This window comes from Nodularia harveyana UHCC-0300, assembly GCF_034931085.1.
GTDB classification, from domain to species: Bacteria; Cyanobacteriota; Cyanobacteriia; order Cyanobacteriales; family Nostocaceae; genus Nodularia; species Nodularia harveyana.
Genome location: NZ_JAYGHG010000006.1, coordinates 1 through 57,671, shown reverse-complemented (window position 1 = coordinate 57,671; position 57,671 = coordinate 1). Strand labels below are relative to the sequence as shown.

Sequence of the window (57,671 nt, the reverse complement as noted above, 5' to 3'; positions counted from 1 at the left end):
AAGATGTCGATGATACTGGTGTCACCTTAGTCCAAATATCAGGATGAAGGCTGATGTGATCAAACTTTTTAGCAACCTCTTTAACATGATCACTGTATCCTTGCAATCCCCCCCGATCTCGCCATCGGTTCTCCAGCTTTTCTAGAGAAACACCAAAAACAGGGACAAAGTGGTGTTTTATGGCAATCTTTTCTTGAAAGGTTTTTTTCAACTCATCTAGACGGATTTGAGCAACATAAGCCCAAATACAGAGAATATCCGAAAAATAAAAAATACGAATGGGTTCCATATTAATTCTTTGATCTTCAGACCCACCAGGGGTTTTGTTCAGTGCGAGGATCAGTTTCTGTCCCAGGCGAAATCAAAATACTATTATTGATCACTGCAACTTGGACAATCTGAGGAGTATTTGACATACCTCCTCGTCCTAAAGAAGCGAGGATTCCTTGACACTTCGCTGGAACAGGCCACAAGTGGTCTTATCGTCCCTCCATGTCCGTTTAAAGTCTCCCAATGCCCTATGGCGACTATGCCCAAACTTTCACATAAAGCCGTCCTAGAAGGCGATGCACTGAGTAGTTCGACCCTTCGACAGGCTCAGGGCATCGCAGGCTCACTGTAACACCTGTCGAAGTGACGGGGCTTGTATCCCATTATTTTCGGTCTGATTGATTAAGATGCTACCTGAGCTGTAGTGCGAGTCCGCCGTCTTCTACCATCAGAGACCTTTGCAGGTGGTTCTTCGGGAATTTGCATCAACAAAGTTACAGTTGGTTGACATTGCAATTCTCGACGGATAGAGCGTTGTAATTCTCTCTCTAACATCCCTTGCAATCCACCCCAGTCTACTTCTGGTTTTTCGCCTTCACGAATCTGAGCAAATTCTGACCAACGGACAGTTAGCATTTCTTCAATACGCTGTTGTACCCATTTCTGCACAAGCGATCGCTCTACATTGGTAACTACACCTCGTAGATGAGTTTCCACTTTAGCCATCAGTTTACCGTTCCAATCAATGGCGGCAGCGATGGTAACAATGCCTTCTTCAGACATCCGTTGTCGTTCTTCCAAGACTTTATCGCTCACCATACCAGAACTGGTGGTATCTACAAGCTCTATTCCAGATGCTACCTTACCAGCCAGACCGATAGAATTTTCGGTTAACTCTACGATATTACCGTTTTCGATAATTACCATATTTTCGGGAGGAATACCCATACTCTGAGCAGTTTCCGAATGCTTCACTAGCATTCGATGTTCACCATGAAATGGCACAAAGAATTTGGGACGAGTTAAAGCTATCATCAGTTTTTGTTCTTCCTGACAGCCGTGACCAGAAACGTGAATGCCTTTGTCCTTTCCATACACGACTTTCGCTCCCTGAATCATCAATTTATCAATGGTGTTAACCACAGCGATAGTATTGCCAGGAATCGGGTTTGCAGAGAATAGGACTGTATCTCCTGGGCGAATTTTGATTTGGGAGTGTTCTTTGTTGGCAATGCGGGTCATGGCTGCCATTGTTTCACCCTGAGAGCCAGTAGTCAAAATCAGTACCTTTTCATCTGGCATATTCCGGACTGCGTGCAAGGGATGAAATAGACTATCATCACACTTGATGTAACCCAGGTTGCGGGCATGAGCAATTAAATTCAGCATGGAACGACCCACCACCGACACTGCGCGGTTATGCTTCTGCGCTAATTGCAAAATCATGTTGATGCGATGCACACTGGAGGAAAAGGTAGTGACAAATAAACGTCCGGTGGCTTTACCAAATTCCCTGTCTAGGTTGGGGTAAACTGACCGTTCCGAAGGGGTAAATCCTGGTACTTCGGCGTTGGTTGAATCACTCAATAAGCAAAGCACACCTTGTTCGCCGTGTTCTGCTAGCCTTTGTAAGTCAAAGTGTTCACCATCTACGGGTGTATGGTCAATTTTGAAGTCTCCCGTGTGAATAACTACACCTAAAGGGGTATGAATAGCCACGGTGAAGCTATCGGCAATGGAGTGGGTATTGCGGATATATTCTACAAAGAAATGTTTACCGATGCGGACTACATCACGGGGTTTAACTGATCTTAGCTGAGTGCGATCGCGTACTCCAGCTTCTTCTAGTTTGCCCTCTAGCATAGCCATTGCTAGCCTTGGTCCGTGAATCACAGGTATATCAAACTGCTTCAGGTGATAAGCAATACCGCCAATGTGGTCTTCATGACCATGAGTGACGATCATACCTTGAATTTTATGCCTATTTTCTCGGAGATAGGTTGTATCTGGCAGGACAATATTGACCCCTAGCATTCCTTTTGTAGGAAAGGCTAATCCCGCATCTAAAAGAATAATTTCGTCTTCATACTCAAAAACACAGGTATTTTTGCCAATTTCATGCAAACCACCCAATGGAATAATTTTTAGGGCGGATTTAGTTTCGTTATTTACCATTTTTTCCTTGGATTGTTGTTGGTTTTTCAGCTTTAATAAATTCAAATTTAGCAATCTCGTTATGAAAGGGAATACTAGCTTTCTATTGTGAAACCAGCTAAATTCTCATTGAGAGGTTTAGTTGTTTCTTTAAGAAAACGATTTTACATATATAACTCTTCTCGTATTAATCATCAAATACAGACTTATCTTATCTGTGGTTTCTTAAATCCCATACCTTACTCAACTACAAAGCATAGAAATTTCAAATACAAACTAGTGAAAATGTTTCTCATTATTTATATATATCTAGTAACCACAAGTTACTCATAAACCAGTTGCTATCTAGATTAAATTAAGATTTTCCAGTACCACCTTTAACTTATCACTAACATCTGAGTCAGCTTCACATAGTGGTAGACGATTTGAACCGACTGCCCAACCTTGAAGTTTCAGCGCTTGTTTAACTGGAATAGGATTTGTAGTTAAAAATAATGCTTTAAACAAAGGAAATAGTTGTAGATGAATTTCGGTAGCAGTTTCGATGTTTCCGGCATTAAAAGCTTGAATCATCTGCTGTAGTTGATTCCCTACCAGATGAGAAGCTACACTCACTATTCCTGTTGCCCCAATTGCTAACAAGGGCAGGGTTAAGGAATCATCTCCAGAGTAAATCTGAAATTCTTTTGGTGTCAAGCGGCGGATTTCACTTGCTTGGTCTAAATTTCCAGTAGCTTCTTTGATGCCTACAATATTGTTAATTTCTGCTAATCGGGCAACGGTTTCTGGACTGAGATTTTGACCAGTACGTCCAGGGACATTATATAACAGTAATGGTAGTTCTGGACAAGCTTGCGCGATCGCTTGAAAGTGCTGGTATAGACCTGCTTGTGGCGGTTTGTTGTAATAGGGTACAACTTGTAATGAACCATGTACTCCTATTGTAGCAGCTTTTTCGGTAGCGGAGATCGCTTCTTTGGTGGAATTAGAACCACAACCTGCTATCACCTTGGCTTTTCCGTCCACGGCCTGCAACACTTCCACAAACAACTGGTATTCTTCATCCCAACTTAAGGTAGGTGATTCACCTGTTGTCCCGCATACTACTAATGTATCTGTACCGTTGTTGGCTAGATGCGCTGCTAGTTCGGCCGCTACATCATAGTTAACACTGCCGTCAGCTTTAAACGGCGTAATCATAGCAGTTAAAACTCTACCAAATTCTCCCACCCTGTTTTCACTCCTCATTAGCCTCTTGGTTTTTAACAGTTATCAGTTATCAGTTATCAGTTAAGAGACATAACTGGGTCGAATTAGTTTACTATCCCGATATTCATTGTTCACTAGTTTTTATGGGTATAAAGTACAGATTTATCTGTATTTCTCTGTGATGAATTATCTTTTGATTACTGTACTCACTGACAAACTGTTGTATATCTTCTTCTAAAATCTAGTTAGCGATTATTTCTGACTAGAAACGTATGCTTTTGCTGGATTGAGTAGATTTTTTTCTACCAATAACTCAGCAATTTGTACTGCATTCAACGCCGCACCTTTACGAATTTGGTCACCGGAAAGCCAAAGTTCCAGACCACATGGATGAGAAATATCTTGACGAATCCTCCCTACTAGAACATCGTCCTGACCTGTGGCGGCAATAGGCATGGGAAAGTGATTGTTTTCCCAATCTTCTATTAATTTTACACCAGGAGAACGGCTTAAGATTTCTCTGGCGGCATCGGCACTAAATGGGTCGGCAAATTCTAGATTAATGGCTTCGGAATGGGCGCGAAGTACGGGAACCCGTATACAAGTAGCCGTAATTCTAATTTCTTGGTCACCAAAGATTTTGCGGGTTTCATTGACCATTTTCATTTCTTCTTCACAGTAACCCAAATCGTTTAGCGGAGAGTTATGTGGGAATAAATTAAATGCCAAGGGGTAAGGCAAAACTTCGGCTACTGGTTCCTGTCCTTGTAATATGGCGCTGGCTTGGGTTTTAACCTCTGCCATTGCTTTAGCACCAGCCCCACTTGCTGATTGATAGGTGGAAACTACAATGCGTTTAATCGGACTAATTTGATGCAGAGGCCAAATTGCCACGCTCATTAAGATCGTGGTGCAGTTAGGGTTAGCAATAATACCTTGGTGATTAGCCGCAGCTAAGGGATTTACTTCTGGTACAACTAGGGGAACTTCCGGGTTCATCCGAAAAGCACTGGAATTATCGATCACTACGGCACCTTTTTCCACGGACACACCTGCCCAAGTTTTGGATGTGGAACCGCCAGCACTAGCTAGGACTAAATCGATGTTTTCTAGGGTGCGATCGCTAACTAATTCTACTGGTAAATCTTCGCCTTTAAACTGGAGCGATCGCCCCACACTGCGCTCAGATGCCAATAATTTCAACTCTGCTACTGGAAAATTACGGCTTTCTAGTAATTGCAGCAACTCTGTCCCAACAGCACCAGTGGCTCCCAAAATAGCTACACGATAGGATTTTGACAAACTAGTTTTCTCCTTGAAAAGCTTGAGTATATTTTTCTAAAAAATTTACAATTTATACTTACTTATCTAAATAGCGATCGCCGATTTTCAATAATTTTTTTTTAATTCTATAGGGAGTTTTCTGGATATAGTGATTGTTTTTTCTAGCTTACATTAAATTCAACATTGTTGTACTTTACTAGTACTACTCCTAGAGTTACCCGCCTGTTTAGAAAATAAAATCATATAATATTTATTATACAACAACCTCATGTCCAGAAACAAACAGGAGTATCTTCACTTAAGCATGGTGCCATCGTCAAAATTTTAAACTTAACAGATATCAAGTCCTACCCTCAAGGTGGATGTACTCTAATCGAGAGGGACTAGAATCATACCTGCGTGTTCAGGGAACATTCACACTTAATCCCAAAGGACAGAAAAGCCCGAAACTATAACAATTTATAGCAGAAGATTATAGTGGAAAACCAGGTCATCATGATGTTAGACCTGTGAATTGAGAAAAGCAGGACTACTTAAGTTATTGTAATAACTGCGAGTTTTCATAGATCAAGTTATGGTGGGCAATTTTTAAGTCCTTTCCCATTGGGGGTAAACTGGATATCTATTTAAAGGACTGATCCATATAATATGGGATTTTGTCACATAAATCCTAGACCCCACCCATCCCCAACCCAAGCAAAATCAACTCACAGAAGCGGTAAATCGCCTCTTGTGCGTACTCAAAGCCAAAAAAAACAGATCAATATCAATATAGAGACAAAGCATGAAAGTTACCCAGGAAAAACTTCCCGCCAGCCAAATTGGATTGGAAATTGAGATAACGCCAGAAATTACCAAGCAAACTTACGAAAAGGTAATTAAAAACTTAGCTAGTACTACAACTATTCCTGGGTTTCGTAAAGGTAAGGTACCTCGGCCGATATTACTACAGCGCCTGGGCGTAAGTCGCATCAAAGCCGCAGCGCTGGAAGAAATAGTTCAAAATGGCGTAGAAAAAGCACTCAAACAAGAAGAAATTCCCGCAATTGGACAACCACAACTGCTGAGTTCCTTTGAGGACTTGATTAGTAATTATGAACCAGGAAAACCCCTGACCTTTCTAGCGGCTGTAGATGTACAACCAGAAGTCAATTTAGTACAGTACACCGGTTTAACAGCCAAAGCCGAGGAAATCCAATACGACTCCAGTCAAGTTGATGAAGTCCTGGAAAAAGAAAGAGAAGAGTTGGGGACGCTGATTCCTGTCGAAGGACGTGCAGCCCAAATAGGTGATGTGGCTGTAGTTGATTTTAAAGGTGTGCTAGCAAAAGGTGAAGGCGAAGACGAAACAGCCGAGCCAACAGCAATTCCTGGAGCAGAAGCTACAGATTTTCAACTAGAATTGCAAGAAGACAAGTTTATTCCCGGCTTTGTCTCAGGTATGGTGGGCATGAATCCCGAAGAAACCAGAGAAATTTCGGCTCAGTTCCCAGATCCTTATGCCAACGAAGAATTAGCTGGAAAAGCGGCAATTTTCACAGTCACACTTAAAGAACTGAAAGAAAAAGAACTGCCAGAATTGGACGACGACTTCGCCCAGGAAGTGAGCGACTTTGATACCTTGGAAGAACTACGTGCTTCTTTAGAGGAACGATATCAAAAAGAGGCTCAGGAAAAAACTAAATCGAACCAGCAGGAAGCATTATTAGCAGAACTACTGCAATATGTAGAGGTTGACTTACCAGAAACCTTGATTGATAAAGAAATAGACGCGATGCTCACCCAAACTGCAATGCGGCTATCTCAGCAAGGATTAGATGTCAAAAAGCTATTTACCCAAGATATTATCCCTCAATTGCGGGAGCGATCGCGCGATGAGGCCATTGAACGTCTGAAACGGTCTTTGGGATTACTAGAAGTCAGTAAACGGGAATCCATCGAAGTTACACCCGAAGAACTAGAAACCAGAGTTGCAGAACTGATGCAGCAGTACGGAGACCAAGACATTGACGCTGAAAGAATGCGCTCAGTAGTGGAAAACGAACTGTTAACTGAAAAAATTGTTGATTGGCTGCTAGAACATTCTTCAGTGGAACTCGTACCCGAAGGTTCTTTGACTCCAGCCGAATCAGAGACAACTGAAACTCAGCCAGAGGCAGAAAGCGCCGCCGCTACTACAGAATGAACATAATTGGTGCTGAGACGCGATCAATCGCGTAGAAGAAAGTGCTGAGTAAAAATTTTCCCTACTCGGCACTTCCTTTTAGAGACTAAATTCAACACCTCTGGACACCAAACTTTGATCAAATATTCAACCTATATCGCTTTAGCCTCGTTGGGTTCACTCAGAGCTATACAGATAAGGCATAATGGTTAACAAATAGCTCAAATAAAATTGCATCCGTTAAAAACGCAGCAATAGCAGCTACCAAATCTGTCCTAATTTAATTCTCAATTGTTCTTATATGCTTATATCACAGTCGGGAAATGACCCCATCAATAGTTTAAGTAGAATCAACATTAGCTCTCACTTAAACCAACCTAGTAACATTGTACCAATGGTGGTAGAGCAGTCTGGCACTGGAGAAAGAGCTTTTGATATTTACTCCCGCCTGCTGAGAGAGCGAATTATTTTCTTGGGTACTCCCATAGATGATACAGTTGCCAACTCCATTGTTGCTCAATTGCTATTCTTAGACGCGGAAGATTCCGAAAAAGATATTCAACTGTATATCAATTCTCCTGGCGGTTCCGTATACGCAGGCATGGCAATTTATGATACAATGCAGCAAATCCGACCCGATGTTGTTACTATATGTTTTGGATTAGCCGCAAGCATGGGCGCTTTCCTTTTAGCAGCAGGTTCTGCTGGTAAACGGATGTCTCTACCCGACTCCCGCATTATGATTCACCAACCACTCGGTGGCGCTCAAGGTCAAGCCATTGATATTGAGATTCAAGCGCGAGAAATTCTTTATGTGAAGGCTAAGTTGAATCAGTTACTCGGACATCATACTGGTCAACCCCTAGAAAGACTTGAAGCAGATACCGAACGCGACTTTTTTATGTCGGCAGAAGAGGCAAAAAATTACGGTTTGATCGATCAAGTCATCTCTAGACAAAATATTCCCACTGTCGGGGAAAACGTCACCATTCTGAAATAAGAGGCTGGTATGTCTAAGTACGACTCCCATTTGAAATGTTCCTTTTGTGGCAAGTCTCAAGAGCAGGTGCGTAAATTAATCGCAGGGCCGGGAGTCTACATCTGCGATGAATGCGTTGACTTGTGCAATGAAATCCTAGATGAAGAGTTGCTAGATACGAATACGGCTGGGTCACAACCAGCACCAAACTCAGAACCACAGCAAAAACGTCGTGGGCGCTCTTCTAATCTCTCACTTAACCAAATTCCCAAGCCTAGAGAGATTAAAAATTATCTAGATGAACACGTTATTGGTCAAGACGAAGCCAAAAAAGTTTTGTCAGTGGCAGTTTATAACCACTACAAGCGACTGGCAGTTATTCAGTCTAAAGATAAAAATGCTGTAGATGATGCCGTAGAACTGCAAAAGTCCAACATTTTGTTAATTGGACCGACTGGTTGCGGTAAAACCCTCTTGGCACAAACCTTGGCTACTATATTGGATGTTCCCTTTGCTGTGGCTGATGCCACCACACTGACAGAAGCAGGATATGTTGGTGAAGATGTGGAAAATATCCTGTTGCGACTGTTACAAGTAGCAGATTTGGATGTAGAGGAAGCCCAGCGAGGAATTATCTACATTGACGAAATAGATAAAGTAGCTCGCAAGAGTGAAAATCCTTCCATTACACGGGATGTTTCCGGGGAAGGCGTGCAGCAAGCTTTGCTGAAAATGTTAGAGGGGACAGTCGCCAATGTCCCACCCCAAGGAGGACGTAAGCATCCTTATCAAGACTGTATTCAGATTGATACGAGTAATATTTTGTTTGTCTGTGGTGGTGCTTTTGTAGGTTTAGATAAGGTAGTGGAGCAGAGAGCAGGGAAAAAGTCAATGGGTTTTGTGCAGCCCGGCGACCTTCAGTCTAAGGAAAAGCGGACTGCTGATACTCTCCGTTATCTAGAACCCGATGACCTAGTGAAGTTTGGCATGATTCCCGAATTTATTGGACGAGTGCCAATGGTAGCTGTGGTCGATCCGTTGGATGAAGAAGCGCTGATGGCGATTTTGACCCAACCCCGCAGTGCTTTGGTGAAACAGTACCAAAAGCTGCTAAATATGGATAACGTCGAATTAGATTTTAAACAGGATGCTTTACGTGCGATCGCCCAAGAAGCCTACCGTCGAAAAACAGGTGCTAGAGCTTTGCGGGGTATTGTGGAAGAACTAATGCTTGATGTCATGTATGAATTACCATCCCGTCAGGATGTAACTCGCTGCATGATTACCAAGGAAATGGTAGAAAAACGCTCCACAGCCGAGTTAATAGTACATCCCTCCTCCTTACCTAAGCCAGAATCAGCTTAGTAGTCATTAGTCATTGGTTATTGGTCATTAGCCCTTCGGCTTACTTCGACTGCGCTCAGTACAAGTCGCTCAGGGTAAATCATTAGTCATTGACTTTTGACTTCTGAATTTTGACCTTTGAATTTTGACTTGAGAAAAATGCCTTATATTTCTGTTCGCGGTGTTCAGCATTACTATGAATGGGTGAAAAAACCCTCTGGTTCTTTAGTAAAGCCAGTCATGGTATTTCTTCATGGTTGGGCGGGTTCAGCTAGGTACTGGCAAAGTACGGCTGATGCTTTAGTAGACCAATTCGATTGTTTACTCTACGATTTGCGGGGTTTTGGGCGTTCCCATGGCCAACCTATTATGGACGCAGCTAATACATCTGTTGTAGATTCCGAGTCAAACCCAGAATTAACATACGAATTAGAAGAGTATGCTGAGGATTTAGCAGCTTTTCTAGATGAATTGCAACTCCAGCGCATTTATCTTAATGCTCATTCAATGGGTGCATCTATTGCCACATTATTTATCAACCGCTATCCCCAACGAGTAGAAAGAGGGATTTTAACCTGTAGTGGTATTTTTGAGTACGACGAAAAAGCCTTTACTGCTTTTCATAAATTTGGTGGATATGTAGTAAAATTTCGTCCCCAATGGCTAAGTAAAATACCGTTGGCGGACAGAATATTTATGGCGAGATTTTTACATAAAACCATTGCCAGTTCGGAGCGTCAAGCTTTTTTACAAGATTTTCTCCAAGCCGACTATAATGCTGCATTAGGTACAATTTATACTTCAGTTAGTAAAGCCCAAGCGGAATTAATGCCTCACGAGTTTGCCAAGCTAACAGTACCGACTTTGCTAGTGGCTGGTGAGTATGACCAGATTATTCCTGCCAAGATGGGTCGTCAAGCGGCAGCAAAAAGTGAAAATATTCAATTTTCCATGATTCCCAATACATCCCATTTTCCTATGTTGGAAGATGCCTCAACTTACTTACAACGAGTGCAAGAGTTTTTACAGGTGACACCAATGGAATCACCAAGCAATTAGCTAGACTTTAAAGCTGAAAAATCGGAATTCAATTAAGACTTACGCAAAAAGTTTTTTCAACCCTCTCCCCTCTGTGTACTTTGTGCCTCTGTGGTTCTTTTTTCCATAATTTTGCGTAAGTCCTGTTATCACCACCAATCCATTATCTTGTTAAACCAAACCCAGTTCACGTTTTAACAAATTCATCGACGTAGCCCCAATGTAATTTTCTACCTTAATCAGTTTAGGTGGACGAATAATATCCTCCAGTGATGCTTGTACTGCTGCGTGTACAGTGGTGAAACTGGCTTGATCGCTGATGATTACTTCAGCCCGTTTAACGATCGCTCTGATTTTATAGGCATCTTTGGGTTGTGAAGTCATGATCAGTAATTCATCTCCCCGTAAACCGTGAAGAATCACTTCTGCGGCACGGGCAATTCCTGAACTCAGACTGACTATACCTACACAATTTTGCTTTGGTAAGGTTTTCAGAAGGTCCAGTTCTTTACTGTAGTCATAGATATCCAGAGGAATTACGCGTACAGCTTTTGGGGCAGCAATCTCTTCGACATCGGTAATAAAATAACGACTGGTGACCACCGTGGCCGAGTTGGTTTTGTCTAGCACCGCAGCTAATTCTTCCATGGCTACCAACTGTACTGGTATGTTTAGAGACAGTTCTAACTCATACACCATCAATTCCCCAGCACCCATATCATGGAAGGGAACTGCAACCAGCACTTGGGCGCTACAACGTAAACGCCAATCAATTTCACCTAAAAATAGCTCCCGTGCTTGATGGAGTGAATAGCCTTGAGAAAGCATCTCATCCAGGGCTTTCTGCACTAGTTGATATCCATCTTCGCTTTGTTTTTTGACGATTGGGGATTGTACCCTGCTACCACCTTCATGACCTTGGGTACGCACATAAATTCCCGAACCAGCGAAACTTTCTACAAACCCATCTTCTTCTAACTGGCGGTAAACTTTGCTAATGGTATTCCGGTGTAATCCTGTTTGCATAGCTAATGCCCTTGTGCTGGGCAATTTGTATCCAGGTGGATATTGCCGGGAGGCGATCGCAAACCGGATTTGATTAAATAGCTGATTGGAAGCAGGAATTTCACTGTCTGGCTGAATACGGAATTGAATCATTACCAAACCTGTTGATATTAGTAGAGGCAACTCACTGAGTGTATTGATGAGATATTAGATATCTTATATACATATAGAATTTTTTAGCCAAAAATTTTTTATTTCCCTGCTTTTGCTAATTGATTACTTGTATGGGAAATAGCTAGACTTACTGGCATAGTTAATCAAATAATCATAGACCTGATTACGCAACACTGGTAAAAATTTTTATGACAAAACAAATAATAGACACCACAACTGTCCAAATTTCGCAAGGAGATAATCTGCAAATATCGGCTTATTTGGCACAGCCACAAGCACCTGGTTCTTATTCGGGAGTTGTGGTATTGCAAGAGATTTTTGGTGTCAACGTTCACATTCGGGAAGTTGCAGAACGAATTGCTCAAGAAGGATATATTGCGATCGCCCCAGCACTTTTTCAACGCCAAGCCCCTGATTTTGAAACAGGCTACACCCCCGAAGCTATGGAAATTGGTAGAGAATATGCTTGGCAGCAAACTCAAGCATCAGAATTATTAAGTGATATTCAATCAGCGATCGACTATCTCAAGACTCTACCCCAGGTAAAACCAGATAGCTTTGGCTGTATAGGCTTTTGTTTTGGAGGCCATGTAGCTTATCTTGCTGCTACCCTACCAGATATCAAAGCTACTGCTTCCTTCTATGGTGCTGGGATTACTACTCGTACACCAGGAGGTGGCGCACCCACTATTACCCTGACTCAAGATATAAAAGGATCAATATATACTTTCTTTGGCATGGAAGATCCCAGCATCCCCGCCGAACAGATAGATCAAATTAGCACAGAATTAGAAAAATACACAATTCCTCATCGTGTGTTTCGCTACGATGGAGCTAACCACGGATTTTTCTGTGACCATCGCGCCAGTTATAATCCTAAAGCCGCAGCTGATGCTTGGGAACAGGTGAAACAACTTTTTGGCAGTGTATTAGAAGCCTAGTACCGCAGGGCGGAAGTCAAAAGGCAAAAGTCTACCCTGAGCGTAGTCGAAGGGTCAAAAGTCAAAAATCTGACTCTATAGGCTTTTCATTGATTTCTTATAGTTTTCCTATTTATGCCGTGCTGTACTGAAGAGAAAAATACTGTTAAGTTCCCAGATTGGGGACTATTCAAGCTATTTTAGGTTCCTTTTGCTGACCAAATAATCATGCAATAATTACCTAACGCTCCTACTAGGTCGGAATTTGTTAGGTGCTTAGTAAAATTTCAGTGGCATCAGATCAAATAATAATTTATCGTCAATCGTCATGAACTCCGAATCGAAAGTTTCTCAACCAGCCAATTCGTCTTTTACTATGGACGATTTTGCCAAAGCATTAGAAGTACACGACTACCAGTTTCAAAAGGGACAAGTTGTACGTGGGAAAGTATTTCAACTTGACCCCAATGGAGCTTATGTAGATATTGGTGGCAAATCGTCCGCTTTTCTCCCCTATGAAGAGGCTTCTTTGAGAGCAATTACTGATTTATCAGAGGTGCTGCCATTGCAAGAGGAACTGGAGTTTTTGATTATCCGAGATCAGGATGCAGACGGTCAAGTCACCCTTTCGCGCAAGCAGCTGGAAATTCAGCAAGTCTGGGAACGACTAATCGAAATGAATGAAGGTGGACAGACTGTGCAAGTTAGGGTAACAGGTGTGAATAAAGGCGGTGTTACCGTTGATTTACTGTCTTTGCGAGGATTTATTCCGCGATCGCATTTAGCCGAGCGTAATAACTTAGAAGCCCTTAAAGGTCAAAGTTTGACTGTGGCTTTTTTAGACATTAATCGTAATACCAACAAACTGGTACTTTCCCAACGTTTAGCAACTCGTTCTAGCAGCTTCAGTTTATTAGAACTAAATCAGCTAGTAGAAGGTAAAGTTAGTGGCATTAAGCCTTTTGGAGTATTTGTCGATTTAGATGGTCTCAGTGCCTTATTACATATTAAGCAAGTCAGTCAAAAATTTATTGACTCTCTCGAAAAAGTCTTTCAAATTGGTCAAACAATTAAAGCTGTAATTATTGACTTAGATGAAGGTAAAGGTCGCGTGGCTATTTCTACCAGAGTTTTGGAAAATTTCCCTGGTGAAATCCTAGAGAATTTTGATGAAGTCATGGCTTCAGCCGAGGCGCGTGCTAATCGAGCTAGTAACAAACCTGCCGAATAGAACCAGAGTTTCACGCCAATTCTTTGCGCCTAACGTACTTCGTACTAGAGCCTCCGGCACGCTACTGGTGCGTTTGGGCGTGAAACATTATTACCTCTCTTGTGATTCATCTGGGAGAGATTCTAGTGGTGTTTTTAGTAAAACCCAATCAAGATAAAGTAAAAAAACCTGCATTTTTAGAAAGTTGTTGGCACTTTTGAGATTGGCATCACTTAGTACCCATTTATAAAACTTTGCCAGCAGTATTCCAACCACAACTTCCATAGACTTATTTATCACCATAGGGATTAGTATTTCTAGCATTGCAATTGCCTCAGTAACTTGACTGAGTTCAATGTCGCAATTTTTTTTTGTAGTTATTTATCTGACTTGCCCTGACTTAGGCTGACTTATACTGATTTAACTCCACATTTTGATAAAAACTTTAGCTACACTGGCTTATAAGTAATTGTGGGAGTGGTCAATGTCTATACCAGAGGACTTTCTTAAGCAACTGGAGCAATACAGTCAATTGTCGCACAGAGAGAAAGAAATCTTTCTGCAAATATTCGGTCATAGTAAGAGTCGAATCCAGGTAACTCAAGAATTAAACATTTCTCAAAGTAACCTCAATACTTGTCTCACAGGGATTTACAAAAAATTTTGCATCACTGGTAATGGACCTGTTAAAGAAAGCCGTTTACGGGAGTATCTGAGCAAAAGATACTCACAGCAACAACCCTCTGGTCATTTAACTACAGATGACATAAATGATTCTATTGATACCTTAGTGCAAGAGATCCGCAAACAAGTACATTCCTACATCAAAGAAAAGTGTGGAACCATGCGGGTATTAGATATGCCTAAACCAATTAAGTTAACAGGTAAACAAGGTATTTACACGAATGTCAATATTCTGCAAGAAATAACAGGACGAAGACGACTTAAAGTTGCGGAATTAATGCAAACCTGTGACCATTATGACTTTGAGCGCCCTGGACTTAGCGGGGTAAAACAGAAACGAGTATCAGGACTAGAGGTTGTAAAAAGTCATAGTAAGTTGATGGTGTTGGGTAAACCAGGAGCAGGAAAAAGCACCTTTTTAAAATATCTTGCAATGCAGTGTATTGAAGGAAGGTTCCAAGCAAACAGAGTTCCCTTATTTATCACTTTGAAAGATTTTGCAGAAGCACCTAAGCAACCAGCTATTTTGAAATTTATTGCTGAACAATTGTCAAGCTGTGGGATAACTGATGCGAGTACGACAGTAGAGAAACTGTTGAAACAGGGTAAGGCATTAGTATTACTTGATGGATTGGATGAAGTACGAGAAGAAGACACCAAGCGGACTTTACTACAAATTCGAGACTTTTCTGATCAGTTTCATACCAATCAGTTTGTCATTACCTGTCGCATTGCTGCCAAAGAATACACATTTGAAACTTTCACAGAAGTGGAAATGGCAGATTTTGACGAAAAACAAATAGCCATTTTTGCTCAAAACTGGTTCCAGTTAACGGATTCAGTTAAAGGTGAAAGATTTATTCAGAAACTGAAGGAAAATAAATCAATTCAAGAACTAGCAAGTAGTCCTTTACTACTGACATTACTGTGTTTGGTGTTTGGAGATAGTGGAGATTTCCCTGCAAACCGTTCTGAGCTTTATCAAGAAGGATTAGATGTTTTGTTGAAGAAATGGGATGCAAAACGCAACATTGAACGAGATCAAGTCTACAAAAACCTGTCTTTGCAGCGTAAGGAAGATTTGCTGAGTCAAATAGGTTTAACAACCTTTGAGCAGAAAGACTATTTCTTTAAGCAAAAAACGGCCGAAGCATACATTGTTGATTTTATTCGCAACTTACGCAATGCTGATACGAATCCAGACGTTTTGAGACTGGATAGTGAAGCCGTTTTAAAATCTATTGAAGCACAGCATGGGTTATTAGTAGAAAGAGCAAAAGGAATCTATTCCTTTTCTCACCTAACGTTTCATGAATATTTTGCCGCAAGTGAAATAGTTTCTAACTCTACCTATGAAAGTTTAGTAGAGCATATTACAGAGATACGTTGGCGGGAAGTATTTTTGCTTACTGCTGGAATGATGCGTAAAGCCGATGATTTGATGCAGTTAATGAAGCATAGAATTGACGAACTAATCAGCACAGATGAACAGTTACAAAATTTAATGAAGTGGGTAAAGCAAAAGTCTTATTTAGCTACTGTGCCATATCCGCCAGCAGAAGTTAGAGGTGTATTCCTAAGTTTGATAAAAAATTTTATTCTGGATAGGCGTTCAAACTTTACAGACCTTCCTCGTATTTTAGCCTTTGATCTGGCTCTTATTGGTACTTCAGACAGCGATTTTTATCAAGCCTTTAATCGTCTAATTAGCGGGATCATTATTCAAGGCTTGAGTTTTGAAGTTACTATCTTTTTTGAAGAAAAAAAAATTCGTGCAGCTAGACAACAATCAGATACTATCATTCATAATAACTTTGATTCCAATCTTGATTTTTATCTAGAACGTAATCCAAGCCCTGAGTTACAGATTTTGCTTGACAACCTCAAAAGCGAAATTCCACCTCGAGAAAAAGATAGCGAAGCATTTCAGAAATGGTTGATAACTGATGGTAAAGTTTGGACTGAACGGCTTAGAGTAATTATGATTGAACATTGCAATATTGGGCATGACTGGCAGTTCAACGAAGCACAAAAGATACTGTTGGAAGACTATTACTATGCCAATAAGTTACTCGTAGATTGTCTAAATAGTGATTGTTATGTAAGCCGAGAAGTTAGGCAAGAAATTGAGAATACCTTGCTGTTACCACATAAAAATGAAACACTTAGTAGAAATTAGTCAACTGAAAACTGAAGCCGAAGAACTAAAAAAAATTATTGGTGACATCATTATCTCCACCAAAGGCCAAACCTAACTTCATCCACCTTAATTTTCAATTTTTCAACGGAGAGGGGGAGATTCGAACTCCCGGAGGTTTTAGCCTCATCCGATTTCAAGTCGGACGCAATCGACCACTCTGCCACCTCTCCAATAAAACTGCCGAGCTTTTAATAAACCTACGACAGTAAAGCAGTATAGCGCTTTTGCCGAGTATTAACAAGCTGACAGATCATACTATATCTCATGACGTAGGCATATTGCACTACTGAAGGCAAATATCTAGGAGACACTAAGGAAACGCTCGTACAAAATTTCTTCTGAAGTCACCTGGAAATCATAGCCCACCCATACTAAGGAGACTTGGGACACCTCACCGGCTTCTAGGGAAACAATGGAAAAATTACGTAGCTTATCACCTTGATTTTCCAAAATCCTGGGTACATTGGCCGCATTCAAGTAAATTGTTCCCTCTGGACTTTTAAATACAGCTTTGCGTTGCACTTTTTTGGTGTGTCTGAGGGTGCGGTGCATATGACCAAATGTCACCAGAGGAATGGTTTTACCAGCCGTCAGAGCCTGAGAAATTGCCGCGCCTAAGTCTGGGTCGCCAAAGTCACCACCAATGGGATGCCAGTCCTTACCGCAGGGATCTTCGGGGCGATCGCCTAAACCGCTAGGACCATTGTGACCCAGAAAAATAATTGTTTCATGCGCCGCACTATGTACAGCTTTCATGATGCGATCGGCGGATTCTTCCAGACTCGTCACACCATACCGTTCTTGGATAATATTCGCAAATTTCCACTCTGAACCTCCCCAAGTAAAAGGACGACCCCCGACCACAGTTAAATTCCACGCGGGAAAATCCAGCTTACCGTAACCGACATGGGCAGTCCCCAATAAATCCAGTTGTTCCTGTACCCAATCTGACTCAGAACGGTCGTAGGGACATTTTTTCCGTCCCCATTCTGTAGCACTGTACCAGGCATCGTGGTTTCCCATCACTGCTGCTTTGGGAATGTCCAGGGAGGCGATCGCTCTCACCACATCCACTGATTCATTGCCAAAATCGCCTACAAACAGCACTAAGTCCACACCCAGATGCTTGAGTGCAATGCCATCTTCTAATTCCCATTGGTCGTGAACATCTCCAACCACAGCAATTTTTAGGGTTATTGATTTCGTTTTATGACTGGTCATGCCACTTTCCTTGCCTTCTTTCTCCAGGATATGCAACTCAAGCGGATTTGGACATAGCTAAGGCGACATCCACATCCACCTACTCCTATTTTTGGTAAAAACTACTATAATTGAATCCACAGAAAAAAACTTGCAACTTAAAGCAACCCCTAACTGTGTTTACCACTGCACTACCTCGAACAGGCACAACCCCACCGGGTGAACTACCGCTAGATTTATTTGCTGCCATTGAGACTCTTAAACAAGAACTGAATGCAGTTATCTTGGCGCATTACTATCAAGAACCAGATATTCAAGATATTGCTGACTTTATTGGCGATTCATTACAATTAGCTAAAGCCGCAGCCCAGACCAATGCAGATGTAATTGTCTTTGCTGGTGTCCACTTCATGGCAGAAACAGCCAAGATCCTCAATCCTGATAAATTGGTGCTTTTACCAGATTTAGATGCCGGTTGTTCTTTAGCAGACAGTTGTCCGCCAGAAGCCTTTGCTGCATTTAAAGCAGCTCATCCAGATCATTTGGTCATTTCATACATCAACTGCTCTGCTGACATTAAAGCCATCAGCGATATTATCTGCACCAGTTCTAACGCTGTCAAGATTGTGCAGCAGATACCCCAGTCACAGCCGATTATTTTTGCTCCAGACCGGAATTTGGGAAGGTATGTGATGGAACAAACTGGACGAGACTTGCTGCTGTGGGAAGGTAGTTGTATTGTCCATGAAACCTTTTCCGAGAAGAAAATTGTCCAGTTAAAAATTAGCCACCCGGAAGCAGAGGCGATCGCTCACCCGGAATGCGAAAGTAGTGTATTACGTCATGCTAGTTTTATCGGCTCAACAGCCGCTTTACTGAAATATTGTCAAAATAGCCCTACACAAGAATTTATCGTAGCTACAGAGCCAGGTATCATTCACCAAATGCAAAAACTGGCTCCCGATAAGCACTTTATTCCTGCCCCACCATTAAATAACTGTGCCTGTAACGAATGTCCATTTATGCGATTAAATACGCTGGAAAAATTATATTTAGCAATGAAAAATCGTACTCCTGAAATCACTATGTCAGAGGATATCCGCTTGGCGGCGCTGCGACCAATGCAAAGGATGTTAGAAATGAGCAGTTAATCTGTATATTTCCATCTATGGGGATATCGGATGCTATCCCGGTCAGATGATATTCAACTTTTTCAGGCTTCTCACTATTAAGTACGAATTTTCCCTTTCTGATCGCGTCTGTGGCCAGGTGATAATAATATCCATTAAAACGCCGCGAAATGAGAGAGTGGGGAGGTTTCCCCATCCTCTGATAATCATCATCGTTTCCCTGGCCTTGCTGAATCAAAGTTTGAAAAGCCAAAAATACCTTTCCTTTGCGCATCTGCGTTTTAGCGAAGCGGGGCGTATCAATCAGCAACGCCGTTTTGCTAATTCTGGGGTACGTCCTTTCAAACCAATCATTAACTTGAGTGCAAACACTTTTAAAACAGGTATACGTCGCATCATCCCCAAACCCAAGCGACGAATTAGCACCAGTGGTAAAAAGTTGTTAGAGAACATCCGGTCTAACAAATCAGTAAAACCTAAAATTGTCAGGTTTTCGAGTTTGCGCCAGCGTTCATAGCGTTTGAGGATTTTGACATTGCCAATATCTTGTCCCGCCTCATGTGCTGTTTGTAACACTTGAGCTAAAGCAGCAGCATCTCGAATCCCCAAATTTAAACCTTGTCCGCCCACCGGATGACAATTATGAGCCGCATCACCGATTAAAGCTAATCTAGGGAGAACATAGCGATCGCTTTGCATGAGTTGGACGGGAAAAATAAAGCGATCGCCCAGCAACTCTAACTTACCCATTTGATCACCATAGCGGCGGCTGAGTTCTGCCAAAAATTGCTGATCATCTAAAGCACACAAAGCCTGGGCTTCTGCATGGGGCGCTGTCCAGACAATCCGGCAACGATTCCCCGGCAGAGGTAAAATTGCAAAAGGACCGCTAGTCCAAAACCGTTCATAAGCCGTCTCATTGTGGTCTTTTTCCGGTCTTACAAATGCCACAATACAAGATTGCCAATACTTCCAGCCAGAAGTTTTAATTCCCGCAGCTTCCCTGATGCGCGATCGGGAACCATCAGCAGCCACAACTAACTTACTGCGAACCGTTTGAATTGTCTCAGCAATTTTGATATCTATACACACAATATCCTGCTGATATTCCGTCTTTAGCACCTCAGCCGGACACAAATAAGTCACATTCGGACAACTCTGCACAAACTCCTGCAAAGGCTGTAACAGCGCTTGATGTTCCGCCACATAACCCAACTCTGGCGTACCTATATCATCAGTAGCAAATTCTACTACATCAGGATAATCGGCATCAGAAAGACGAACTTGGCAATATTTAGCGATGTGAGGCGATATTTCCTCCCAAACGCCAATTCCCTGATAAATCAAAGCCGAAAGCATATGAACTGCATAAGCTTGTCCCTTAGCAACTGAGGCTGATGTTACTCTCGCCTCAATCAGCAGAACACTTAAACCAGAACCCTTCAAAGCCGAGGCTAAAGTCAATCCAGTAATACCACCGCCGACAATTACCAAATCATAATCATATCCCCGATGATCTGGCGGTGTTTCTTGAGGGGAAAAATTTTGATGTAGCTGTGTGAGCGCCATTGTTAAGATAAATTAAGGCATCCTAACTTCTATTTTTACGCAAACTAACAAATCCGTGCAAGGAATGGGCAAAGCCATTTAGACCTAGTTAAATGAATAAATCCATGATTGTGCGATTTTAATAACCAGGACTTACGCAAAAACTCTCCCAAATCCTGATTCCTCTGTGTCCTCTGCGTCTCTGTGGTTAGTTATTCCCTAATTTATGCGTAAGTCCTAATAACCTCAAAAAACTTAAAACTCAGGAAAATTACTGATGAATTTAATTTTTGAACCATCGATTTCCGAAAAAATTCACAAAATGAAACACAGAGTACAGTGGCTTCATCCCCAGATAGTCGCCCAGGGAATCGATCAAACCAGCATAGTCATTGATGATGGTCAAGAAGACAATCCAGAGTTTTCCTTCATGGTAATTGGTGACACAGGTACAACATCACTATACGGATACCATCCCCAGCGTAAAGTTGCAGAATTAATGCTCGCCCATAAACAAGACAGTCGTTTTATCTTACATACTGGCGATGTCATTTATGCCGTAGGTTCCCATGAATTTTATGACAAAAACTTTATTCAACCCTATCGGGAATTTCTCGTAGGTGGAGACGAACCAGAAAAAATTGCTTATGACCGCATGGTATTCAATCTACCCTTTTTACCAGTACCCGGCAATCACGATTACTATGACGTACCATTCATGTATAGATTATTTGCAGGTAGCACTAGGCCATTACGTCGTTTTCTACGGTACAAAGATATCGAAATTGGGTGGCATGGTTCAAATCAAGGAGATGCTTATGCTAGAGCATTTCTTGATTACATAGCAGGGAAATCTAACCCCAGAGAATTACAACATCACTTAGATCAACATTACACTGCTATGACTGACCGGGGGCGGTGTTTGCGTTATCAACCCGGAAAATTTACCCGCTTACCCAACCGCTATTACACCTTTCGTTACGGCGGTATCGACTTTTTCGCCCTAGATTCCAACACCTTTAATGCACCATCCCCTTTACCAGAAACACCAGAAGGGGAAAACAACCGCCGGGAATTACAGCAACGTCGCCAGAAAATAGACCAAGAAGAAGAGCAAATTTTAGTAACTTGCGACCAACTCAACCCCGAAAAACTCGTCGAAGCCGAACAACTAGATTATCTCAAAGCCAAACTAGAGCAAATCAACGAAGTCAAAATTGATATTGAAAAACAACTAACATCCAACGCCACAGATATTATTGATTTTGAACAACTGATCTGGTTAAAAAACCGACTCATAGAATCTTGGAACAACTCAGAAATCAGGGGCAGAATTATCTTCTTTCACCATCCCCCCTACGTCACAGAAGCCACAAAATGGAATCAAGCCCAAACCTTAGCAGTGCGTCATCGCCTACGCTGGGTATTTGAACAGGTAGCAGAAACCCTTGGTTCTCAAATCAAACACCGTCCCATAGTCGATTTAATTCTCAACGGACACGCCCACTGCTTAGAACATATTCGCACAGTTGACACAGGATATGCAGACTCTCATATTAACTGTATTATCTCCGGTGGTAGTGGTCATTATCCCCGCCGTCAACGTCCAGAAGGTAACGAATTAAGAGAAATCTTTACAGATATTCCTGGTCATCCCCAGCGCCAAGTCGCCGAGTCTCTGCTGTTTGTCGGTCGCAACGGACAAAAACCCCACAAACATCTACCTTACTCCTGTGTCAGAATTGACGTTAAACTCGGCACACCACCCAAATTCATTGTCACACCCTTAGTAGCAGACCGCATCGGCGAACAATGGCACACACCTCAATTCCAACCCTTCGTAATTTAAAACCTCAGCGCACCTTTGCGTTAACCTCAGCGTACCTTTGCGTTTTCATCCTCCTACTCACCCTCCTATTTACACCCACAGTTCTGGCTAATAATGTATATGAACAGAAAGCGTATCCCAGTGCAGATGGGATTGGAAAATATTACATGGGGCGAGAAATCGCCAAAGTAATGGGACACACAGGCGCAGGTTGGTTAGAAAGACCCAGGCGCGAGGTAGAAGAACAACCCAGTAAAATAGTCAGTGCGTTGAACTTAAAACCCGATGATGTGGTAGCAGATATTGGCGCGGGTACTGGATATCTCAGCTTTCGCATTGCACCATTATTAACAGATGGAAAGGTTCTCGCCGTAGATATTCAACCAGAAATGCTAGAGATTGTGGAATTTTTCCAACAGGAGAAAAATATTCCCAATGTTGAGCCATTATTAGCAACTCTCACCAACCCCAACCTGTCACCTGCAAGTATTGATTTAGCCCTAATGGTCGATGCTTACCATGAGTTGGAATATCCCCAAGAAGTGATGACAGAAATTGTTAAAGCGTTGAAACCAGGAGGAAAAGTAGTGCTGGTGGAGTATCGGGGCGAAAATCCTTTCATTATGATTAAACGGTTGCACAAAATGACTCAGAAGCAAGTCCGTAAGGAAATGGAAGCTGTGGGTTTAGTTTGGCGAGAAACAAAAAACCTATTACCTCAGCAACACTTGATGATATTTGAAAAGCAAGTTTAGTGGATGGAGAGGACTAAAGTCCTCACTACAAACCTTTAAGTTAGTGGAATCAGGCTTACGGTTTTAGTTGTACTATCCCAAACTATCCAGTTAGAAGAATTGTCTACGTCTTCGGCATTATTAGTAACTTTAAAATAGACCTTTTCTTGTCCCTTGGGTTCAATGGCAAAGTCGGCATTTTGGGCATAAATGACTTTAAATCCTTTATCCCGTAAGCAGTACATCGCCCAAGCTTTTAGTGATTGCTTGTGTGGTTCGTGGGGAATTGGTGGTTGGGTGATGGTTTCTTTGATAACGTGAAATATTTCCATGAGTTTTTTGGTTTGGGTGTATCACGCAGAGGCGCAGAGACGCAGAGGGGGAGAGGTATTATTCCTCATCTAGTTGCATTTGATGACGATTGGGTTTGAACAGGCTTTCTGTTGTGCTTTTAATCACGATATATAGAATTGGCACGACAAATAAACTTAGGAAGGTAGCGATTAACATCCCACCAAATACAGTTGTTCCCAAGGATTGGCGACTTCCCGCACCTGCACCGGTGGCAATTGTTAGGGGGAAAATACCGAGAAGTGTGGAAAATGCTGTCATTAAAATCGGGCGTAAACGCCCTTGTGCAGCTTCAACGGCGGCTTTAGTAATGGAAAGTCCTTGCTCTCGTAGTTGGTTGGCAAATTCTACGATTAAAATCGCGTTTTTACTGGCTAAACCAATCAACATGACTAGACCGATTTGACAGTAAACATCGTTAGCAAAACCCCGCATTGATTGGGCTATTAGTGCGCCAAAAATTGCTAAAGGTACTGATAAGAGGATAATCAGGGGGTCGATGTAGTTTTCATACTGAGCGGCTAGGACTAAAAAGACGAAGACAATTCCTAAACCAAAGATAATGGGTGCTAAACCGCCAGAATCTATTTCTTCTAATGCAGTTCCTGACCACTCATAACCAAAACCAGGGGGTAAAATTTCTTGAGCTATTTGTTCCATCGCCTGAAGAGCGTTTCCAGAACTAGAGCCGGGAGCCGGAGAACCGTTGATGGCAATGGAGCGAAATAGATTATAGTGATTAACGGTTTGCGCTCCTACAACAGAAGTGGTTGTGATTAAGTTTCTCAAAGGAATCATTTGATTGTTTTGAGAACGCACAGATAGTTGACCAATATCTTTGGGGTTGGAGCGAAACTGTTGGTCTGCTTGGATATAAACTCGATAATTACGCTGCTGGAGGTTGAAGTCATTGACGTATTGAGAACCTAAAGCGGTTTGCAGAGTCCGGAAGATATCATCTATGGAAACTTGCAGTGCTTTGGCTCGATTGCGGTCTACTTCTACTAGCAATTGTGGTGTTTCGGCGGCAAAAGTGCTAAATACAGCTTGTAATTCTGGATTTTGATTGGCGCGTCCTAGTAATTGACCCATTGACTGCACTAAACTGTTTAAACCACTAGTACCTCTACGGTCTTGGAGTTGAAACTCGAAGCCGCCAAAGTTACCTAGTCCCTGAATGGGGGGTGGATTGACAGGGAAGACTCTGGCTTCTGTAATGGCGAATAATTTTCCGCGTAATTTACCGAGAATCCCCTGTACTGTTTGGTCTGGTCTGGTACGTTCTGACCAAGGTTTTAAGGTGGTAAATATAATCCCGTTATTGGCAGTATTACCACTGAAACTAAAGCCACCGATGGCGAAGGTTCCTACTACTTCGGGAATTGTCAAGATTTCTTTTTCTACCTGGGCGATGACATCACTGGTATATTGCAGGGAAACTCCTTGTGGTCCTTGGAGCAGGGTGATAAAGTAGCCTTCGTCTTCTTCTGGGAGAAAGGCTGTAGGTACGGTGATATATAGCCAAGCGGTCATTCCCAATGAGACGATGAATAGTCCAATAATTATATTTTTAAAGCGGACTAAAAAGTTGAGCGATCGCTGATAGCTGCTTTGTAGGGAGTCGAGCCAGTGATTCACTCGATCAAAAACCCGCCCCAGCCAACCGGAAGCTTTTTGTCCTGGACGTAAAAGCAAAGCACACAAAGAAGGTGTCAATGTCAACGCCAAAAAGGTGGAAACCACAATGGAAAAGGCAATGGTTAAGGCAAATTGTCGGTACAGTGCGCCAGTTGTTCCCGGAAAAAATGCCACGGGAATAAATACCGCCATTAGCACCAAGGAAGTAGCAATGACTGCACCAAATAGTTCCGCCATAGACTCACTAGCAGCCCGGCGGGGACTCATACCTTTATCTTGAATAAAACGGCTAATCTGCTCAACGACAACAATGGCATCATCTACCACCATCCCCGATGCTAAAGTCAAACCAAATAAAGTCAAACTATTAATGGAAAAGTCAAAAATTTTGGCAAAAATAAATGTCCCAATCAGAGACAAAGGAACAGTCAGGGCGGGAATTAAAGTAGTGCGCCAGTCCTGCAAGAAGACAAAAATTACAATTACAACTAGGATGATGGCTGTAATTAGAGTCTTGACCACTTCTGACATGGACTCTTCGACAAATAGGGTGGTGTCAAAGGCTACCTCATATTGCAATCCCGGCGGAAAATTAGGAGCCAGTCGCGCCATTTCTTCCCTAACTCCTCGCGCTACATCTAAGGCGTTACTCCCCGGAAGCTGATAAATACCTAAACCTACGGCATCTTTAGCACGATATCGCAAAAATGAATTGTAATTTTCCGCGCCTAGTTCGACTCTACCGACATCTTTTAACTTAATTAAAGTGCCATCATCGTTAGTTCTCAGAATGATTTCGGCAAATTCCGATGGTTCTTTGAGTCTACTGACAGCGCGAACATCGATTTGATATCTTTGCCCTTCTGGAGCCGGTTCTTGACCAATAGTTCCAGCACCAACCTGCAAGTTTTGTTCGGATAAAGCATTGGCTACATCTTCAGTTGTTAGACCCCGACTAGCGAGACGATTGGGATCTAACCAGATACGCATGGCGTAACGACGTTCACCAAAGATTCTGACATTTCCGACACCGTTGACTCTTTTTAAAGCATCTGATAAGTAAAGGTCGGCATAGTTACTTAAAAATACATTGTCATACTCTTCATTCTCAGCAAATAAACCAACCGCTAAGAGTATATTGTTAGATTGCTTGGAAACTCTTACACCTGTGCGCTGTACTACTTCTGGCAGTTGCGCCTGGGCAAAAGAAACCCGGTTCTGCACATCTACAGCCGCAATATCGGCATTGCGGGATGAATCGAAGGTAGCTGTAATATTCGTAGAACCATCATTACTACTACTAGAAGTAATGTAACGAATACCTTCAATACCGTTGATTTGCCTTTCTAAAATGTTGGTGACACCACTTTCTACATCCTCTGCACTGGCTCCGCTAAAGTTGGCAGTAACGTTGATTTGAGTGGGAGCAATATCTGGAAACCGAGCAATGGGGAGTGTGGGAATACAAATCAATCCCAACAACAATATAATCAATGCACAAACCGTCGCAAAAACCGGTTTTTTGATAAAGAAATCAATAAACATAAGTAAATTCGGGATTGGGGACTGGGGTTTGGGAATTAGAGATTAGGGATTAGGGACTGGGACAAAATTTCCCCTGCTGCATCTCTGCTTTTTCCCCTGCTCCCCTTTTTTTCTGGGGTTTGGGGACTAGAAAGATGATTCCTACCTTTCCACTACTCGATTTGCCCACTCGTAACTAGGTAATTTTATTGACCTGGTTCTTCCGGCATAGGCATGATGGGCGCACCGTTGGTCAGATTGAGAATGCCAGAAACAACTATTTTATCCCCCGGTTCTAGTCCTGAAATCACTTGATAATTATTACCTTCAATGGGTCCCAATTTTACGGGTTGTTGTTGGGCTATGAGGTCTGGCATTCCTGGTTTCGACTCTGACGGTGCTTGAGCTAGAAAGACAAAAGTCTGTCCACCCATGCGAGATATTGCTGCGGTGGGAATTAAGATTCCTGGTCGTTCGTCCCAAATGACTCTGGCTTGGACGTTTAGGCGGTTGAGTATTCGGCTGGTTGTATTGGGAAAGACGGCTTTGGCTAAAATATTCTGGGTATTTACTGTGATGTTGGGTGATATAAAGCTTACTTTACCTGTAGCTGCGGGTTTGCCTTCGGCATCTAGTACTTGTACTGGTAATCCTACACGCAACCTTTCGGCTTCATAGAAAGGGACGGCTAAATTCAATTCCAATTTATTATTTTGATTCAGTGTGGTCAAATCGTCTCCTTTACTCACAAAATCCCCTACCTTGACGGGGATATCACCGAGGATACCAGTGAGAGGGGCGACAACGTTTGTGTATTGTTGTTGGACTTCTGCCAACTGGACTTGGGCAGCGGCTTCGGAGACTTGAGAACGGGCTTGGGCTATTTCTTCGGCACGGGGGCCGTTTTCTAGTTGTCTGAGGGTTTGTCTTTCTAGTTCTACAGCCGCAGCTAGTTCATCAATATCTGAACTTCGGCTTTTGCGGAGTTGGTCGAGCCTTCTTTGGGCTTCTTCCAGCCTAGCTGCGGCACTTCTTTGTTCTCGGAGAAATCCTTCTAGTTCGTCTTGGGAAACTGCTCCTTCTGTTCTTAATTGTTGGTATCGCTGACCTCTTGACTGTGCCAATTCCAAGTCAGATTGGGCTACTTCTATTTGGGCTTTGGCCTGAGCAATTTCTTCTGGACGCGCTCCAGCTTGGGCATTTTGCAGGCGGGTTTCGGCCTGAGTTAGTCTGGCTTTGCCTTGGGCGATTTCTTCGGGGCGTGTACCTGCTTTGAGTTCTGCTAGTCGGGCTTGGCTTCGTTCTAATGTTGCTTTTGCTTGTCTTAACTGGGCTTGGGTATCGCCACTTTGCAGGCGAATGATTACCTCGCCTTTCTGGACGCGATCGCCTTCTTTATATATAATTTCACTGATACGAGCGTCAATTTCTGGTTTAATGGCTACGGAACCAGGAGCTTCTAAAAAACCACTAATTACTGAACTGTCTTCTATGGTTCCAGTTTCTACAGTGGCTAACTTTACCGGAATTCCCATTGGTTGACCAGCTGCTGGATTACCCGGAGGTGGATCACCCGCAAAGCTATTTTGCCACCAGTACCAACCAAAGCCACCGCCGAAAATTAACAGCATGATGCCGACAATTAAACGCCAATTTCGCTTTTCACCCGGTTTAAATGCTGGCTCTTGCTCTTTAATATTTCCAGTATCAGTTACGCCAGATTGTTCTGTTTCCGCAGAAACTTGAGACTCAGGAAATTCTGAACTTTGCATCTTTATTTTCTTGTTTTATATACAGATTAGAAATTCGGTAATCCTTGGTTGCTAAATCATTACTTTGTAGGCATATCTAAAACTTTTGACACTCCCCGACGTGAACGCACGAGGATTATTGGATCTAAGACATAACTTGCTCATGCAGGTTTTCACCGACAAAAACTGAGTGTAAGTGCTTGCTTGCATTATATACGCAGACTGAAAAAAATAGGGATCAATTATGAGGATTTGATAGCGATCGCCAAAAAATGTGCAACTAGATGAAAAAAAGGTCTTTCCTTTGAGTCTATAGTGGTGAAACTGGATGATGATCAATTCCAACTAGAGTTATTGGAGATTAAACCATTGGAAAACCAGCAAATTAACTAAAATCTATCTTTCATTCCTCGTAAACGAGCAAAAGTTTGGACTGAATCACTACTTTTGGTCACTAATTGTAATGATGTTTGTTCCCAACGCAAGAAGGGATTTGTCAACTTTTCTACCCCTAATAATGATGGAATAGTAGCTTGTTGGCGACTACGGTCGTTTTTTACTTCTTCATAGCGCCTTTGTAATTCCGTATTTTCACTATCTACAGTAAGCGCAAATTGTAGATTATTTAAAGTGTATTCATGGGCGCACCAAACACGGGTATGATCTGGGAGAGCGCGGAGTTTACCCAAAGATGACACCATTTGAGTGGGTGTACCTTCAAATAAGCGACCACAACCACCAGCAAACAGAGTATCACCACAGAATAACTCTCCTGCTTCACCAGATGTTATTGGCGGGAAATAGTAAGCTATATGAGCGCGGGTATGTCCAGGAATAAAGAAAACTGTAGCATTGCGATCGCCAAACTGCACGCGATCGCCTTCATGCAAAAATACCTGTTGTCCTGGAATTCTTCCCTTATCCTCAGCCCCACCATACACCGTTACTTCGGGAAATACTTTCATCAACTCTGTATTACCACCCACATGATCACCATGATGATGGGTATTAAAAATAGCTACTAACTCAGCTTTCAGTTTTCTAAGTTCCTCTAAAACCGGTTGCGCTTCGGCTGGATCGATTACAGCAGCGATATTCTGTTGGCGATCGTGCAGTAAGAATATATAGTTATCGGAAAGCACCGGTAGACGGATTACTTGCATTAGCTTTTCTTAACCCACAAATAAAGATATGATTAGTATTTATCAATTATCCTATCTCATATATTCCTTAATTCAGCAACACCAATATTAGTTGTATTTTGTTGATGTTATCTGTAAGTTTTTATAAATTATGGTAGTATAATGCCGTACCCGTGGTCAGAAAATACAAAAACAACCAGCCATTAATATACACGAAGTATTAGTGATTTTCTTTATCTTTGTTCTGTGCTTTGGTATTTTGAAAATAACCACTCAGAAATCCCCCAGCTTCTACCCGTGGGAAGTTGTCAATGGTAATCAATAAAATTTTTACTTACTAGAAGGAATTATTGAAAGATGACTCCACTTGTGTCAATTATTATAAATTGCTTTAATCAAGGTCACTACCTAGAACGTTCAGTCAAAAGTGTATTGTCACAAACCTTTACTGATTTGGAATGCCTAATTGTAGATGATGGTTCTACCGATAATACTCGTCAGATAGCTAAAAATTTGATCACTATAGATAAGCGAGTTAAATACTTCTTTAAAGAAAATAGCGGACTACCATCATCTCGAAATTTTGGTGTTCAACAGGCTCAAGGAGAATGGATTCAATGTCTAGATTCTGATGATTGGATTCATGAAGACAAAATTAAATTTCAGTTAAGCCATTTAGAGCAAATTCAAAATAGCGAAAATATAGTTTTTTACTCAAATTATGAACGAGTATTTATAGATGCTCAAGAAAATATTGTTAACACTCAGGAAAATATTATCGGTTTACTGAATAAAGATCAACTAATTCAACGTTTACTCATACCTGACTTCCTCACTGATTCACCTCATCCTTGCCTTCAGCAAGCTATGCTTATGAACAGAAACATCTTAAGTAAAACAAAGTTTCCTGAACATCTCAAAGCATTAGGTGATAGATATTTTGCAGTAGATATTCTAAAATTGGGTGCAAATTTCATTTATACTCCTATGGTTGGTGCTTACTATACCAAGCACAAATCAAACAGAACTAATAATTGGAATTATATGAAAAACTACTATACAGTTTTTTATGAAAATATAACTCAAACATATCCAGAACTAAATCAAAATTGTCAAATTGGTATTGAATACTTACTCGAAGAAGCTATCAGAGAAAAAGATCAAGATTTATTTAATAGATTAATTAAAATAGTACCTACACCAGTTTATTTATTCGACAAAAAAATCAAAACAACTAACACAGCTTCCATAAAAATATTGAATACCTTAAGATCAATTACACCAAATTTTTTACTCTATGAAAAATATCGAGGTCCACGCTCAAAAAAACTGATATCTTTTGTATCAAGAAAAATAAAATCTGTCAAAAATATACTTAGTTTACCTCAATGAATAATTCTGGCATTAAATATAGTTAAATAACTTGTAAAATAGCCCTAACAAAATTACATGATTCCTATTATTATTAAAAATAAACTCAAAAAAATTAAGTATCATATAGAAAAAACATTTTCTAGCCCTGCCCATATCATCCCTTATGGAATTTCTTACTTAAAATTTTTGATAGGGGTGAAATGGAAGCTTCAGTCGCACCCAGAAAAGATAGTAGAAGAGTATGACTTAGTATTTGTCGTCTTAGATTTGGCAAAGGGTTGGATACTTGAAGCTATATGTAGAGAAATCGCAACTTACTTTCCTGGTAAGTATTGCTTCCATTATTCAGAATCTTCTTTACCACCTTCTAAAGCCTACTTTTTCGCACATTACTCTTTTTTACCAATTTGCTTAAAACAGAATCCTCATATTTGGGGAAGCAAAATACTTGTTTTTCATACACATCCCCGTGCAGACCTGGGAATCAGCAACGAAGAACTCATTTATGTAATGAATAGAGCGAGTAAGGTAATATGTATGTGTTCGCAATTTGCTAGGCTTCTTGTTTCACAGGGATTGAACTCAGAGAAAGTAACCTACATTTTAGGAGCGGCTGATCCACAAATGTTTCTACCCCATGAACGCTTAAATGGTGCGGTAGGTTTCTGTACAGCCTTTTATTATCGAAAAGAACCTGAAAGAATTTTTAATATTATTCAAATGATGCCCTCAAGAAATTTTATTTTGCTGGGAAAAGGATGGGAAAAATACGAAAAATTTGCAGAAATGAAAGCTTTACCTAATTTTTCTTATATTGAAGCTCCCTACTCTGATTACCCTAAATATTATGCCCAAATGGACATTTTTGTTTCCACTGCCAAACTAGAAGGAGGACCAATTCCATTAGTAGAAACGATGATGTGTAATGTAGTTCCTGTAGCCAGCAAAACTGGATTTGCTCCTGATTTGATTATTCACGGTGAAAATGGATTTATGTTTGATATCAACAGTTCTGTTCAGACAATATGTGAACTAATTGAACAAGCATACAGAGTTAAAACAGATATCAGGAAGACTGTTGAAAATTTGAGTTGGGAAAATTTTTCTATCGAAATTCAAAAACTTTTAAACTAAATTTATAGAATAGATAATGAGGAGAATTTATGAAAGCCGTAGTTACATTATGTATTGGCAATACCGCAGATAGTCTGGGTGAAGTAACTCATTCATTGGTGCATCACAAAGAAAAAGAGCCTATTTAAAACTGTCTTCAAAGCTATATTATCTATTATACGCGAAAGGTTCATAGAAAACAAGGCACTAAAATAGAGCAAATTCAAAAAGACTTATCAATTATCAATAATAAAGTTATCGCTGATATTATTTCCATGCTGCCATTTCTCGAAAATTGTTTTTAAGAACTATGAAAATCTCAATAGTTGTTAGTGATTTATCTGGTGGTGGAAGCGTTAGAGCATTTCTATTAGCCCAAACACTTCAAAAAATATCTTATGAAGTAGAGGTAATAGGATTTTTATTTGGACAAGAACTATATGCTAAACCGCCACTAGGAATACCAGTTGTTTCAATTCCAGGTAAAAACTATCCTGAGTTTTTCGGATCTGCCAAACAGCTTTTGGATAAGTTGGATGGTGATATTATTTATGCAGTTAAACCTAAACCTACAAGTTTTGGAATATCTTTAATTAAAAAAATCACTAGTAGTCGTCCCTTAATTTTAGATATGGATGACTGGGAACTAAGTTGGTATGGTGGTGATGAATGGAAGTATCATCCAAGTCTGAAACAATTATATAGAGATATCTTTAAAAAGAATGGTGCATTGAAATTTCCCGACCATCCCCTTTACGTGAAGTGGATAGAAAAGTTAGTATCTCGTGCAAATGCAATCACAATAGATACTCAGTTTCTCCAACAACGGTTTGGCGGTGTTTATGTACCCAACGGTAAAGATACGGCGATGTTTGACCCTAATAAATATGATGCGGAAGTTAGCAGAGAATATTATGGTCTCTCTCAGTGGAGGATTTTAATGTTTCCCGGCGCACCCAGACCTCATAAAGGGGTTGAAGATATATTAATAGCTCTGGAGCAGTTAAATCAAGCAGATTTAAGATTAGTAATTGTCGGTGGTAGCCCTTATGACAATTATGATCAGCAGCTGATGGAGAAATGGGGACGTTGGATAATTAAATTACCAAAGTGTCCTATAGAAATGATGCCTCATGTATTAGCTGCTGCTCATATTATAGTGGTTCCTCAACGAGATACTCTAACTGCTCGCGCTCAGTTTCCTCTAAAGCTGTCTGATGGAATGGCAATGGCTAAACCTATATTATCTACTATGGTGGGAGATATTCCTGAAATTTTGGGAGAGACTGGTTATTTAGTTCAACCTAGTTGTCCTGAAGAAATTGCTCAAAAAATTCAATTGATATTTGAGAATATAGAATTAGCAAATGAGCGGGGTAAAAGAGCGAGGGAAAGATGTATAGAAAAATATAGTTTAGAGACTATGGCTTCTACCCTCAATTCTCTAATTTCCCAGTTATAAATATTTGGTTGTGAAATTTTAAAGCTGTTGTAAAGTTGAGGTGTAAGTATGTGAATTTTTACAATCCTGCTAGCTATATTTAGGGGATAAGTTGATTTCTCAAGTAGAGAGAAGATGTGCTTGATATTAATATATTTGTGGTTGCTAAATATACCATAAGTTGATAAATTATATTAATAATTACTAAATTGTGATATAAATAACCAATGTCTACTAGTAAATTACTACTCAGGTTTGCCAAACCCTATCCAGGTTGGATAATTCTAACCATATTGTTAGGATTTTCTGGGGCTTTATTTAATGGGGTTAGTACAGCGCTGATCGTACCAGTAATTTTAAAAATGGTCGGACAAGAGGTAGATTTTACTAATGCTCCCCCTATTCTCAAAATTATTATAAATCCATTTGATAACGTCCCAGAAAATTACCGTGTAGGGGTAATGGCTGGGGCAATTTTGTTGATAATTATTTTAAAAAATATCGCTACTTATGCCAGTATATTGTCATCGAGTTCTTTCACGCGAATGCTGACATCAGATATACGCGAATCTGGGCTGAAATTATTAATGGAGGTGGATATAGATTATTATGCGAAGATGAAAGTTGGCGATTTAATCAATAGCCTTGGTGGAGAAATTAGTCGGACTGCCAGTGCTATGTCTAATATAATAAAATTAGTTATTTTAGTAATTACTATTTCAGTTTTTGTGATCATATTGCTGTCAATTTCTTGGCAATTGACAGTTGCTTCGGCTTTTTTACTATCTTTTGTGACCCTAATAAATCAGTATGCTATTTACCGTTCTAAAAACTTTGGTAAGCAACTGAGTGAAATGTCTAAAGCCTATTCAATTGCTGTGCTAGAAACACTGAATGGCATAAGATTAGTGAAAGCGACGGGAAATGAAGTAAAAGAATATTTACGAATTAAGAAACTCATACGAGATCGAGAAGCAGCCGATTTTCAATCTCAAGTTAATTCGCAAGCGATCGCACCAGTCAGTGAGGTAATGGGAATTGCATCCTTACTGGTGATTATATTTTTGAGCCGAACTTTCTTTTCAGACCAAATTTCTACTCTTTCCGCCGTACTATTAACATATTTATTAGTGCTGCTGCGATTATTGCCATTAATTTCTCAGTTAAATAGTCTGCGTAGTAGCTTTGCCAATAGTTCTACAAGTGTAGCCATCATCACTGATTTTTTAAATCGAAATAATAAGCCTTTTATGAATCAGGGAAATATTCCCTACACAACATTACAGGAGGGTATACATTTTCAATCTCTTTCATTTGCCTACCCTGGTTATGAAAAGTTAGTCATTCAAGATATTAATTTATTTTTACCCCGTGGTGCTACGTTGGCTTTAGTCGGTGGTTCTGGTGCTGGTAAATCGACATTAGCAGACCTTTTACCGAGATTTTATGACCCCGTATCTGGACGTATTACCATCGATGATAGGGATATACGCGACTTTGATCTCGTATCTCTGCGAAAGAAAATGGGTATTGTCAGTCAAGATACCTTTTTATTTAATGACACAGTACAGAATAACATCGCTTATGGGCAACCGAAAGCAACACTGGATGAAATTATCACGGCTGCAAAACAGGCTAATGCTTACGAGTTTATTAGTAAATTACCCCAGGAATTTAACACTCTAATTGGCGATCGCGGTGTCATGTTATCTGGTGGTCAAAGACAAAGATTAGCGATCGCCCGCGCCCTACTGCAAAATCCCGAAATTCTGATTTTAGATGAAGCCACCAGCGCCTTAGACACAGTTTCCGAACGCTTGGTACAATCTGCACTTGATGATCTCAGTCGTAGTCGCACCACCTTAGTAATTGCTCACCGCCTTTCCACAGTCCAGAAAGCTGATCAAATTGCTGTTTTAGAACAAGGGCGTGTAGTAGAGGTAGGAACTCATCAACAACTTTTACGCAAGGGTGGTTACTATTCACATCTGTACTCCATGCAATTTAGCGATCGCCCCCAAACATCCACCCAAAGCAGCCAGAACTTCACACGGATTTCTGAGGAATTACGGATACGAGTTAACTCCATGATTGGGGTTTTAAACTTATTAATTGACGGTATGGTAGCCAACTATGAAGAACAGCAGGATTTACTAAATAAATCCTATAAATTCACCTCTAAAACCATGACAAGTATCGATGTTTTAGAAGATATTATTCAAGGGCAAATACAAGAGCAAGCAATATCATCTCCTGTTAGAAATAAAAATACCATGTATTCCGATTCTCAGTTTGCAGAGATTGCCGCAGAAGCTCGCCAACATCTCAACACAATACTCAGTGTAATTTCCCAATTAGATGATAGTTTAAAACCCATCAATCCCCAACAAAGTAAATTAATTACCGAATCTTATCAATCTGCTAGATATTTAATTGAAGCTTTAGTTAACTTTGATAAACCGATAAAATATTTAGCTCCTCAACAATGCTAAATTCCTGAAATAACTACGTAGCAGTTGCATATTTCAAAAAACTGCAATTATTAATTACAATAACCCTTGAAAAAAGTAATTACTGGACTTATAAATTTATATGAACACAAAAACCATTGGCATGATTAGCAGTTATCGTAATCTCAGTAACAGAGCAGATTGGCTCTGGCAACAAACCCCTAATATATCGGGAATTTGGGGAAACATCCAAATGCAGTCCTTGGCTCCAAAACCCGATTTTATACTCATGTATCAGTTTGATTTTCCTAAACCCCCCCAACCAAAATCTTGGTTAAAGCGTTTTCGTCACAGACAACCTAGAACTGAAGTCAATATTGATTCTTTACTCAGAGGAGTCTGCAAAGAACAGATAATTTATTTATTGCGGGAACCACCACTAGATGAAGTTATCCAAAATCATCAAAGATCATACCAGGAAGCTCAGAAATATTGCGGCTATATTTCCGGGCCTGATGATTTTGCGCCCACTCCTGACTATATGCCTGCAATTTGGTATCTTGGTAACTCGTTTCGGGAATTAAATGAAATGCCACCACCTGAAAAAAGTTATCCTTGTAGTTGGATTACCTCTGGGATTGATCGCACAGCTAACCATCGTCAAAGATTACAATTTTTAGAATCTTTGCAAACAAGCGGGATTAAATTTGATTTGTATGGGCGGAATTTACCAACATGGGCAGAAAAATCAGGAGAATTGGCGAATAAATGGCATGGCATGGCTCCTTATTACTATAACCTTGCCATTGAAAATTATGCCGAAAATGATTGGTATGTAAGTGAAAAATTATGGGATTCTTTATTGGCTTGGTGTCTACCAATTTATTATGGTGGTTCTGCTGCTGATAAATTATTACCACCGGGGAGTTTTTTGCGTTTACCAAGTTTGGATGAAAAAGGTATCGCCTACATTCAGGAAGTGACGGCTACTCCTGATGCCTGGTATGCTGCTAAAGATGCGATCGCAGAAGCTAGACAAATTATTTTACATAAATTAAATCTAATGAACTGGTTATCAGAATTTGTTGCTAAAGTTTCTGGCTAAATTAGGAATTTTTATATGGATGGTATTTGTACCCTGGCTAACGACCGAGTTTATGACCAACTTATTGCTCTACTGAATAGTATAGAGGTAATTTATGGCCAAGATATGCCCGTTTGTATCTATCCTTATGATGACAATACAACACAAATTACTGCGGAAATTGCTCATCGCCCCCATGTGCAGATTTACGATAATCAAGAGTCAATTCAGCAATGGGATGAGTTTGTTTGCCAGATTTGGGATGCTCATCCCAGCGCCCAAGCACATTGGTTGAAATTAGGTAATGACAAATATTATCGCGTTGGTACTCATAGACGTTATGGTGCATTTGATGGACCTTTTGACCGCTTTGTCTATATGGATGCCGACACTTTATTAATGAGTCCATTAGCAGAAGTTTTTAACCAGTTAAATCACAATGATTGGGTAGTATATGATTTTCAGTACACAGATTCATCTCATGTTTATCATCAATCTTCGGCAAAATTAACCGAAATATTTTCACCAAAACGACTGCAAACTGAAATATTTTGTTCGGGATTTTATGCTTCTAAAAAAGGGGTATTTGATGCCCAAATGCGAGAATCATTACTAGAAAAACTCCGCGCAGGAGAAGCCGAAATTCTCTATGATATGGCTCCTGACCAAACTATTCTCAATTATATGGTAATGCGTTCGGGAATCTCTAGCTGTAACTTGGCTCTGGAACTTCCTAAAGATCAGAAAACAGGCTGTTGTGTAAGTTCTGATCATTTTAAAGCTGAAGATAATATTTTATATGATCACGGTAAACGATTAACTTATCTTCACTATATTGGCTTAAAATCGAAATTATTTAATAGAGTTTGTGAGGGAGAAAACATTGATTTTCCCTATCGGGATATTTTCCTACATTATCGCTATTTACATGAACCAGAACAGCGACCAAAATTCACAACTAAAGCCAAAGCATATAATGCTCCTCCGAGTTTAGGTAAGCGAATTTTCCGCAAATTAGGACTAACAGCTAGAGGTAAATAACATGAGTCGGGGAATTTATATTATTGCGAATGATAAGGTGATGGATCAGTCTATTGCCTTACTCAATAGTATTAGATTATATGATACAGATAGCCCTATTGTGATGATTCCTTATGATGAAAATTATCACAATATCGCCAATACACTCAATAAATATTATGGAGTCACAGTTTACGAAGACTTAGATTTTATTGAGCGACTTTCCCAAAATCTGCATGAAACCTTTGGGGGCAAATTTTTCGCTCGTCCCAATCAATTCCGCAAGCAGGCTTGTTGGTTTGGCCCATTTGATGAATTTCTGTATATTGACACAGATATAGTTGTGTTTGAAAAGATAATTGATAATCTCAACTATCTAGCAACATCAGATTTTATTTGTTGTGACTATCAACATTTGGGGGGAATTAAAAATGTATTTAGTCCCCACGTATTAGAAGAGAAAGTATTTACTGAGTCAGAAGTTAAAGATATTTTCAATGGTGGTTTCTGGGGGTCTAAGAAAAATTTAGTCTCCGAGAATGATTTGTATGAAATTTTTACCGAGTGTGCAGAACATCCAGAATACTTTGACTTTTCTGAAAAGACTTCCGACCAACCTATTATTAACTATATGTTACTGAAGCGGATTTCCCGTCGCTTTAATATAGTGAAAAGAGAGGGTAAAGCACCAGGAAATTGGGCGGGAAGTTCCCATTTTCAGCCCGAAGCTAATATTCTCGTTGACCCGAAAGTTAATCAGCCTCTACAATATCTGCACTGGGCGGGGATTCGGATTCAACCCGGTTGTCCCTACTGGAAAACTTGGGAATATTATCGTCATTTAAATCCGGCGTTACCTGCGGCTAATATACCAGCACCCATAGAAAAAAGTAAGTTGGAATCAGCCATAGGTCAAGTCAAGAATCAAATTCGTCAACTTAAAAAGGTATTTTAACTTAATTTTTAGCCAAGTGGGGGATAGAAGGGAGCCATCGCTTTTTGTCTCTCACTAATTGGGTAGGAAGCTAATTTTTTTGCCGGATTTGGGAAATATAGTAAAGGAAATTACATAAAAAAACTATCTCTTAGTGTAGCGATCGCACTAAACCTGATTTCTAAGTTTCCCAGCAATTAATCATTTTTGATTACTGTTTAATAATGATACAAGAAAATAGCTCTTTATAATACTGTTATCTATAATTAAACCTTATATATTTATCTTATCTAGCACAGTAGGAAGCACCAAGGTAAAAACATTTTGCCTGTAATACCTTAGTGGTTCTATTTTTCCAACTCCGACGCGGCCAGTTTAAAAAGGTTGCGGCGGAGTTTTATTTTCTTAATTATTTATACAGAAAAACTATTCCTGTGCGCCAGCTTTTTGTAGACTCTGCAATATATTCTGATAACCATTAAATTCTGCAATCATTAAAGCAGTATAACCCCCCCGATTTTTTAGATTGACATCTGCTCCAGCTTGAAGAAGTATTTGTACAGCGCCACTATAGCCCCCAGACACTGCCCACATCAATGCTGTTGCTCCTGCTAAGTCCTGAAAGTTGACATTTGCACCCTTGGCTAGTAACAACCGGATAATTCCTGTGTAGTTACCTTCTGCGGCTTTAATTAAAGCTGTTTTGCTATCATTACCTAAACTATTGGCATCAGCACCGTAGTCTAGTAATAGTTTTACTATGTCTGTATGTCCCTGAGATATGGCGAGCATCAAGGGTATACCCAGAGTTGTTGCACTCATTTGGCTAGCGGAATGCAGTAATAACTCCAGGATTTGCCTATGTCCCTGCAATGCGGCGACAAGTAGAGGTGTATCACCCAGGTTGTTTGTAATTTGGGAATCTGCACCTCGGTTAAGTAATAGTTCTACTAGGTCTATATAGCCTTCAACAACCGCTAGATGTAGCGCTGTTTCACCATCTTGGTCTTGAAGATTAATTTCCGCACCTTGATCTAGTAAAGCAGATGCGATAGCTACGCTCACCGAAGGTATCGCATTGTGTCCGGCGGCGACTGCTGCTGATAGCGCCGTACTACCATATTCATTTCTTTGATTGACATTAGCCCCGGCTGCTAGTAATGCTTGTACTATATCCAAATTTCCCCAGTCCGCAGCCATCATTAAAACTGTTTCACCTTCTGCATCTGGGTGATTGATATCCGCGCCATGTTGTAACAAGAGTGACAAAACTGCTACGTTACCGGATTTAACAGCCAATTTCCAGGCGTTATCATCATCTTTGTCTGTGATATCTACTTGAGCGCCAGCTGCTAGTAAGGCTTGTACTATATCAAGATAACCTTTAAGCGCCGCAGCCATTAAAGCTGTGCTGCCATCTTCATTAATCGCATTAACATCAGCACCTCTAGATAATAAAAGCTGCACAATGTCTAGTTGATTATTACTAGCCGCTAACATTAAAGCTGTTAAACCGTAACGTTTTCTGTGTAAGTTGATGTTTGCTCCAGCATCTAATAGCGATCGCACAATTTCGGTGTAACCTAAATTAGCCGCCAACATTAAAGCTGTAGTCCCGTGGCGATCGCTAACGTCAACCTCAGCACCAGCATCTAACAGCATACACACGCCCTTAATATCGCCACTCTTAGCAGACTTGAGCAGCAAGATATCTTGATTTTCCATGATGAATATTCCCGACAACAGCAGGTTTTGTGAGTCTAGTCCCCAAAATTAGTCTGAAATTCTTTCACCACTTTGGCAAGAGGTGTAAATTAATTCGTAATTAACCTCTGCATTTCCTTCAATTCTTCACAAGTTTCAATTTTGGCAACTTTAAGCACAGAAATTAGAGTTATGCTAATTTTTATGAAGATTTAAGAATTGGGCGAGAACACTATGAACTTGGAACTGTCATCTGAAGTTAAATATTGGTTAAACTTTTTTCACCCAGTCACCATGTGGGGACTATTAGCACTCTCGCTTTATGCTGCCTATCTGGGATTACAAGTACAGCGCACCAGAGGCGCTCAAGGTGATCAAAAGAAAGAACTGATAAAAGGTAAATACAACGTTAAGCACTACCAAGTGGGTTCTATACTCTTAGGCTTAATGGTAGCAGGTGCGATTGGTGGTATGGCTGTTACTTACATCAATAACGGTAAGTTATTTGTGGGGCCGCATTTACTGGCAGGACTGGGAATGACAGGTCTAATTGCATTTTCGGCTGCTTTATCTCCTTTTATGCAAAAAGGAGCAAATTGGGCGCGGATGACTCATATTGCTCTGAATTTTGGGCTTTTAGGATTATTTACTTGGCAAGCCATTACTGGGGTGCAAATTGTCCAAAAAATTCTCACTAATGCTTAGTTATTAGTTAGGAGTAAGGGGTGCAGGGGGGAAGAGGCAGGGGAGCAGGGTGCAGGCTTGCCCTGAGCGCAGTCGAAGGGGAGCAGGGGGGAAGATTATAATTTCCTACTGACAAATGACAAATGACCAATGACTAATGACTAATGACAAATGACCTCAAATCCCTTGCTCCCTTTCCTTTTCTTAAACTTTATTTCAGCGTTTTTTCTGGGAATTGCGAGGAAGGGGGATTCCCAGAGATTGATGAAAGTCTTCCTGGACTTTGCGGGTTAAGCGGCGGGATATTTGACGGACGATTTGATTGAGTAGGCGATCGCCTGTAGATTTAACTAAAGACTGGGGTAATCGTTGAATAAATTTGGGAAAGTGAATATCAACTACCAAATCCAATTCCCATTCAATGCGTGTAATCTCATTTAAACCGCCAGGAGCGTTGTTAACGGTAGTTTCTACTAACTGTAGCGATGCTTGATAGTCCACATCATAGCCTGGTGGATGGTAGTCTGGCACTGGGATTGTGCGAATCCGGTAGATTCCTGCGTCTGGAGGTAAAAGTTCTAAACCAATTTTTGGTTCTACGTCATAACCAAAAGACCCAAAGCGACCAACAATCAAAGCATAACCATTTTCGCCCAGGGGTTGTACCTTCATCGGTTCAGCGCAACGGGAAAACCAAGAGGTGTGTGTATCAAGATACTCAGCAACAGTCTCTGCTGGACTATACATTTCCATCGAGTCATTATAATGACCGGAAAACTTGGTAGGTGAGCCAACAGTTGCTTCTGTATCTGTGTTTTCAGATTCCGTTAAACTTGACGCTACAGGCAAAACTGTTTCTTTTATATCCCAAGATTGATATTCGCCGTTTGTTGAAAGCATCAATGTATTCCCCTATAAATTGGCGTTTGTCTATAAACTAAGAGTTCCCAAGTTTTTAGTATCTTCTAGCAATACAGTCTAATTTTTTTTGCTCCCTCAATAATCTGTTATAAACTTGAGCAAATCACTAGAGTTAAAGAACTCAATCATCACATATTAGTTTCCGAGGATTGTATTTGTGTGAAAATTGCTGATTTAATTACTTGGTTTGAAGAATGGGCAAATCCCGCTTGGGCTGAAAGTTGGGATAATTGCGGTTGGCAAATTCAGCCTGGTGTGTTATCAGAAAAGGCACGGGTCTTAGTTTGTTTAACACCGACTTTAGCTGTGATGCAGGAAGCGATCGCTCTCAATGCTAATCTAATTTTTGCTCACCATCCACTAATTTTTCATCCTCCCAAATCTTTACGTATTGGTGAACCGATAGCGGAAATAGCACGATTAGCTTTTACGCATAATATCGGTGTTTATAGCGCCCATACAAATTTCGATCAAGTCCAAGATGGTACTGCTGATGTTTTGGCGCAAATTTTAGACTTGCAGTCAGTCACACCCATAGTACCCACACAAGGCGGATTAGGCTATGGGCGGGTTGGTTTACTAGAACCATTTATGAGTTTACAAAAGTTACTAGCCACGATTCAAACCCGACTCGCTTCGCCAAATTTGATTTTCTCCCTCACTGCTGACTTACAGCAGGAAATCTCACGGGTGGCTGTGTTAGGTGGTTCCGGCGCTGATTTCATTTCGGAGGTAGTTAAAACTCAGGCTCAAGTTTATTTAACTTCTGATTGTAAGTTCCATCAGTTTCAGGAAAGCCGCGATCGCCATCTGATTTTAATTGATGCTGGACATTATGCCACTGAACGCCCGGCGTGCGATCGCTTAGTGCAGAAATTTATGTCCCTGAATCTAGACTGGGTGCAATTGAGTCACAAAGATCAGGATTTCCGCCAATTTCTTCAGTAATTGCCTAATACTGAGTGATATTTATTTCAGTTTAATTTAGGTTGATTCAAGTTCTTTTGACCCACTAAAAGCATGATATCACCAAGTTTATAACTTTCCATGTCTAGTTGTTGAGCTTCTAGATATCCGATTTAAGAAGTAAATAAAGTACACATTTGAATGAATAAATCTTCTCTTTTAGGTAAGTGATAGCCCCGCCACGCAATCTATACATCGATTTTTTCTCATCTTGATTAATTGATTATGGCAATTTAGTCATAGTTTCACACCCTAACAATAACTTCATTAAAGAATTTTTGTGATCTAAATCACATTATTTTGTGATGCTAATCATTCTTAGTATCAGTTTCATATCAATGAATAAAACTAAAATCTATTCCACAATAGGAAAGAGATAATGTCCACCTTACCCTAAGCAAAATGATTCGCACACTCGTTGAATCTGCCTTCCAAACTGGATATCTTAGTGTTGAATCTGAGGGTTTAATCAATCAAGTTTTGACCACTAAGTGCTACTGCACAGAAGACTTAGCAATCCTTTCAGCTTTATATGAAGCAGTTACTGCTGGTCAAATTAAAAGAGAAGCATCCTCAGCACTACCTCTACAATTTCTACGTCAATATCAAACTCGGTAATTCTGTCATTGCATGGTAGTGGGAAATTCCTGATCTTACGCACACCTAGCTTCAAGTTTTTAGTGCATGAACTCAAAACTCTTTACCGATTGTTGTGGAAAAGGCTTAAGGTCGGCAAGAGATGAGTTAAGATCAAATACATAGGGATAAAAATAAAGCAGAGTTCCCAGACTTCCCAGCAATGCCCATGACTACAACTAAGCAAATCAAACAACCGCGATCAATGCTTAATTTGGAGTATTTTTTCTTACATATTTCTGGAAATACTCACCAGCAAATATTCGCCTGGTTAGGAGAATTACCGAATTGTGTTATCTCTATGAGATAGACATTGGCTGAAGACCTGAAGGAGATTTTGTTCAACAGGTGCAGCAGCTGTGAGTCTATGACCAGAAATTCCTGTAGGTTTTGCCCAATAACAGCAATTCTATGGGTACAATCATAAGACCCCAGTAGTTCTGAACCTCAGAACTAATTTCTTAAAGGTGTGTATCCCTATGGGGTAAAACCCAAAATTTTACAGGTTTAACGACGTTGTTTAAAAAGGTAGAAGCAGTATATGCTACACCGCAAGATTTATCAACTGTGTTGCGACGGGCGCGAGGTATGTGTATTCTTGCGGGACCAGCAGCGCTGGATTGAACGCGCCCGCATCCTCGATATAGAAGGGGATTTAGTGACTCTACGCTATGAAACAGATGAGGAAGACGAGGTTTGTGCTTGGGAGGAAATGGTTCGTCTAGAAAGCATTGGCTCTGTAACCCAAAAGTTAGCCTCAGTACCACGAGGTAACGTAGAGTTTCTCATGACGGAAGATTGTCCAGAATCAGAACGTATTCATAAACATTCTCCGGAATCTAATCCTGAGTAGAGAGCCGATTTATCGTATCTTGAAAAAATTTTGGTGAGTCTTCAGTATTCTAGGTAACTGGGGACTCATCATTTAAGTTTGGGTTTCAGAATTAGATAGGGGTTCAAAAGCAGGACAGTAACCCTCAAGGGTGACTTTAAAATTATGTAGGGGAGAGGCTGGATTCCAGCACCGTTGACCTCTTTGATGTCGGCAAGTCCCACAACAATCTATATCAGACCAAGTGTAGCGATCGCCACTTTGTTGTAGCAGTTCTCTGGGAGACAATCCCCGTAATACTATTTCTTCACCTTGCCAACGCGCTTCAATTAAACCAGTATCAGCAAATTGTCGCCAACGAGGGTCATCAGTAATGCTATTGGGTAAACTGACTGTAATCACTGTTCCCAACTCTGTGAGTTCCCCCTCATAGTTAGTTTCTGGGGGTGCAGGTTGTAAAAATGTTTCCCCAATGGGCAGTTCTACTAAAGTCCCAGCCAGTGGAGAATGAACATGATAACGGTTTTGGAGTTCTTCCAAGCTAGTCAAATCTGCTAAGTATGCTGGGGAACCGTGGACAAAAACAACGTGCTGGGGACGTAAATTATGAATTAGCTGAGTTGTCCCCGGACCATCACTGTGTTGGGCGAGAAGATAACTTTCATCGCTGGTGGTTGCGGAATATTCCTGATTAATTTGTATATCAATTTTTTCTGGTAACAGAATTAGCCAAGGGCCAGTTTCTGGTTGACAGTATTGGTTTAAATTAGCTGTGGAGTCTGTCAGCACAATACAGGGAGACTTACCCACAGTAGCCAGATTTTCGGGGTGTAAACGACGAACTCGCGGACGGACTCGCTCATCCCAAAATAATGGTTGGTGGCGGGCGAAATTCTGTACTGATGGTGGTAAGTGAGGTAGTAGTTCCAAGTATGCATCGCAACCTGTCGCCACCGCACCATCAACCCAAATATCTAAATCTCTTCCCGTGAAGTGGTGATGAGAACGTAATAACATCAACAATTCTTGACCTAAGCCTAAAGCTGGTGTGGGTAGTAGTACAGAACAACCTTCGGCGATCGCCCGATTAATCCGCTCCGCTAGTTGATTTTCTTGGTGGCGGCGGTGGGGATGACGGGATGTTCCATAAGTACCCTCGATAATCAGTACATTTATATCTAATCCCCGCAACTCTTCTAAACGCAAACCATCCACCAGCCGAGAGTTAGACAAGAAAAAATCCCCTGTGTACAGTAGCTTATAAGCACGCTGCTCAGTGGTATATGTCAATAAAATTGCTACCGCCCCTGGTAAGTGTCCGGCGGGAAATAATTCCACCACTAGACCTTCTAAAATTTCTACAGGCGATCGCAACGGCAAAGCATGACAAAGCTGAGGAATCTTTTGGGGATGTTGATCTAACCAATTAAGGGGTAATAACTTACTAGTTACCTCACTAGCATAAATAGGTAACAGAGGAAAACTTTGATGCAGGTTTAGCAACCCTCTAGCGTGGTCTGGGTGAGCGTGACTTACCAAAACTAAATCTGCTGGCATGGGTGACTCAGCCACAACAGTCAGTAATGATGAAATATCCTCCAATCCACAATCTAGTAAAATCCGGTGTGGTCCCATCCGCACTAATAAACACACACCCTCATCATGATGCTGGACACTGTAAGGCAAACAGTTTAACTCACTAGTTGCCTCTTCAGCACCGACGCGAGAGGATGCCCACAGATTATCCCTCATCCTTGCCTCCGCTTTAACCTGATAATCATCAACATACCTCAAAAGCCAAGAATTATTCAGAATCTTGGTTTTGTCACCTACAGGTAAGTTGTATTGTCTGCTGCTAAATCCTGAGAATTTAAATAGTTGATTAGGGAAGAGGCTGACACCGAACTCAACTCAGTTCCCAAAATTTGGTTAATCAGCCAGACTCAGATTTGGGCTTAAATGGAGTTTTTCTTGTTAATGTGCAGAGCCATTACCGTGATAGTTATCTGAATCATAAAATCCGTTTTTAGTGCCAAAGAACAGGCACGAAACAGTGAATATAACTGTTAATCCCAATAAAATCAACTTTACATCCATTTCTTTACTCTTCCTTACTCAAGACTTTTTTATATTAATAGAATGCTGGGAAAATTCTGCTAAATCAGCAGAAAATCTTTACTATAAGTTAGGCTAATTTTACACTACGTAAATTTACTTTAATAACGACAATTATATAACTTTTTCAGTCAGATGTCCATGTATAGTATGAGGTGTAAATCTAAGTATAGTCAAATAAATCAACCACAATTTAGCCCCCCAGTGCATCGCAATTATCGCCGATAAAAAGGGAATCAATTCTGAAATGACACATCACATTTTAAAAGCCACAAGAGATACTGTACATCTTGGTGGTTTCTCCGATTTACTCGCACCAGTACTTACCATTGATTCTGGCGATACCATAGACGTGGAAACTTACACTGGTTATTACGTTCACGACCAAGCACCACCGGAGTTTCTCACACCAGAATTACGGGATATTTGTCAAAATTTAGCCCCAGAACGCCAAGTTGCTCGCGGACCACATTTACTCACAGGGCCAATTTATGTGCGAGATGCTCAACCAGGTGATGTTTTGGAGATAGAATTACAAGCGATCGCACCTAGTTTACCAGTGGGTTTCAATGCCATTCGTAGCGGTTGGGGTGCGTTACCACAGCAATTTACTCAACCTGCGCTGAGATTCATTCCCCTGGATTTAGCCCACAATATCGCCGAATTTCCCGCTAATAGTGGCATCAAAATTCCTCTGAAACCCTTTTTTGGCATCCTTGGTGTTGCTACCCCAGAAAATACCCGCAACTCCATCCCACCTGGTAATTACGGTGGTAACATTGATAACCGTCAACTCCAAGCAGGTTCCCGCCTATTTTTACCCGTGTTTGTTCCTGGTGGATTATTTTCCCTTGGTGATGGACACTCCACCCAAGGAGATGGGGAAGTGAATGTCACTGCCCTAGAAACCTCCATGAATGGTAAAATCAAGCTAACCTTGCGCCAGGATTTACAACTGACAATACCGATTGCTGAAACCCCAACCGATATCATCACAATGGGTTTTGCCCCAACTTTAGATACAGCCTTAGAGCTAGCTGTGAACAACATGATTGATTTTCTGAAACGGTTCGCCAATTTGTCGCCGGAAGATGCTTATGTATTGTGTAGTTTAGCCGTGAATTTTCACATTACTCAATTTGTCAATAGTCCCCAAAAAGGGGTTCATGGGATGTTACCCAAATCCATACTTTCTAATCAAATCTGCATATAAAAATTAATTAATATGTCTAATATAGTTATTCAAATGTTGATCATTGGTTTAGTCGCTGGCGTTGCTGGGGGAATGTTTGGTATTGGCGGTGGTGCAATCATGGTTCCCGCAATGGTGTTGTTAGTTGGTTTGGATCAAAAGTTTGCCACTGGAACTTCTATTGCAGCGCAAATTTTACCTATTGGGATTTTAGGCGCAGCAGTCTATTATCGCAACGGCAATATCAATATTAAATATGCGATCATTATCGCCATTGGTCTCATAGTGGGTAATTTCTTTGGGGCGTTATTTGCTAATCAGCCATTTATTAGCGGTGAAATGATCAAGAAATTATATGGCATTTTCTTGTTACTCCTGGGTATGAAATATTTAGTGGGTATTTAGTAATGGTGTAGCAACCGCCAAAGAGGTTTGAAAAGTGCTTACTGAAAACTGACCGAAGCTAAAAGCGCGAAACGTTTCAATCCCTAATAGGGATTATTTGTGGTTTTAACTAAACTATTATCCATATACACCACCACCACCTGGTTTCAATCCCTGATAGGGATTATTTGTGGTTTCAACAAACAACCTTTGAAATTATTGCTATACCGGAAGTGTTTCAATCCCTGATAGGGATTATTTGTGGTTTCAACCAGGAATTTATACGGCATCCTCAAAGGAACCAAGGTTTCAATCCCTGATAGGGATTATTTGTGGTTTCAACTTGACTTTTCCGATGGTATCACAGCATCAAGCAAAGTTTCAATCCCTGATAGGGATTATTTGTGGTTTCAACAGTTTATTCCGATTAAAAAGCCAAAAAATATCAGGTTTCAATCCCTGATAGGGATTATTTGTGGTTTCAACGCTGTCCTCACAGCGTTTGCAACATCAGCACCAACGTTTCAATCCCTGATAGGGATTATTTGTGGTTTCAACTAAAGAGATTGTTGAGGTGTACCATTCCATCAGGTTTCAATCCCTGATAGGGATTATTTGTGGTTTCAACATTGCCAGATGCCCATCCTCAATAATCTGCTTCATGGTTTCAATCCCTGATAGGGATTATTTGTGGTTTCAACGCATTGGTTATGTTGCATACCAAGAAGAACTGCGTTTCAATCCCTGATAGGGATTATTTGTGGTTTCAACTCAAGGCGGAGTTGGATTGAGAGGGAACCTGCACTAGTTTCAATCCCTGATAGGGATTATTTGTGGTTTCAACCCTCTGACCTATCTTCATTAATTTCAACATCAATGTTTCAATCCCTGATAGGGATTATTTGTGGTTTCAACTTTGTGATAAAAAAACGCCCCAGGCGAAGGATTTTGTTTCAATCCCTGATAGGGATTATTTGTGGTTTCAACTCGTTTAACGCCGTAAGGGGTGCGTGGTCTACCTTGTTTCAATCCCTGATAGGGATTATTTGTGGTTTCAACCTTCAAGCACTTAGCCGACCCAGTTCAGTACCTTGTTTCAATCCCTGATAGGGATTATTTGTGGTTTCAACTGCCTACATCTGGAGGCACTGATATATTTGATTTTCAAGGTGCTGTTTCGTCAACCTAAACTCAGTATAGCCTTTCAGCCATCGGGGTGTCAACAGCCCCATTTTAAAAATAGCTGAAAAGCTTTTCCAGTAAGGGCTGGGGGATTTACGTCAACCTCAATTTAAGTATGAGAGGGTTCAAAGCTAGGCGAGGTATGGATTTCAGCCATAAATTTTTCCATGTTCAAAAAAACACCTACTGCTTGACGCAATATGAAGAAAAAAAGTCATAGAAATACCTTTGGCAAGAGTGCCTATTCATGCACTACTTGCCCTGTTTACTCCAAGTCTAATGAAGGGATTTGGGCAAAACTTGAGTATACATTAGAATACTCTTATAAACTACTGTGCTTTAAAACTCAGTTGGTTATTGCACTTGTTGACTGGGTAAAGCACCGGTTCGCACAGCTAGGTTAATACTTTGTCCATTGCGTCGCAGTCCTAAGCGCACATCTCCACCAACTTGAGAATTTTCTACTGCTTTTTGGATACTACTGGCTTCTGTAACTGATTCACCGTTCAGTTGTTGGATGACATCCCCTGCACGTAAGCCGGCTTGGGCTGCGGGTGAGTTAGGCATGACCCGTACAATTAAGATGCCTTGATCTTCATTGACTGTGACAGGGCTATTGGGGTCAGAGTTGAGACGTGCTTTAATTTCAGGGGTTAGCTGTACCATTTGAATTCCTAAATAGGAATGCTGGGCTTTACCTGTAGTAATTAGTTGTTTGGAAATTCGTTGGGCTGTATTGATGGGAATTGCAAAACCCAGTCCTTGCGCTTTTTGGATAATAGCTGTATTCATCCCAATTACCTGACCACGAGCATTTAACAATGGACCGCCGGAGTTACCAGGATTAATTGCTGCATCGGTTTGAATAAATTCTACTCGTTTATCAGATGCCCCAATTTGATTGCTACTGCGACCAGTGGCACTGATGATGCCTGTAGTTACTGTATTATCTAATCCTAAAGGATTACCAATGGCGATCGCCCATTCTCCTGCTTGCAGTTCATCCGAGTTTCCTACTTCTACCTTGGGGAGATTTTTGGCTTCAATTTTCACCACAGCCACATCCGTTAATTCGTCGCGCCCCATCACCTTACCGTCAAAGCTGCGCCCATCTTTGAGTATGACTTTCACTGTCTCTGCACCAGCTACCACATGGGCATTTGTGAGAATACTTCCATCTTCACTGATAATAAAACCGGAACCAGTTCCTCGTTCTACTCGGCTTTGTTCTTCTGGTAATTGAGAGCCAAAAAATTGCCGGAAAAATGGATCATTAAATTGAGCAGGTAAGCGACTGGTGACAGTTCTGGATGCTTCAATCCGCACCACAGCAGGCCCCACCTTCTGCACTACTTGGGTAACAAAGTTAGTACCTGTAGCTGCTGATAATGGTGGTGCAGCATTAACTCGACTGAATGCCAGATTTGAAGTCCTCTCCGATAACTGTTGAGGATTTCCAGCCACATAACCACCTAAGAAGGTCATACCTGAACCCAGTAGCACTAGTGATAAAGAAGCGGCTACCTTTTTCCAGGAGGCTTTATTTTGGTCTTGAACAAAAGCGGAATCTTTGTCATGTACTTGGTTGTTCATTGCTTGCTATCAGAATATTTAAATGTATTACTAATAAGATAGATATTATTTGTGACGTTTTTGTTGCAAAGCTATTGCTTGGTTGTGAAATATATGATTATTCTAGCTAATTAAAGATGGTTTGTAATATAAATATGCGAATATAGCCCGCTTAAGCGAGTTAAGAATTAATGGCTTTAGCGATCGCTACTGTATCAAAATTTGGACAAATATTCCCATAAACTGGTGATGCTTTCAAAATTACCGCAATTACTCCAGGTTTATCGAGACTTTGTTATACACGATTAAGTTAACTGTTTTTAGCCTTTGTCAATTGCTGGAACACTAATTGAATTGCCAAAGCTAACAAACCAATCGCAACTATACCAAATATCCCAGTTCCCAAAGCAACGACACCCACAACCAAAGTCCGAACAGCAGAGCCAATATTCACCACCATTGGGTTATCTGAATGAATAGGTTTAGCAGCAAAAGTTGTGGCGATGGATATCATTAGCGAATACATTGCATATCCTAGCCCTCCAGAAAATACCGCCCCTGTAATACAACGTAAGGGAGTTGGCGGAACCTGATTTTGAATTTCTGGTTCTGTTACTTTTGGATCACTCATATCTGATTTCTGTCTTAGTATCTTACTGTTAAATTGATCATGCCACCTGAACGCCCTGTGTAATAGTGCGAGTCACAAACAATTCTAAATCCTGATCAGGAATTACGGCTCGCATCTGTAACTTAACTGCTTCTGCTTGTTCTTCAGATTCTACCAGAGCAAATACTGTCGGGCCAGAACCAGACATCATGGTTCCTAAAACCCCTGTAAAACTTGCAAATAATTCTCGCAGTTGTAAGACTTGGGGATAAGCAGGTAAAACTACACGCTCTAAATCATTGTGCAGTTTTGCGGCAATTTTTCCTGGGTCTTGATTCAGAATAGCTTTAACTATGGCTTCGGAATGAACTGCGGCGGCGCGAGCTGCTAAGTTTTCGGAATCTCTGAGGTAAGAGTTGCCAAATTCTTGGCGATAGGTTTTGTATGCCCAAGCTGTGGAAACTTCTAGACTGCGATATTTCGCCAACACTATATATATAGTATCCAAATTTGGTAAGGGCGAAAGTTTCTCACCTCTACCTGTAGCAATTACTGTTCCACCAGCGATACAAAAGGGAACATCTGAACCGAGAGTAGCACCCAGTTCTTCTAATTCTGATTTTGTGAGTCCCAGGTTCCATAGTAAATCTATACCCATTAACACGGCTGCGGCATTTGTCGAACCTCCCGCCAACCCAGCCGCTACGGGAATATGCTTATTAATGGTAATTTCTACACCCCCATATTCAGCTAAGGCTTGGGGAAATTTCGTTGCCATTAGTGCGGCGGCTCGGTATGCGAGATTACTTTGGTCTGTGGGTACTTGTGGGTGGTTACATTTGACGCAGATGCTCTCAGTGTCGAGAGATTGGAGATAAATTTCGTCAGCCAAGTCAACACTTTGAAGTATCATAGCTAACTCATGATAACCGTCGGGACGGTCACTGATGATTTCTAGATATAAATTGATTTTAGCGGGAGCAATTAGAGTATATGAACGCATATCAGTTATCAGTTATCAGTTATCAGTTATCAGTTATCAGTCTGTTAACTGATTTACTAATGTTACCCATTGGTGAATGCTGAGGTCTTCGGCTCGAACTTGGGGATTTATTTCTAATTGTTCCAGTAAGTGGGTCAGGCGATCGCGTTCCACAACCGATTGCAAATTATTTCTTAACATTTTGCGTTTTGCGCCAAATCCTAGTTTTACCAAGTTCTCAAATTTCCGGGGGTTATGTACTGGTGTTTCCATCTGTCGGGGACGCAACCGCACAACTGCTGAGTCTACTTTTGGGGGTGGGTAAAATGCACCTGCGGGAACTGTGCAAATAAACTCACAATCAGCTAAATACTGTACTCGCACACTCAAAGCGCCGAAGGTTCTGGAACCGGGATTAGCATATAACCTGTCTGCTACTTCCTTCTGCACCAGTAGGACTATGGATTCATAGGGTTCTGGGTTAGGATTGGCGATCGTCCCTAGTAATTTTTCTATAATTGGCCCTGTGATATTGTAGGGGATATTGGCGACTACTTTATTTTGCTGTTGAAAGTTGGGAAATGCTTCTAAATGAGATGGTAAATCTAAGGTAAGAAAATCCCCTTGTAATAGTAAAAAGTTTTCCTTTTTTCCCAGTTGCTTGGCTAATTGTTTGCACAAATCAAAGTCTATTTCCACTGCTACGAGCGATCGCACCAAGGGTAGTAAACGCCGAGTGAGAATACCCGTACCAGGTCCAATTTCTAAAATGCGATCGCCGGAGGCGGGGCTTTGCCCATCGCTCTGATCACATTCTGCGGCTTTAATAATTGCATCTAGAGCCTTTTCACTTTTGAGCCAATGTTGAGCGAAAGACTTGCGCGGTCTAATCATTAATTTTCCTGACTATAGTTTTCATTATTACAAATCCTTAGTTGATAATTTTTCAGCCAAGCCATTGAAAACAATTCAATGTCGAATAGGAATTTCAATCACAAATTCTGTACCTTCACCGGAGATAGAATTACAAGATAAATTTCCTTTATGTTTATCTACTATAATTTGATAACTAATAGATAACCCCAATCCTGTACCTTTACCCACATCTTTAGTAGTAAAAAATGGGTCAAATACCTTTGGTATTACATTTGGCTTAATTCCTCCCCCATTATCTGCAATGCGAATTGCTATCATATTTTGATTCACCAATTCAGTAATAATATGAATTTCTCCTTGTTCACCAATAAAACCTGCTTCTACAGCATCAATAGCATTACTTAAAATATTCATAAATACCTGGTTTAGCTGTCCAGGATAGCATTCTATATTAGGCAAATTGTCATATTCTTTAATAACTAGTATTTCTGGATGATTCGGTTGTCCTTTTAGGCGGTTATAAAGAATCATCAAAGTACTATCCAGACCTTCATGGATATTTACTTGTTTAAAATCGGCTTCATCTAAACGCGAGAAATTACGCAGAGATAAGACAATTTCCCTGATTCTCTGCGTTCCTACCTGCATAGATTTAACTAGTTTAATTATGTCTTCTTTAATAAACTTCAAATCGATATTGACTATTTCTACTTCAATTTCTTCTGGAGGATTGGGAAAGTATAATTGATAAAGTTCTACTAGCCGCAGTAAGCTTTGAGTATATTCATGGGCTGGAATCAGATTACCATGAATAAAATTCACAGGATTATTGATCTCATGAGCAATCCCCGCCACCATATTACCCAGTGAGGACATTTTTTCACTGTGAATCAGTTGCGATTGAGTGCGTTGCAGTTGATATAGTGTCTTCTCTAGGTCTTGGGTTTGTTGTTGCAATTTGATTTCTGCTTGTTTGCGTTCTCGAATATCACGGGTAACCGATGCCAAACACAAAGGCTCACCAGTATCCGAACTCTTAACCAAAAATAGGTTAAATTCAGCTGGTATAGTCTCTCCAGTCTGAAAGTGTCTTAAACGATATTCACCTTGCCATAAACCATATTCCATGACAATAGGAATAATTCGTTGCTCCATATCTTCCCTATCTTCAGGAATAAGATAGTCAACAATATTGAATCCTTGAGCAAGTTCTAAGGTATCAACACCCACTAGTTTCAATCCAGCTTCATTAACGAATAGACATCTTCCTTCTAAAGAAGCACAACCAATTAAATCACTACAATTTTCAACTAGAGAGACAAACATTTGTCTCTCTTTTTCGGCTTGCTTGCGTTCTGTAATATCTGTCACCGTCACCACAACCTGATGAATTTGGGAAGCACTATTAAATAGAGGTGCGAGATTCAAAGACCACCAAGTTTCCCGACCATCATTAAAGAAGGATTCTTCAAAGAATATGCTTTTGCCAGACTTAACACATTCCCTGTAATAATGACGATAAATATTCGCCATTTCAGTAGGTAGTACCTCTGCGATAATTTTTCCAGGAAATGATTCTAAAGGCATGGGGCTAATTCTCAACATAGCTGGGTTAATTTTGAGGTAACGAAATTCTTCCCCATCGTTGAGAACCTCTAAAACAAAAATGCCATAATCTACACCTTCCCAAATGCTTTGTAAAAACTGTGCCTGTTCCTCAATTCTTTGTTCCGCTCCTTTAAGTTGATTAATATCAATCACACAGCCATACCAGATGATTCCTCCCTCCGGGTGTTTTTCTGGGCGAGAAACTGCCTTAATCCATTTGTAATCCCCTGAACTACTCAGAGTTCGCCACTCATATTCAAAGTTTTGCAATGTTTCAGCAGACTCAACTACTGCTGATTGAAATCCTGGAAAATCCTCAGGATAAATATTTTTAAAACCCAAATTTGCATCTTGTTGAACCTCTTCTGGTAGCAATCCCAAAATTCCGTGACATCCCGAAGAAACAAAAGGAAAGGACATTTTACCATCCAGATCAAGACGAAATTCGTATAGCATCCCTGGTACATTGTCTGCTAATCGTTGCCACCGTGCTTCAGCTTCCTGTAAAGCAGCTGTGCGTTCTTCAACTTTGGCTTCTAACTCCTGATTTAGTTGTTGCAGTTCTGCTTCTTTTTGCTTAACTTCAGTAATATCTAGCAACACTCCGCAGAAAATTATCTCTCCTATATCGTTACGGATGGGAGTTGAATCTCCACGCCACCAACGGATTTCGCCGTTAGGCTTGACTAATCTTCCTTTATAATGCCAAGGAGTGGAGTTTTCTACTGCGGCTGTGACTGAAGCAATATAGGCTTCAAAATCTTCTGGATGTATCAGCTCAAAAAAATTATTTAAATCCTCTGTTATTTCGGCGGCGGTGATACCTGCAAGTTCCCAGATAAAATCACTTACGTAGTCTACAACCCAAACATGATTACGCATTGTGAACTGGAAAATTGCCCCAGGCACATGAGCTGCAATATCTCGGAAGCGTCGTTCAGAATTTGCCAGGGCTATTTCTGCCTCTTTGTGAGTGGTAATCACTTCTGTGAACATGATAATACCACCTACTTCGCCAGAATCTTCGTACCAAGGATGTATTTCCCATTTCACCCACTCAGTTTTTCCATTAGCACGCAAAAAACTATCTTCGTCACACTTCTCAATGGCTCCGCCTAAACAGCGTTGATGAATTTCTCGCCAATTCTGGGAAAGATTTGGAAAAACTTCATAATGACATCGCCCAATAATATTTTCATCCTCTAACCCATAATCTTGCCGCCAACGGCGACTAACTAACAGGTATCGCATTTTACTGTCAAATATGGCGATCGCTGCTGGTGTATACTCTATAAATAAACCTATTTGCTCTTGACCAGATTTAAGGTTATTCAGAATTTCTCGCTGACGCAGTTCTATGAGTTCTTGTTGAAGAGATTCATAGGTATTTTTATCGATAGTGATCAGATTACCAGTCATAGTATTGTTGATTCATAGCTAAACGTGTGAGGTTAACCTCAGTATCTAGTTTTCCCAATTTTAAATTTAAAATTACAAATCCCAACTCATCCTAATTAATGCTATATAATTCAGTAATTGTCTTCCAGAATTTTTGCAAATTTAAGCTTTCATAAATAAGTTAGAAAGCAATACAAATATAAATATTTTTTTTGAACTTAGAAATTATTTCTGATAAATTCTTCAGATAGATATAGATTATAATTATGTTGTCATGAAGTTAAGTTAAACTACCATAATCTATTAGTCAACAACATAATAGAGGGTAAACATTTACAGTAGCTTATACAGTTTTTGTGAATTTATGTGGAATAATCCTCAATGCCACTTAAGTAAATATTCAATTACATCCCTGGTATCAATATGATTAGCAGAAAGCCTATCTTAGCATTTATCATACTGGCGATCGCTACCAGCATCAGCAGCTGTAGTTCTTTTAATTCTACTCCCAGTATTATTGACAGTGGAACACCAAAGCCTACCAACACTCCCACGAAAGATCCCACAATACCTACCCCCATAGTCCCAAAGGTTAATGTCACCTTATATACTATTGACTCCCAATGTCAAGAATTGATTCCACAACCAATTTCAGTACCAGCCGCAGAGGCCTTAACAGATACGGTCGGTAAAATTATCGAACAACAAGATAGAGCCGATTTTGAATTGTCTGGTTATCGTGTCGAAGTGACAAATGGTATCGCTACAATTGATTTCCGGCTATCTCCTCAGTCAAAACGGCAGTTTGTTTCTCTTTCTAGTTGCGAACAGTTTGCTTTATTTGGCAGTCTCCGCAAAACTTTAATGAGTAATGCTGAATGGGAGATTAAAGATGTTCGTTTCACTGAGCAAGGCGAGGAAATAGTTATTTGAAATCCCCGATAACGCTGAAGTTTAACGTATCATCATCTTGATGATATGTCTTAGAGGGTGTTTGAAAAGTTTTAGGGAGTCAAAAATTAAGCTAGTCGCCTGACCATAATACGGATCATGGCAAGGTAGATAAATGTCTCTGATGTTTCCGGTAATAACTCATAGTCTCTGACCAATCG

44 protein-coding genes, 1 tRNA gene, 1 pseudogene and 1 CRISPR repeat array (1 of these 47 running past the window's edge) are annotated in these 57,671 nt (G+C 40.6%); of the genes and pseudogenes, 24 read left to right on the top strand and 22 right to left on the bottom strand.

What is annotated here, in order from left to right:
- From VB620_RS05975 to VB620_RS05960, 4 genes are all read right to left on the bottom strand, one after another.
- Positions 1-289: the start of a DsbA family oxidoreductase gene (locus tag VB620_RS05975; protein ID WP_323195227.1), read on the bottom strand. It extends 389 nt beyond the left edge of the window; 289 of the gene's 678 nt are visible here — the first part of the coding sequence; its start codon is at positions 287-289; its stop codon lies off the left edge, out of view.
- Between the two features lie 383 nt (positions 290-672).
- Entirely contained in the window at positions 673-2,445 is a 1,773-nt protein-coding gene (locus tag VB620_RS05970; RefSeq protein WP_323195226.1) for a ribonuclease J, read from the bottom strand.
- Positions 2,446-2,769: 324 nt separating this feature from the next.
- Complete coding sequence (gene dapA / locus VB620_RS05965) at positions 2,770-3,654, bottom strand: 4-hydroxy-tetrahydrodipicolinate synthase (RefSeq protein ID WP_323195328.1); 885 nt, start codon at positions 3,652-3,654, stop codon at positions 2,770-2,772.
- 231 nt (positions 3,655-3,885) lie between these two features.
- The gene (locus tag VB620_RS05960) at positions 3,886-4,935 is read right to left on the bottom strand and encodes an aspartate-semialdehyde dehydrogenase (RefSeq protein ID WP_323195225.1); all 1,050 of its coding nucleotides are present in this window, start codon (positions 4,933-4,935) and stop codon (positions 3,886-3,888) included.
- A gap of 766 nt (positions 4,936-5,701) precedes the next feature.
- Here VB620_RS05960 and tig point away from each other — a divergent pair.
- From tig to VB620_RS05940, 4 genes are all read left to right on the top strand, one after another.
- Positions 5,702-7,102, top strand: a complete 1,401-nt coding sequence (gene tig, locus VB620_RS05955) for a trigger factor (protein ID WP_323195224.1) — start codon at positions 5,702-5,704, stop codon at positions 7,100-7,102.
- 280 nt (positions 7,103-7,382) lie between these two features.
- Positions 7,383-8,081 (top strand): ATP-dependent Clp endopeptidase proteolytic subunit ClpP, encoded by a 699-nt coding sequence (gene clpP, locus VB620_RS05950; protein ID WP_323195223.1) that lies wholly within the window; start codon positions 7,383-7,385, stop codon positions 8,079-8,081.
- 9 nt (positions 8,082-8,090) lie between these two features.
- Positions 8,091-9,425, top strand: a complete 1,335-nt coding sequence (gene clpX / locus VB620_RS05945; RefSeq protein ID WP_323195222.1) for an ATP-dependent protease ATP-binding subunit ClpX — start codon at positions 8,091-8,093, stop codon at positions 9,423-9,425.
- 138 nt (positions 9,426-9,563) lie between these two features.
- Positions 9,564-10,463, top strand: coding sequence for an alpha/beta fold hydrolase (locus VB620_RS05940; RefSeq protein WP_323195221.1), 900 nt, complete (start codon positions 9,564-9,566; stop codon positions 10,461-10,463).
- A gap of 150 nt (positions 10,464-10,613) precedes the next feature.
- Here the strand turns inward: VB620_RS05940 and VB620_RS05935 are convergent, their stop codons facing one another.
- A complete protein-coding gene (locus VB620_RS05935; RefSeq protein WP_323195220.1) occupies positions 10,614-11,600 on the bottom strand; it encodes a GntR family transcriptional regulator in 987 nt (328 codons plus the stop codon).
- 209 nt (positions 11,601-11,809) lie between these two features.
- On the opposite strand from VB620_RS05935, the gene VB620_RS05930 reads away from it, so the two are divergent.
- Together VB620_RS05930 and VB620_RS05925 are read left to right on the top strand one after the other, a co-directional pair.
- A complete protein-coding gene (locus tag VB620_RS05930; protein ID WP_323195219.1) occupies positions 11,810-12,562 on the top strand; it encodes a dienelactone hydrolase family protein in 753 nt (250 codons plus the stop codon).
- A 307-nt stretch (positions 12,563-12,869) separates the two neighbouring features.
- Positions 12,870-13,772 carry a S1 RNA-binding domain-containing protein gene (locus VB620_RS05925; RefSeq protein ID WP_323195218.1) on the top strand — a complete coding sequence of 301 codons (903 nt, stop codon included), beginning with the start codon at positions 12,870-12,872 and terminating at the stop codon, positions 13,770-13,772.
- A gap of 90 nt (positions 13,773-13,862) precedes the next feature.
- Here the strand turns inward: VB620_RS05925 and VB620_RS05920 are convergent, their stop codons facing one another.
- Positions 13,863-14,075, bottom strand: a complete 213-nt coding sequence (locus VB620_RS05920) for a hypothetical protein (RefSeq protein ID WP_323195217.1) — start codon at positions 14,073-14,075, stop codon at positions 13,863-13,865.
- Between the two features lie 535 nt (positions 14,076-14,610).
- Between VB620_RS05920 and VB620_RS05915 the strand changes: the two genes are divergently transcribed.
- Positions 14,611-16,614, top strand: a complete 2,004-nt coding sequence (locus VB620_RS05915; protein WP_323195216.1) for an NACHT domain-containing protein — start codon at positions 14,611-14,613, stop codon at positions 16,612-16,614.
- 106 nt (positions 16,615-16,720) lie between these two features.
- On the opposite strand, the gene VB620_RS05910 is transcribed toward VB620_RS05915, so the two are convergent.
- A tRNA-Ser gene (locus tag VB620_RS05910) sits at positions 16,721-16,805 on the bottom strand.
- A 130-nt stretch (positions 16,806-16,935) separates the two neighbouring features.
- Complete coding sequence (locus VB620_RS05905; protein WP_323195215.1) at positions 16,936-17,856, bottom strand: TIGR04168 family protein; 921 nt, start codon at positions 17,854-17,856, stop codon at positions 16,936-16,938.
- A 155-nt stretch (positions 17,857-18,011) separates the two neighbouring features.
- Between VB620_RS05905 and nadA the strand changes: the two genes are divergently transcribed.
- Entirely contained in the window at positions 18,012-18,986 is a 975-nt protein-coding gene (gene nadA / locus VB620_RS05900) for a quinolinate synthase NadA (protein WP_323195214.1), read from the top strand.
- 282 nt (positions 18,987-19,268) lie between these two features.
- On the opposite strand, the gene VB620_RS05895 is transcribed toward nadA, so the two are convergent.
- On the bottom strand, positions 19,269-20,534 hold the full coding sequence (locus tag VB620_RS05895) for an FAD-dependent hydroxylase (RefSeq protein ID WP_323195213.1): 1,266 nt from the start codon (positions 20,532-20,534) through the stop codon (positions 19,269-19,271).
- Between the two features lie 256 nt (positions 20,535-20,790).
- Here VB620_RS05895 and VB620_RS05890 point away from each other — a divergent pair, with 256 nt between their 5' ends.
- Both VB620_RS05890 and VB620_RS05885 read left to right on the top strand, forming a co-directional pair.
- Complete coding sequence (locus VB620_RS05890) at positions 20,791-22,362, top strand: metallophosphoesterase family protein (protein ID WP_323195212.1); 1,572 nt, start codon at positions 20,791-20,793, stop codon at positions 22,360-22,362.
- A complete protein-coding gene (locus VB620_RS05885) occupies positions 22,326-23,096 on the top strand; it encodes a class I SAM-dependent methyltransferase (protein ID WP_323195211.1) in 771 nt (256 codons plus the stop codon). Before VB620_RS05890 ends, VB620_RS05885 begins: the two co-directional genes overlap by 37 nt.
- Before the next feature lie 35 nt (positions 23,097-23,131).
- On the opposite strand, the gene VB620_RS05880 is transcribed toward VB620_RS05885, so the two are convergent.
- From VB620_RS05880 to gloB, 4 genes are all read right to left on the bottom strand, one after another.
- The gene (locus VB620_RS05880; RefSeq protein WP_323195210.1) at positions 23,132-23,407 is read right to left on the bottom strand and encodes a hypothetical protein; all 276 of its coding nucleotides are present in this window, start codon (positions 23,405-23,407) and stop codon (positions 23,132-23,134) included.
- A 58-nt stretch (positions 23,408-23,465) separates the two neighbouring features.
- Positions 23,466-26,609, bottom strand: coding sequence for an efflux RND transporter permease subunit (locus VB620_RS05875; protein WP_323195209.1), 3,144 nt, complete (start codon positions 26,607-26,609; stop codon positions 23,466-23,468).
- Positions 26,610-26,794: 185 nt separating this feature from the next.
- The gene (locus VB620_RS05870) at positions 26,795-28,360 is read right to left on the bottom strand and encodes an efflux RND transporter periplasmic adaptor subunit (protein WP_323195208.1); all 1,566 of its coding nucleotides are present in this window, start codon (positions 28,358-28,360) and stop codon (positions 26,795-26,797) included.
- A 368-nt stretch (positions 28,361-28,728) separates the two neighbouring features.
- Entirely contained in the window at positions 28,729-29,502 is a 774-nt protein-coding gene (gene gloB, locus VB620_RS05865) for a hydroxyacylglutathione hydrolase (protein WP_323195207.1), read from the bottom strand.
- A gap of 336 nt (positions 29,503-29,838) precedes the next feature.
- Here gloB and VB620_RS05860 point away from each other — a divergent pair, with 336 nt between their 5' ends.
- The 7 genes from VB620_RS05860 (at position 29,839) to VB620_RS05830 (ending at position 38,918) form a co-directional block, all read left to right on the top strand.
- The gene (locus VB620_RS05860) at positions 29,839-30,873 is read left to right on the top strand and encodes a glycosyltransferase family 2 protein (RefSeq protein WP_323195206.1); all 1,035 of its coding nucleotides are present in this window, start codon (positions 29,839-29,841) and stop codon (positions 30,871-30,873) included.
- A 57-nt stretch (positions 30,874-30,930) separates the two neighbouring features.
- Complete coding sequence (locus tag VB620_RS05855) at positions 30,931-31,989, top strand: glycosyltransferase (protein ID WP_323195205.1); 1,059 nt, start codon at positions 30,931-30,933, stop codon at positions 31,987-31,989.
- Between the two features lie 289 nt (positions 31,990-32,278).
- Positions 32,279-33,430 carry a glycosyltransferase family 4 protein gene (locus VB620_RS05850; RefSeq protein ID WP_323195204.1) on the top strand — a complete coding sequence of 384 codons (1,152 nt, stop codon included), beginning with the start codon at positions 32,279-32,281 and terminating at the stop codon, positions 33,428-33,430.
- Positions 33,431-33,636: 206 nt separating this feature from the next.
- Positions 33,637-35,901, top strand: a complete 2,265-nt coding sequence (locus VB620_RS05845) for an ABC transporter ATP-binding protein (RefSeq protein WP_323195203.1) — start codon at positions 33,637-33,639, stop codon at positions 35,899-35,901.
- 100 nt (positions 35,902-36,001) lie between these two features.
- Positions 36,002-36,964: a glycosyltransferase family 10 domain-containing protein gene (locus VB620_RS05840; protein WP_323195202.1), complete on the top strand. Its 963-nt coding sequence runs from the start codon at positions 36,002-36,004 to the stop codon at positions 36,962-36,964.
- Positions 36,965-36,979: 15 nt separating this feature from the next.
- Positions 36,980-37,984 carry an Npun_R2821/Npun_R2822 family protein gene (locus tag VB620_RS05835; RefSeq protein ID WP_323195201.1) on the top strand — a complete coding sequence of 335 codons (1,005 nt, stop codon included), beginning with the start codon at positions 36,980-36,982 and terminating at the stop codon, positions 37,982-37,984.
- 1 nt (position 37,985) lies between these two features.
- Positions 37,986-38,918, top strand: coding sequence for an Npun_R2821/Npun_R2822 family protein (locus tag VB620_RS05830; RefSeq protein ID WP_323195200.1), 933 nt, complete (start codon positions 37,986-37,988; stop codon positions 38,916-38,918).
- A 405-nt stretch (positions 38,919-39,323) separates the two neighbouring features.
- Here VB620_RS05830 and VB620_RS05825 read toward each other — a convergent pair whose 3' ends face one another.
- The gene (locus VB620_RS05825; protein WP_323195199.1) at positions 39,324-40,622 is read right to left on the bottom strand and encodes an ankyrin repeat domain-containing protein; all 1,299 of its coding nucleotides are present in this window, start codon (positions 40,620-40,622) and stop codon (positions 39,324-39,326) included.
- A 213-nt stretch (positions 40,623-40,835) separates the two neighbouring features.
- On the opposite strand from VB620_RS05825, the gene VB620_RS05820 reads away from it, so the two are divergent.
- On the top strand, positions 40,836-41,306 hold the full coding sequence (locus tag VB620_RS05820; protein WP_323195198.1) for a DUF4079 domain-containing protein: 471 nt from the start codon (positions 40,836-40,838) through the stop codon (positions 41,304-41,306).
- Positions 41,307-41,501: 195 nt separating this feature from the next.
- Here the strand turns inward: VB620_RS05820 and VB620_RS05815 are convergent, their stop codons facing one another.
- Positions 41,502-42,185 (bottom strand): DUF1997 domain-containing protein, encoded by a 684-nt coding sequence (locus VB620_RS05815; protein WP_323195197.1) that lies wholly within the window; start codon positions 42,183-42,185, stop codon positions 41,502-41,504.
- Between the two features lie 180 nt (positions 42,186-42,365).
- Between VB620_RS05815 and VB620_RS05810 the strand changes: the two genes are divergently transcribed.
- The 3 genes from VB620_RS05810 to VB620_RS05800 all read left to right on the top strand — a co-directional run bounded on the left by VB620_RS05810 (position 42,366) and on the right by VB620_RS05800 (position 44,661).
- Positions 42,366-43,154: a Nif3-like dinuclear metal center hexameric protein gene (locus tag VB620_RS05810; RefSeq protein WP_323195196.1), complete on the top strand. Its 789-nt coding sequence runs from the start codon at positions 42,366-42,368 to the stop codon at positions 43,152-43,154.
- A 420-nt stretch (positions 43,155-43,574) separates the two neighbouring features.
- Positions 43,575-43,790, top strand: a complete 216-nt coding sequence (locus VB620_RS05805; RefSeq protein ID WP_323195195.1) for a hypothetical protein — start codon at positions 43,575-43,577, stop codon at positions 43,788-43,790.
- A 559-nt stretch (positions 43,791-44,349) separates the two neighbouring features.
- Positions 44,350-44,661 carry a DUF6679 family protein gene (locus VB620_RS05800; RefSeq protein ID WP_323195194.1) on the top strand — a complete coding sequence of 104 codons (312 nt, stop codon included), beginning with the start codon at positions 44,350-44,352 and terminating at the stop codon, positions 44,659-44,661.
- 72 nt (positions 44,662-44,733) lie between these two features.
- Here the strand turns inward: VB620_RS05800 and VB620_RS05795 are convergent, their stop codons facing one another.
- Positions 44,734-46,392 (bottom strand): MBL fold metallo-hydrolase, encoded by a 1,659-nt coding sequence (locus VB620_RS05795; RefSeq protein WP_323195193.1) that lies wholly within the window; start codon positions 46,390-46,392, stop codon positions 44,734-44,736.
- 610 nt (positions 46,393-47,002) lie between these two features.
- On the opposite strand from VB620_RS05795, the gene VB620_RS05790 reads away from it, so the two are divergent.
- Both VB620_RS05790 and VB620_RS05785 read left to right on the top strand, forming a co-directional pair.
- The gene (locus VB620_RS05790) at positions 47,003-47,968 is read left to right on the top strand and encodes an acetamidase/formamidase family protein (protein ID WP_323195192.1); all 966 of its coding nucleotides are present in this window, start codon (positions 47,003-47,005) and stop codon (positions 47,966-47,968) included.
- Positions 47,969-47,980: 12 nt separating this feature from the next.
- Positions 47,981-48,352, top strand: a complete 372-nt coding sequence (locus tag VB620_RS05785) for a sulfite exporter TauE/SafE family protein (RefSeq protein WP_323195191.1) — start codon at positions 47,981-47,983, stop codon at positions 48,350-48,352.
- A 73-nt stretch (positions 48,353-48,425) separates the two neighbouring features.
- A CRISPR array of direct repeats spans positions 48,426-49,461; the repeat unit is 37 nt; unit sequence GTTTCAATCCCTGATAGGGATTATTTGTGGTTTCAAC.
- Between the two features lie 406 nt (positions 49,462-49,867).
- On the opposite strand, the gene VB620_RS05780 is transcribed toward VB620_RS05785, so the two are convergent.
- The 5 genes from VB620_RS05780 to VB620_RS05760 form a co-directional block, all read right to left on the bottom strand.
- Positions 49,868-51,106, bottom strand: coding sequence for an HhoA/HhoB/HtrA family serine endopeptidase (locus VB620_RS05780; protein WP_323195190.1), 1,239 nt, complete (start codon positions 51,104-51,106; stop codon positions 49,868-49,870).
- 289 nt (positions 51,107-51,395) lie between these two features.
- Positions 51,396-51,716, bottom strand: a complete 321-nt coding sequence (locus tag VB620_RS05775) for a DUF3082 domain-containing protein (protein WP_323195189.1) — start codon at positions 51,714-51,716, stop codon at positions 51,396-51,398.
- A gap of 37 nt (positions 51,717-51,753) precedes the next feature.
- Positions 51,754-52,698, bottom strand: coding sequence for a 4-(cytidine 5'-diphospho)-2-C-methyl-D-erythritol kinase (ispE, locus tag VB620_RS05770; RefSeq protein WP_323195188.1), 945 nt, complete (start codon positions 52,696-52,698; stop codon positions 51,754-51,756).
- Between the two features lie 36 nt (positions 52,699-52,734).
- On the bottom strand, positions 52,735-53,571 hold the full coding sequence (rsmA, locus tag VB620_RS05765) for a 16S rRNA (adenine(1518)-N(6)/adenine(1519)-N(6))-dimethyltransferase RsmA (protein WP_323195187.1): 837 nt from the start codon (positions 53,569-53,571) through the stop codon (positions 52,735-52,737).
- 75 nt (positions 53,572-53,646) lie between these two features.
- Positions 53,647-56,580 carry a PAS domain S-box protein gene (locus VB620_RS05760; RefSeq protein WP_323195186.1) on the bottom strand — a complete coding sequence of 978 codons (2,934 nt, stop codon included), beginning with the start codon at positions 56,578-56,580 and terminating at the stop codon, positions 53,647-53,649.
- Positions 56,581-56,982: 402 nt separating this feature from the next.
- On the opposite strand from VB620_RS05760, the gene VB620_RS05755 reads away from it, so the two are divergent.
- Positions 56,983-57,492: a sporulation/spore germination protein gene (locus VB620_RS05755; RefSeq protein WP_323195185.1), complete on the top strand. Its 510-nt coding sequence runs from the start codon at positions 56,983-56,985 to the stop codon at positions 57,490-57,492.
- A gap of 86 nt (positions 57,493-57,578) precedes the next feature.
- On the opposite strand, the pseudogene VB620_RS05750 reads toward VB620_RS05755, so the two are convergent.
- Positions 57,579-57,671: pseudogene (locus tag VB620_RS05750) on the bottom strand (IS5/IS1182 family transposase); the annotation flags it as partial.

What these genes read in the sequence shown, in the direction of transcription:
- VB620_RS05845 (WP_323195203.1), top strand. Translation starts at nt 33,637, where the DNA reads ATGTCTACTAGTAAATTACTACTCAGGTTTGCCAAACCCTATCCAGGT.
- VB620_RS05920 (WP_323195217.1), bottom strand. Translation starts at nt 14,075, where the DNA reads ATGCTAGAAATACTAATCCCTATGGTGATAAATAAGTCTATGGAAGTT.
- VB620_RS05885 (WP_323195211.1), top strand. Translation starts at nt 22,326, where the DNA reads ATGGCACACACCTCAATTCCAACCCTTCGTAATTTAAAACCTCAGCGC.
- VB620_RS05785 (WP_323195191.1), top strand. Translation starts at nt 47,981, where the DNA reads ATGTCTAATATAGTTATTCAAATGTTGATCATTGGTTTAGTCGCTGGC.
- VB620_RS05755 (WP_323195185.1), top strand. Translation starts at nt 56,983, where the DNA reads ATGATTAGCAGAAAGCCTATCTTAGCATTTATCATACTGGCGATCGCT.
- VB620_RS05935 (WP_323195220.1), bottom strand. Translation starts at nt 11,600, where the DNA reads ATGATTCAATTCCGTATTCAGCCAGACAGTGAAATTCCTGCTTCCAAT.
- VB620_RS05880 (WP_323195210.1), bottom strand. Translation starts at nt 23,407, where the DNA reads ATGGAAATATTTCACGTTATCAAAGAAACCATCACCCAACCACCAATT.
- clpX (WP_323195222.1), top strand. Translation starts at nt 8,091, where the DNA reads ATGTCTAAGTACGACTCCCATTTGAAATGTTCCTTTTGTGGCAAGTCT.
- VB620_RS05760 (WP_323195186.1), bottom strand. Translation starts at nt 56,580, where the DNA reads ATGACTGGTAATCTGATCACTATCGATAAAAATACCTATGAATCTCTT.
- VB620_RS05890 (WP_323195212.1), top strand. Translation starts at nt 20,791, where the DNA reads ATGAATTTAATTTTTGAACCATCGATTTCCGAAAAAATTCACAAAATG.
- VB620_RS05835 (WP_323195201.1), top strand. Translation starts at nt 36,980, where the DNA reads ATGGATGGTATTTGTACCCTGGCTAACGACCGAGTTTATGACCAACTT.
- VB620_RS05855 (WP_323195205.1), top strand. Translation starts at nt 30,931, where the DNA reads ATGATTCCTATTATTATTAAAAATAAACTCAAAAAAATTAAGTATCAT.
- VB620_RS05940 (WP_323195221.1), top strand. Translation starts at nt 9,564, where the DNA reads ATGCCTTATATTTCTGTTCGCGGTGTTCAGCATTACTATGAATGGGTG.
- VB620_RS05905 (WP_323195215.1), bottom strand. Translation starts at nt 17,856, where the DNA reads ATGACCAGTCATAAAACGAAATCAATAACCCTAAAAATTGCTGTGGTT.
- clpP (WP_323195223.1), top strand. Translation starts at nt 7,383, where the DNA reads ATGCTTATATCACAGTCGGGAAATGACCCCATCAATAGTTTAAGTAGA.
- VB620_RS05915 (WP_323195216.1), top strand. Translation starts at nt 14,611, where the DNA reads ATGCCTAAACCAATTAAGTTAACAGGTAAACAAGGTATTTACACGAAT.
- VB620_RS05800 (WP_323195194.1), top strand. Translation starts at nt 44,350, where the DNA reads ATGCTACACCGCAAGATTTATCAACTGTGTTGCGACGGGCGCGAGGTA.
- VB620_RS05840 (WP_323195202.1), top strand. Translation starts at nt 36,002, where the DNA reads ATGAACACAAAAACCATTGGCATGATTAGCAGTTATCGTAATCTCAGT.
- VB620_RS05780 (WP_323195190.1), bottom strand. Translation starts at nt 51,106, where the DNA reads ATGAACAACCAAGTACATGACAAAGATTCCGCTTTTGTTCAAGACCAA.
- VB620_RS05795 (WP_323195193.1), bottom strand. Translation starts at nt 46,392, where the DNA reads ATGAGGGATAATCTGTGGGCATCCTCTCGCGTCGGTGCTGAAGAGGCA.
- VB620_RS05820 (WP_323195198.1), top strand. Translation starts at nt 40,836, where the DNA reads ATGAACTTGGAACTGTCATCTGAAGTTAAATATTGGTTAAACTTTTTT.
- VB620_RS05850 (WP_323195204.1), top strand. Translation starts at nt 32,279, where the DNA reads ATGAAAATCTCAATAGTTGTTAGTGATTTATCTGGTGGTGGAAGCGTT.
- VB620_RS05815 (WP_323195197.1), bottom strand. Translation starts at nt 42,185, where the DNA reads ATGCTTTCAACAAACGGCGAATATCAATCTTGGGATATAAAAGAAACA.
- VB620_RS05930 (WP_323195219.1), top strand. Translation starts at nt 11,810, where the DNA reads ATGACAAAACAAATAATAGACACCACAACTGTCCAAATTTCGCAAGGA.
- rsmA (WP_323195187.1), bottom strand. Translation starts at nt 53,571, where the DNA reads ATGATTAGACCGCGCAAGTCTTTCGCTCAACATTGGCTCAAAAGTGAA.
- VB620_RS05790 (WP_323195192.1), top strand. Translation starts at nt 47,003, where the DNA reads ATGACACATCACATTTTAAAAGCCACAAGAGATACTGTACATCTTGGT.
- gloB (WP_323195207.1), bottom strand. Translation starts at nt 29,502, where the DNA reads ATGCAAGTAATCCGTCTACCGGTGCTTTCCGATAACTATATATTCTTA.
- VB620_RS05830 (WP_323195200.1), top strand. Translation starts at nt 37,986, where the DNA reads ATGAGTCGGGGAATTTATATTATTGCGAATGATAAGGTGATGGATCAG.
- VB620_RS05870 (WP_323195208.1), bottom strand. Translation starts at nt 28,360, where the DNA reads ATGCAAAGTTCAGAATTTCCTGAGTCTCAAGTTTCTGCGGAAACAGAA.
- VB620_RS05825 (WP_323195199.1), bottom strand. Translation starts at nt 40,622, where the DNA reads ATGGAAAATCAAGATATCTTGCTGCTCAAGTCTGCTAAGAGTGGCGAT.
- VB620_RS05805 (WP_323195195.1), top strand. Translation starts at nt 43,575, where the DNA reads ATGATTCGCACACTCGTTGAATCTGCCTTCCAAACTGGATATCTTAGT.
- VB620_RS05895 (WP_323195213.1), bottom strand. Translation starts at nt 20,534, where the DNA reads ATGGCGCTCACACAGCTACATCAAAATTTTTCCCCTCAAGAAACACCG.
- VB620_RS05860 (WP_323195206.1), top strand. Translation starts at nt 29,839, where the DNA reads ATGACTCCACTTGTGTCAATTATTATAAATTGCTTTAATCAAGGTCAC.
- VB620_RS05875 (WP_323195209.1), bottom strand. Translation starts at nt 26,609, where the DNA reads ATGTTTATTGATTTCTTTATCAAAAAACCGGTTTTTGCGACGGTTTGT.
- VB620_RS05775 (WP_323195189.1), bottom strand. Translation starts at nt 51,716, where the DNA reads ATGAGTGATCCAAAAGTAACAGAACCAGAAATTCAAAATCAGGTTCCG.
- ispE (WP_323195188.1), bottom strand. Translation starts at nt 52,698, where the DNA reads ATGCGTTCATATACTCTAATTGCTCCCGCTAAAATCAATTTATATCTA.
- tig (WP_323195224.1), top strand. Translation starts at nt 5,702, where the DNA reads ATGAAAGTTACCCAGGAAAAACTTCCCGCCAGCCAAATTGGATTGGAA.
- VB620_RS05925 (WP_323195218.1), top strand. Translation starts at nt 12,870, where the DNA reads ATGAACTCCGAATCGAAAGTTTCTCAACCAGCCAATTCGTCTTTTACT.
- VB620_RS05970 (WP_323195226.1), bottom strand. Translation starts at nt 2,445, where the DNA reads ATGGTAAATAACGAAACTAAATCCGCCCTAAAAATTATTCCATTGGGT.